General features: G+C 38.4%; 55 protein-coding genes and 1 riboswitch (2 of these 56 cut by a window edge). Of the genes, 37 read left to right on the forward strand and 18 right to left on the reverse strand.

Annotation, left to right across the window (positions count from 1 at the left end):
* A protein-coding gene (locus ACX9YW_RS04695; protein ID WP_460342556.1) for a DNA topoisomerase III crosses the window boundary here: on the reverse strand, positions 1–525 show its 5' end (the start). It extends 1,566 nt beyond the left edge of the window; 525 of the gene's 2,091 nt are visible here — the first part of the coding sequence; its start codon is at positions 523–525; the stop codon falls past the left edge of the window.
* Positions 526–769: 244 nt separating this feature from the next.
* On the opposite strand from ACX9YW_RS04695, the gene hutH reads away from it, so the two are divergent.
* A complete protein-coding gene (gene hutH / locus ACX9YW_RS04700; protein WP_460342559.1) occupies positions 770–2,302 on the forward strand; it encodes a histidine ammonia-lyase in 1,533 nt (510 codons plus the stop codon).
* A 40-nt stretch (positions 2,303–2,342) separates the two neighbouring features.
* Here the strand turns inward: hutH and ACX9YW_RS04705 are convergent, their stop codons facing one another.
* On the reverse strand, positions 2,343–2,501 hold the full coding sequence (locus ACX9YW_RS04705) for a hypothetical protein (protein WP_460342562.1): 159 nt from the start codon (positions 2,499–2,501) through the stop codon (positions 2,343–2,345).
* A 162-nt stretch (positions 2,502–2,663) separates the two neighbouring features.
* Between ACX9YW_RS04705 and ACX9YW_RS04710 the strand changes: the two genes are divergently transcribed.
* Both ACX9YW_RS04710 and map read left to right on the forward strand, forming a co-directional pair.
* Entirely contained in the window at positions 2,664–3,038 is a 375-nt protein-coding gene (locus ACX9YW_RS04710; protein WP_460342565.1) for a DnaJ family domain-containing protein, read from the forward strand.
* 294 nt (positions 3,039–3,332) lie between these two features.
* The gene (gene map, locus ACX9YW_RS04715; protein ID WP_460342568.1) at positions 3,333–4,082 is read left to right on the forward strand and encodes a type I methionyl aminopeptidase; all 750 of its coding nucleotides are present in this window, start codon (positions 3,333–3,335) and stop codon (positions 4,080–4,082) included.
* Positions 4,083–4,114: 32 nt separating this feature from the next.
* Here the strand turns inward: map and ACX9YW_RS04720 are convergent, their stop codons facing one another.
* Positions 4,115–4,336: a DUF1128 domain-containing protein gene (locus tag ACX9YW_RS04720; RefSeq protein ID WP_460342571.1), complete on the reverse strand. Its 222-nt coding sequence runs from the start codon at positions 4,334–4,336 to the stop codon at positions 4,115–4,117.
* Positions 4,337–4,497: 161 nt separating this feature from the next.
* Here ACX9YW_RS04720 and ACX9YW_RS04725 point away from each other — a divergent pair, with 161 nt between their 5' ends.
* Together ACX9YW_RS04725 and ACX9YW_RS04730 are read left to right on the forward strand one after the other, a co-directional pair.
* Complete coding sequence (locus ACX9YW_RS04725; protein WP_460342574.1) at positions 4,498–4,839, forward strand: YtxH domain-containing protein; 342 nt, start codon at positions 4,498–4,500, stop codon at positions 4,837–4,839.
* A gap of 18 nt (positions 4,840–4,857) precedes the next feature.
* Positions 4,858–5,679: a YihY/virulence factor BrkB family protein gene (locus ACX9YW_RS04730; protein WP_460342577.1), complete on the forward strand. Its 822-nt coding sequence runs from the start codon at positions 4,858–4,860 to the stop codon at positions 5,677–5,679.
* A gap of 261 nt (positions 5,680–5,940) precedes the next feature.
* On the opposite strand, the gene ACX9YW_RS04735 is transcribed toward ACX9YW_RS04730, so the two are convergent.
* Entirely contained in the window at positions 5,941–7,851 is a 1,911-nt protein-coding gene (locus ACX9YW_RS04735) for a heavy metal translocating P-type ATPase (protein WP_460342580.1), read from the reverse strand.
* A 205-nt stretch (positions 7,852–8,056) separates the two neighbouring features.
* Between ACX9YW_RS04735 and ACX9YW_RS04740 the strand changes: the two genes are divergently transcribed.
* Entirely contained in the window at positions 8,057–9,004 is a 948-nt protein-coding gene (locus ACX9YW_RS04740) for a DMT family transporter (RefSeq protein WP_460342583.1), read from the forward strand.
* Between the two features lie 35 nt (positions 9,005–9,039).
* On the opposite strand, the gene ACX9YW_RS04745 is transcribed toward ACX9YW_RS04740, so the two are convergent.
* Both ACX9YW_RS04745 and ACX9YW_RS04750 read right to left on the reverse strand, forming a co-directional pair.
* Positions 9,040–9,873, reverse strand: a complete 834-nt coding sequence (locus ACX9YW_RS04745) for a DUF4362 domain-containing protein (RefSeq protein ID WP_460342586.1) — start codon at positions 9,871–9,873, stop codon at positions 9,040–9,042.
* Positions 9,874–9,988: 115 nt separating this feature from the next.
* Positions 9,989–11,170 (reverse strand): MFS transporter, encoded by a 1,182-nt coding sequence (locus ACX9YW_RS04750; protein WP_460342589.1) that lies wholly within the window; start codon positions 11,168–11,170, stop codon positions 9,989–9,991.
* A gap of 167 nt (positions 11,171–11,337) precedes the next feature.
* On the opposite strand from ACX9YW_RS04750, the gene cax reads away from it, so the two are divergent.
* The 6 genes from cax (at position 11,338) to pdaA (ending at position 17,080) form a co-directional block, all read left to right on the forward strand.
* On the forward strand, positions 11,338–12,393 hold the full coding sequence (gene cax / locus ACX9YW_RS04755) for a calcium/proton exchanger (protein WP_460342592.1): 1,056 nt from the start codon (positions 11,338–11,340) through the stop codon (positions 12,391–12,393).
* 362 nt (positions 12,394–12,755) lie between these two features.
* Positions 12,756–13,370, forward strand: coding sequence for a YczE/YyaS/YitT family protein (locus ACX9YW_RS04760; RefSeq protein ID WP_460342595.1), 615 nt, complete (start codon positions 12,756–12,758; stop codon positions 13,368–13,370).
* An 80-nt stretch (positions 13,371–13,450) separates the two neighbouring features.
* Complete coding sequence (locus tag ACX9YW_RS04765) at positions 13,451–14,254, forward strand: YfkD famly protein (RefSeq protein ID WP_460342597.1); 804 nt, start codon at positions 13,451–13,453, stop codon at positions 14,252–14,254.
* A 67-nt stretch (positions 14,255–14,321) separates the two neighbouring features.
* Positions 14,322–14,510 (forward strand): SE1561 family protein, encoded by a 189-nt coding sequence (locus ACX9YW_RS04770; RefSeq protein ID WP_460342600.1) that lies wholly within the window; start codon positions 14,322–14,324, stop codon positions 14,508–14,510.
* A gap of 136 nt (positions 14,511–14,646) precedes the next feature.
* Positions 14,647–16,182, forward strand: a complete 1,536-nt coding sequence (locus ACX9YW_RS04775; protein ID WP_460342603.1) for a fumarate hydratase — start codon at positions 14,647–14,649, stop codon at positions 16,180–16,182.
* Between the two features lie 124 nt (positions 16,183–16,306).
* Positions 16,307–17,080, forward strand: a complete 774-nt coding sequence (gene pdaA / locus ACX9YW_RS04780; RefSeq protein WP_460343213.1) for a delta-lactam-biosynthetic de-N-acetylase — start codon at positions 16,307–16,309, stop codon at positions 17,078–17,080.
* Positions 17,081–17,286: 206 nt separating this feature from the next.
* Here pdaA and ACX9YW_RS04785 read toward each other — a convergent pair whose 3' ends face one another.
* Positions 17,287–17,565: a phospholipase gene (locus ACX9YW_RS04785; protein ID WP_460342606.1), complete on the reverse strand. Its 279-nt coding sequence runs from the start codon at positions 17,563–17,565 to the stop codon at positions 17,287–17,289.
* A gap of 150 nt (positions 17,566–17,715) precedes the next feature.
* Here ACX9YW_RS04785 and ACX9YW_RS04790 point away from each other — a divergent pair, with 150 nt between their 5' ends.
* The 4 genes from ACX9YW_RS04790 to ACX9YW_RS04805 all read left to right on the forward strand — a co-directional run bounded on the left by ACX9YW_RS04790 (position 17,716) and on the right by ACX9YW_RS04805 (position 23,011).
* Positions 17,716–18,582, forward strand: coding sequence for a DNA-3-methyladenine glycosylase family protein (locus ACX9YW_RS04790; protein WP_460342609.1), 867 nt, complete (start codon positions 17,716–17,718; stop codon positions 18,580–18,582).
* A gap of 20 nt (positions 18,583–18,602) precedes the next feature.
* Positions 18,603–19,982: a 23S rRNA (uracil(1939)-C(5))-methyltransferase RlmD gene (gene rlmD / locus ACX9YW_RS04795; RefSeq protein WP_460342612.1), complete on the forward strand. Its 1,380-nt coding sequence runs from the start codon at positions 18,603–18,605 to the stop codon at positions 19,980–19,982.
* 30 nt (positions 19,983–20,012) lie between these two features.
* Positions 20,013–20,579, forward strand: coding sequence for a DUF4256 domain-containing protein (locus tag ACX9YW_RS04800; RefSeq protein ID WP_460342615.1), 567 nt, complete (start codon positions 20,013–20,015; stop codon positions 20,577–20,579).
* 362 nt (positions 20,580–20,941) lie between these two features.
* On the forward strand, positions 20,942–23,011 hold the full coding sequence (locus ACX9YW_RS04805) for a DUF4179 domain-containing protein (protein WP_460342617.1): 2,070 nt from the start codon (positions 20,942–20,944) through the stop codon (positions 23,009–23,011).
* Positions 23,012–23,036: 25 nt separating this feature from the next.
* On the opposite strand, the gene ACX9YW_RS04810 is transcribed toward ACX9YW_RS04805, so the two are convergent.
* Positions 23,037–23,933, reverse strand: coding sequence for a DMT family transporter (locus tag ACX9YW_RS04810; protein ID WP_460342620.1), 897 nt, complete (start codon positions 23,931–23,933; stop codon positions 23,037–23,039).
* Between the two features lie 572 nt (positions 23,934–24,505).
* Here ACX9YW_RS04810 and ACX9YW_RS04815 point away from each other — a divergent pair.
* The 13 genes from ACX9YW_RS04815 (at position 24,506) to ACX9YW_RS04875 (ending at position 37,785) form a co-directional block, all read left to right on the forward strand.
* Positions 24,506–25,012, forward strand: a complete 507-nt coding sequence (locus ACX9YW_RS04815; protein ID WP_460342623.1) for a DUF1648 domain-containing protein — start codon at positions 24,506–24,508, stop codon at positions 25,010–25,012.
* Between the two features lie 220 nt (positions 25,013–25,232).
* Complete coding sequence (locus tag ACX9YW_RS04820; RefSeq protein WP_460342626.1) at positions 25,233–26,177, forward strand: alpha/beta hydrolase; 945 nt, start codon at positions 25,233–25,235, stop codon at positions 26,175–26,177.
* A 30-nt stretch (positions 26,178–26,207) separates the two neighbouring features.
* Positions 26,208–27,698 carry a glycerol kinase GlpK gene (gene glpK, locus ACX9YW_RS04825; protein ID WP_460342629.1) on the forward strand — a complete coding sequence of 497 codons (1,491 nt, stop codon included), beginning with the start codon at positions 26,208–26,210 and terminating at the stop codon, positions 27,696–27,698.
* 26 nt (positions 27,699–27,724) lie between these two features.
* On the forward strand, positions 27,725–29,377 hold the full coding sequence (locus ACX9YW_RS04830; protein ID WP_460342632.1) for a glycerol-3-phosphate dehydrogenase/oxidase: 1,653 nt from the start codon (positions 27,725–27,727) through the stop codon (positions 29,375–29,377).
* Positions 29,378–29,517: 140 nt separating this feature from the next.
* Positions 29,518–30,030 carry a DUF3231 family protein gene (locus ACX9YW_RS04835; protein ID WP_460342635.1) on the forward strand — a complete coding sequence of 171 codons (513 nt, stop codon included), beginning with the start codon at positions 29,518–29,520 and terminating at the stop codon, positions 30,028–30,030.
* A gap of 158 nt (positions 30,031–30,188) precedes the next feature.
* Entirely contained in the window at positions 30,189–30,644 is a 456-nt protein-coding gene (locus tag ACX9YW_RS04840; protein WP_460342638.1) for a CBS domain-containing protein, read from the forward strand.
* A 120-nt stretch (positions 30,645–30,764) separates the two neighbouring features.
* Positions 30,765–31,691 carry a heme o synthase gene (gene cyoE / locus ACX9YW_RS04845; RefSeq protein WP_460343216.1) on the forward strand — a complete coding sequence of 309 codons (927 nt, stop codon included), beginning with the start codon at positions 30,765–30,767 and terminating at the stop codon, positions 31,689–31,691.
* 774 nt (positions 31,692–32,465) lie between these two features.
* On the forward strand, positions 32,466–32,609 hold the full coding sequence (locus tag ACX9YW_RS04850) for a hypothetical protein (RefSeq protein WP_460342641.1): 144 nt from the start codon (positions 32,466–32,468) through the stop codon (positions 32,607–32,609).
* Positions 32,610–32,620: 11 nt separating this feature from the next.
* Positions 32,621–33,088, forward strand: a complete 468-nt coding sequence (locus ACX9YW_RS04855) for a cytochrome c oxidase subunit II (protein WP_460342644.1) — start codon at positions 32,621–32,623, stop codon at positions 33,086–33,088.
* Positions 33,089–33,102: 14 nt separating this feature from the next.
* A complete protein-coding gene (locus ACX9YW_RS04860; RefSeq protein WP_460342647.1) occupies positions 33,103–34,803 on the forward strand; it encodes a cbb3-type cytochrome c oxidase subunit I in 1,701 nt (566 codons plus the stop codon).
* A gap of 89 nt (positions 34,804–34,892) precedes the next feature.
* Positions 34,893–35,531, forward strand: coding sequence for an SCO family protein (locus ACX9YW_RS04865; protein WP_460342650.1), 639 nt, complete (start codon positions 34,893–34,895; stop codon positions 35,529–35,531).
* Entirely contained in the window at positions 35,528–36,100 is a 573-nt protein-coding gene (locus ACX9YW_RS04870) for a hypothetical protein (RefSeq protein ID WP_460342653.1), read from the forward strand. Before ACX9YW_RS04865 ends, ACX9YW_RS04870 begins: the two co-directional genes overlap by 4 nt.
* Before the next feature lie 104 nt (positions 36,101–36,204).
* Positions 36,205–37,785, forward strand: a complete 1,581-nt coding sequence (locus tag ACX9YW_RS04875; protein WP_460342656.1) for an acetolactate synthase large subunit — start codon at positions 36,205–36,207, stop codon at positions 37,783–37,785.
* Positions 37,786–37,846: 61 nt separating this feature from the next.
* Here ACX9YW_RS04875 and fumC read toward each other — a convergent pair whose 3' ends face one another.
* Positions 37,847–39,235 carry a class II fumarate hydratase gene (fumC, locus tag ACX9YW_RS04880; RefSeq protein WP_460342659.1) on the reverse strand — a complete coding sequence of 463 codons (1,389 nt, stop codon included), beginning with the start codon at positions 39,233–39,235 and terminating at the stop codon, positions 37,847–37,849.
* A gap of 251 nt (positions 39,236–39,486) precedes the next feature.
* Positions 39,487–39,572: riboswitch (cyclic di-GMP riboswitch) on the forward strand.
* Between the two features lie 152 nt (positions 39,573–39,724).
* On the opposite strand from fumC, the gene ACX9YW_RS04885 reads away from it, so the two are divergent.
* Positions 39,725–40,972 carry a GGDEF domain-containing protein gene (locus tag ACX9YW_RS04885; protein WP_460342662.1) on the forward strand — a complete coding sequence of 416 codons (1,248 nt, stop codon included), beginning with the start codon at positions 39,725–39,727 and terminating at the stop codon, positions 40,970–40,972.
* Positions 40,973–41,104: 132 nt separating this feature from the next.
* Here the strand turns inward: ACX9YW_RS04885 and ACX9YW_RS04890 are convergent, their stop codons facing one another.
* Positions 41,105–41,872, reverse strand: coding sequence for a metallophosphoesterase family protein (locus ACX9YW_RS04890; protein WP_460342665.1), 768 nt, complete (start codon positions 41,870–41,872; stop codon positions 41,105–41,107).
* A gap of 140 nt (positions 41,873–42,012) precedes the next feature.
* Between ACX9YW_RS04890 and ACX9YW_RS04895 the strand changes: the two genes are divergently transcribed.
* A complete protein-coding gene (locus ACX9YW_RS04895; protein ID WP_460342668.1) occupies positions 42,013–42,777 on the forward strand; it encodes a MerR family transcriptional regulator in 765 nt (254 codons plus the stop codon).
* A 469-nt stretch (positions 42,778–43,246) separates the two neighbouring features.
* Here ACX9YW_RS04895 and ACX9YW_RS04900 read toward each other — a convergent pair whose 3' ends face one another.
* Positions 43,247–43,807, reverse strand: a complete 561-nt coding sequence (locus tag ACX9YW_RS04900; protein ID WP_460343219.1) for a cysteine hydrolase family protein — start codon at positions 43,805–43,807, stop codon at positions 43,247–43,249.
* 123 nt (positions 43,808–43,930) lie between these two features.
* Between ACX9YW_RS04900 and ACX9YW_RS04905 the strand changes: the two genes are divergently transcribed.
* Positions 43,931–44,215, forward strand: a complete 285-nt coding sequence (locus tag ACX9YW_RS04905; RefSeq protein ID WP_460342671.1) for a putative quinol monooxygenase — start codon at positions 43,931–43,933, stop codon at positions 44,213–44,215.
* Positions 44,216–44,234: 19 nt separating this feature from the next.
* Here ACX9YW_RS04905 and ACX9YW_RS04910 read toward each other — a convergent pair whose 3' ends face one another.
* A complete protein-coding gene (locus ACX9YW_RS04910; RefSeq protein WP_460342674.1) occupies positions 44,235–45,146 on the reverse strand; it encodes an ArsR/SmtB family transcription factor in 912 nt (303 codons plus the stop codon).
* Positions 45,147–45,306: 160 nt separating this feature from the next.
* On the opposite strand from ACX9YW_RS04910, the gene ACX9YW_RS04915 reads away from it, so the two are divergent.
* Together ACX9YW_RS04915 and ACX9YW_RS04920 are read left to right on the forward strand one after the other, a co-directional pair.
* Positions 45,307–45,984 (forward strand): NAD(P)H-dependent oxidoreductase, encoded by a 678-nt coding sequence (locus ACX9YW_RS04915; protein WP_460342676.1) that lies wholly within the window; start codon positions 45,307–45,309, stop codon positions 45,982–45,984.
* Between the two features lie 80 nt (positions 45,985–46,064).
* The gene (locus ACX9YW_RS04920) at positions 46,065–47,039 is read left to right on the forward strand and encodes a zinc-dependent alcohol dehydrogenase family protein (protein ID WP_460342678.1); all 975 of its coding nucleotides are present in this window, start codon (positions 46,065–46,067) and stop codon (positions 47,037–47,039) included.
* A gap of 42 nt (positions 47,040–47,081) precedes the next feature.
* On the opposite strand, the gene ACX9YW_RS04925 is transcribed toward ACX9YW_RS04920, so the two are convergent.
* The 4 genes from ACX9YW_RS04925 to ACX9YW_RS04940 form a co-directional block, all read right to left on the reverse strand.
* Positions 47,082–48,935: a putative bifunctional diguanylate cyclase/phosphodiesterase gene (locus ACX9YW_RS04925; RefSeq protein ID WP_460342682.1), complete on the reverse strand. Its 1,854-nt coding sequence runs from the start codon at positions 48,933–48,935 to the stop codon at positions 47,082–47,084.
* A 359-nt stretch (positions 48,936–49,294) separates the two neighbouring features.
* Positions 49,295–50,545 carry a Ger(x)C family spore germination protein gene (locus ACX9YW_RS04930; RefSeq protein WP_460342685.1) on the reverse strand — a complete coding sequence of 417 codons (1,251 nt, stop codon included), beginning with the start codon at positions 50,543–50,545 and terminating at the stop codon, positions 49,295–49,297.
* Positions 50,526–51,632, reverse strand: a complete 1,107-nt coding sequence (locus ACX9YW_RS04935) for a GerAB/ArcD/ProY family transporter (protein WP_460342688.1) — start codon at positions 51,630–51,632, stop codon at positions 50,526–50,528. Before ACX9YW_RS04935 ends, ACX9YW_RS04930 begins: the two co-directional genes overlap by 20 nt.
* On the reverse strand, positions 51,632–53,176 hold the full coding sequence (locus ACX9YW_RS04940) for a spore germination protein (RefSeq protein ID WP_460342691.1): 1,545 nt from the start codon (positions 53,174–53,176) through the stop codon (positions 51,632–51,634). The genes ACX9YW_RS04935 and ACX9YW_RS04940 overlap by 1 nt, the downstream gene beginning before the upstream one ends.
* A 270-nt stretch (positions 53,177–53,446) precedes the next feature.
* On the opposite strand from ACX9YW_RS04940, the gene ACX9YW_RS04945 reads away from it, so the two are divergent.
* A complete protein-coding gene (locus ACX9YW_RS04945) occupies positions 53,447–54,544 on the forward strand; it encodes a carbohydrate kinase (protein WP_460343222.1) in 1,098 nt (365 codons plus the stop codon).
* The gene (locus ACX9YW_RS04950; protein WP_460342694.1) at positions 54,541–55,461 is read left to right on the forward strand and encodes a pseudouridine-5'-phosphate glycosidase; all 921 of its coding nucleotides are present in this window, start codon (positions 54,541–54,543) and stop codon (positions 55,459–55,461) included. The genes ACX9YW_RS04945 and ACX9YW_RS04950 overlap by 4 nt, the downstream gene beginning before the upstream one ends.
* A gap of 61 nt (positions 55,462–55,522) precedes the next feature.
* Here the strand turns inward: ACX9YW_RS04950 and ACX9YW_RS04955 are convergent, their stop codons facing one another.
* Positions 55,523–55,963, reverse strand: a complete 441-nt coding sequence (locus tag ACX9YW_RS04955; RefSeq protein ID WP_460343225.1) for a hypothetical protein — start codon at positions 55,961–55,963, stop codon at positions 55,523–55,525.
* A 315-nt stretch (positions 55,964–56,278) separates the two neighbouring features.
* On the opposite strand from ACX9YW_RS04955, the gene ACX9YW_RS04960 reads away from it, so the two are divergent.
* Positions 56,279–57,136 carry an MBL fold metallo-hydrolase gene (locus ACX9YW_RS04960; protein ID WP_460342697.1) on the forward strand — a complete coding sequence of 286 codons (858 nt, stop codon included), beginning with the start codon at positions 56,279–56,281 and terminating at the stop codon, positions 57,134–57,136.
* Between the two features lie 101 nt (positions 57,137–57,237).
* Here ACX9YW_RS04960 and pepF read toward each other — a convergent pair whose 3' ends face one another.
* Positions 57,238–57,671: the final stretch of an oligoendopeptidase F gene (gene pepF / locus ACX9YW_RS04965; protein WP_460342700.1), read on the reverse strand. It continues 1,381 nt past the right edge of the window; only the last 434 of its 1,815 coding nucleotides appear in the window; its start codon lies beyond the right edge, outside the window; the stop codon is at positions 57,238–57,240.

Consider the following 57,671-nt stretch of genomic DNA (forward strand, 5'->3'; position numbering starts at 1 on the left):
TCTTGTTACATTTAGTCCGATTAACCAGTCTGCTTCCGCACGGCAAATGGCTGACTGGTAAAGGTTCTCGAATTGCTGACCGGGCTTTAGGTTTTTAAATCCGTCTTTTATCGCTTTATCTGTATAGGAGGAAATCCACAATCTTTTTAATGGCTTCCGAACTTTAGTTTTTTCTAAAATCCATCTAGCAACTAGTTCACCTTCGCGCCCGGCATCGGTAGCAATAATAATTTCTTTAATCTCATTACGTTTAACGAGGCTTTCGATGGCTCTGAATTGATGGTGGGTTTGCTTCATGACATTTAGTCCCATCTTATCAGGAATAATCGGTAGGTCCTCTAAGTTCCATGTTCGATATTTTGTATCGTATTGCTCGGGCATTTTTAATTCAACAAGATGACCAAGTGCCCAAGTAACAATATATTGAGGACCTTCTATATAGCTTTTCGATTGCTGTTTACAGCCAAGGACACGAGCAAGTTCTCTTGCGACGCTGGGCTTTTCAGCTAATACAAGTGATTTCATAGGTTTAAAACTCCTTTCATATACAGTATATCGAAAATGGAACATTCTTGACAAAAATGGAGAAGAAAACATAGAATGAACGTAGTTGTGTGTATTTTTTGAAAATTCCTTTAAGGTAGAGGATTACAATGAATTTACATCTTGTTCAACATAAATATGATTTTAAAAAGAGCCCGGTATTTTAGTCTAACTAAAATCCGGGCTTTTTCTTTATTACACTAAAGTGGTAGAGGAGCAAAAGAAAATGATCGAATTAAATGGTAAAAGTTTAACTCTTAGCACTATGAAAGAAATTTTAACCAAGAAATTACAAGTTGTGGCTTCAAAGGAAAGCCTTGCAGTTGCGCAAAAAAGCCGCGATGCGGTTGATAAAATCGTATCCGACAGAAAAGTCGTTTATGGAATTAATACTGGATTTGGTAAGTTTAGCGATGTTCCAATTGACCAAAACGATGTAAGAGATCTGCAGATTAATTTAATCCGCTCGCATGCTTGTGGAGTTGGTGAGCCATTCCCGAAAGTTGTCTCAAAAGTGATGCTATTATTAAGAGCCAATGCATTGTTAAAGGGTTTTTCTGGTATTCGTCCTATTGTCATCGAAAGATTGCTTGAATTCTTTAATAAAGACATTATTCCAGTGGTGCCGCAACAAGGCTCATTAGGAGCGAGTGGCGATTTAGCGCCGTTATCTCACCTAGTGCTACCGTTGGTTGGCGAAGGTGAAGTATTTTATCAAGGTAAAAGGCTGCCCGCTGCTGAGGTTTTGTTTTTAGAGGAGATAAAGCCTTTAACATTGGAAGCTAAAGAAGGCTTGGCGTTAATAAATGGAACTCAAGCCATGACAGCGATGGGAGTTGTCGGTTATTTAGAGGCAGAAAATCTCGCATTTCAAAGTGAATTAATCGCGTCGATGACGATGGAAGGTCTAAGAGGAATTACCGATGCCTTTACTGAGGAGATTCATGTGGCAAGGGGCTATCAGCAGCAGGTTGACACAGCAGCGCGGATTCGCAAGTTTTTAAGTGGCAGTCAGTTGACGACGCGACAAGGCGAACTTCGCGTGCAGGATGCCTATTCGATAAGATGTATTCCGCAAGTTCATGGGGCTTCGTGGCAAGCATTGGATTATGTGAAGGAAAAACTGGAGATTGAAATGAACGCCGCTACAGACAATCCGTTAATTTTCCATGATGGTGAAATGGTTGTGTCCGGGGGGAATTTCCATGGACAGCCGATTGCCTTTGCGATGGATTTTATGAAGATTGCTGTTGCCGAGTTAGCGAATATCTCCGAGCGTCGGATTGAGCGTTTAGTGAATCCTCAATTGAATGATTTACCACCGTTTTTAAGCCCGGAGCCCGGTTTGCAATCGGGTGCGATGATTTTACAATACAGTGCGGCTTCATTAGTGTCGGAAAATAAAACCTTGGCCCATCCAGCGAGTGTCGATTCGATTCCTTCATCTGCTAACCAGGAGGATCATGTTAGCATGGGTACCATCGCTTCGAGGCATGCCTATCAAATCATTCAAAATGCAAGACGTGTGTTAGCAATTGAATTGCTGTGCAGTTTGCAGGCGGTAGAATATCGTGGGGTTGAAGGGATGGCAACGTCAACGCGTGCATTGTTTGATAAGGCACGTGAGGTGGCACCGTCCATTGTCAAGGATCGAATTTTCTCTAGTGATATAGAAGCATTGGCAGAGTGGATGAAGAAAGTTTCGATTGAGGATATTTTAGTGGACAATGGCTCAAGCAATAAACAAGAAACAAATTAACAAAGAGCCCTCAATTCCAATGAGGGCTCTTTTACTCAAGTTATTCCGTTTTTTCGCGACGATTTTTAAATGCTTCCTGCACCACGATGAATTCTTCATCTTCAATGCTTTGCTTCGCGTGTTTTTCAACCTGGTTACCGGCAGGCAGAGGTCCAGGATGGCCTTTCTTTTTATGTCCAAAATGATTTCCGCGTCCCATTCAAAAATCCACTCCTTTCACAGTGACATATATAGATTTCCCGATTCGTGAAGGGAGTATGTAAAAGTGGTAAAACAGTTCATTTCCCGTATCATCTTTTGCATAAATATTTTATACTATTGATATAGGGTAATTACCTTTTAACTAGGAGGCTTAACTGAGATGGATTTTTTTAGTATTCTTTCCGAGCAAGCCATAAAAAAAGCGTATGAAGATGGGGAATTCGAGAATCTTCCTGGGTATGGAAAACCGCTTCAATTAGATGATTTATCGGGTGTGCCGGAGGAATTGAGAATGGCCTACCGAATGATGAAAAACGCTGGATTCTCACCCGAGGACAATAAACTAAGACAAGAAATGATGACAATTGAAGGCTTAATCAGGAATTGTGAAGATCCAGAAGAGAAATCGAAACTACAAAAAAATCTGAATGAAAAGCTGTTACGCTTCAATCAGACCATGTCAAAAAGAGGTGGCAAAACCAACTCATCGCTATTTAAAAATTACCAAGAAAAAATTAATAAAAAACTATTATAAGATGATAAAATGGCTCCAAGAATTTGAATATTCTAGGAGTCTTTTTCTTTTACCGGTTTGCAAGCTCTATCAATAATAAATCCGAACACAGCCATAAAAACAATAGGAATCGCGTAATTCAAAATGTGGAAAAAGGTCATCTTGAAACACATCCTTTCAATGTAGAATTTTCACCGTCTATATATTAGTAACTATTATATGATAATTGTCATAAAATAGACAATATTCAACCGGAATATATATTGACATTTTTTATTCCTGTATATACCTATTGAGATTGAGAGGAGTTGTAACATGATTATTTTAAAATCAACTCGAGAAATCGAAAAAATGAATAAAGCGGGAAAATTATTAGCTGATTGCCATAGGGAAATTGCTAAACTAATAAAGCCTGGAGTGAATACGTGGGAAATTGATGTCTTTGTTGAGGAATTTTTAAAGAAAAATGGTGCAACCCCTGAACAAAAGGGTTATCGAGGCTATGAATATGCAACATGTGCAAGTATTAATGATGAAATATGTCATGGTTTTCCCCGAAAAAACCCATTGCAGAATGGAGATATTGTAACGATCGATATGGTCGTCAATTTAAATGGTGCGCTAGCGGATTCCGCCTGGTCCTATGCTGTAGGCAACATTTCTAAAGAAACGAAACAATTATTAGAAGTGACCAAAGCGGCTCTCTACCGTGGAATAGAAGCTGCCCAACCTGGAAGTCGAATTGGTGATATCGGTCATGCGATTCAATCGTTTGTGGAGGCAGAAGGTTTTTCGGTAGTTCGTGACTTTATTGGACATGGGATTGGGGCAACGATTCATGAACAACCAAACGTCCCGCATTTCGGCCAACAGGGTAAAGGAATACGAATAAAAGAGGGGATGGTTTTTACCATTGAACCGATGGTGAATGTTGGAGATTATAAAACGAAAATGGATGGTAATCAATGGACAGCACGCACCATTGACGGCAAGAATTCCGCCCAATATGAGCATACCATTGCAATTACAAAGGAAGGACCACTGATTTTAACAGAACAAGAATAAAACGGTTTGCCCAAGTAGTGTGGGCAAACCGTTTATTTTCGTAAGCTTCCTAATTCTTCGGCAATGGCCTGCATTTCATTAGGGCTAAAGCTTGTTTTTTTCATGACGTGCTCATAAATATCCTTTAATTCCTCGTACATTTCCTCATCAAAATGTGACGGCTTAATGGCACCGAAGTTTAATACCTTTAATTTCTCTTTAATTTTTTCAATCATATATTCCACGTTTTCTACCGATTTTTGTGATAAATCCATTGCCAAGTCCCCCTTGTAAAATGCTTTGTTACCATCTTTTCATTTTTAAAATTAATTGTCAATCAAAGTTTGAGCACAGCCTTTGTTTCAAAACAATGCAAGTTTTGGTATAAAAGTATTAGGGAATCATAAATATATCAAACAATAGGGAGTTTTCGAATATGGGGAATACCAATAAATTTTGGACAGGCGTTATTGCCGGGGCAGTCGCCGGTGGCTTAATCAGTTTGCTTGATCGTGAAACACGCCAAACTGTTGGTGAAAAAACTGGCAAAGCAGTGAAAAATATTTCTTATGTAATAACGCATCCTAAGGAGATAGCAACCAATATTAAGGAAAAGACGATTGCCTTAAAGGAAACGGCACTACAAATGAGTGAAGACATTTCTTTTATCGCTCAGAAAATTGATGAGGTAAGAGAACTGACTCCTGAGGTCACAGGTCTTGTAAAAGATACAAAAGAAGCATTTTTTAAAGATAAGGAAAACATAGAAGAACTTTAAAACTGCTGAGGTGATGTAGTGAAAGAACTAAACAGATCGCTCTTAGTTGATTTATGGTATCGAATTGAGGAAGATGATGTTTCGGGGCTAGCCTCACAACTAGCCTACTTTTTCCTATTATCACTTTTTCCCTTATTAATTGTCGTTGTTTCGATTATTCCGTTACTGCCGATTTCTGAGGTGGATTTACTTGGGGTTGTAAGGGATTTTGCGCCTGCTGAGGCAATGGCATTAATCGAAACCAATTTATCAGGAATCATGCAACACTCAAATGGGAAGCTGCTAAGTTTCGGGATCATCGGGACGTTATGGTCTGCTTCCAATGGAATTAACGCAATCGTCAGAGCTTTTAACAAAGCCTATGATGTGAAGGAAAGTAGAAATTTTATAGTCGCAAGGGGAATGGCTGTTTTATTTACCTTTGCCATGACGTTTGTCTTCATCATTTCATTGTTGCTTCCTGTTTTTGGAAAGAAAATCGGTTTAGTTTTATTCTCGGAGTTTGGCCTTTCTCATGAATTTTTAGGATTGTGGAATATGGGGAGATGGCTATTTAGCTCCATCATTCTTTTTATTATTTTTACAGTATTATACTGGATGGCTCCTAATAAAAAAATTAAATGTGTTAGTGTCATGAGAGGAGCGATTTTTTCCACGATTGGTTGGATTTTAACGTCGTTGGCATTTTCCTACTATGTTGGTCATTTTGGAAATTATTCGGCGATGTATGGTAGTATTGGTGCCATTATCGTCCTCATGATTTGGCTGTATTTATCAGGGTTTATTATCCTTCTAGGTGGCGAAATCAACGCTTATTATAGTAAAAGGGAAGGCTGCTAACATTTCCCTTCGATAGAAAATGGACTTTGAACCAAACTAATATGTGTGAGGGATACACGAGAGTCCCTTGAACTTTTTTAGGAGGTCAGAGACGATGACAAAAAAAACAAAAAAAGATGGCAGTACGAAACAAAAGTCAAAAGGTGCTAAAGGAAACAAAACTTCAGGCTCTGCTAACGGTTCGAATAGCTATCATTAAACCTTAGGTCCACTAGAGTTGGGCATAAATAAAAAGGTGACCTAACTTAGGTCACCTGTTCTTTACTTTAAAAGTCTTAAGCTATTCAAAATCACCAAAATCGTGCTTCCTTCATGGCCAATAACACCAAACGGCAAGTCTAAAAGCTGTAAAAAGTTTGAAGCGATTAAGGCAATAATGACAAGCAGGGAAAACACAATATTTTGCTTGATGATCCGATTCATCCGTTTGGAAAGGCGAATCGCTTCGGCAATTCTAGGCAAGTCGTTTTTCATTAAAACGACATCTGCTGTTTCCAATGCAACGTCAGTGCCTTCCCCCATAGCAATACCAACATTAGCAGTGGCAAGAGCAGGGGCATCGTTAATACCGTCACCGACCATTGCAACCACTTGAAAGCGTTCCTTCAATTTTTTAAGGTGATTGACTTTTTCTTCAGGGAGACATCCGGCAACGTACTCACTAACTTTACTTTCTGTAGCTATAACCTTTGCCGTTTTTTCACTGTCACCTGTTAACATCACGGAATGAATACCCAAATCCGCTAGCTCTTGAATAGCCCGCCCTGATTCTTCGCGAACGACGTCCATTAAAGCTACTAATGCGATAACCCGGTCACTCTTTTGTACATAAACGATGGTTTTTCCTTCGCTGGCCAACTTTTCAACCGCATGAGACATCTCGGTATCATTATCCAAGTTCACTACAAAATCCGCCTTGCCTATTTTCCATTCCTCCGCACCTATTTTGGCTTGCACACCCATTCCAACTATGTCTTCAATCGTTTCAGGCTGTAAAAGCTCTTGCGCAATCTGACCTTTAACATATGATACGATGGAACGAGCGAGCGGATGATTCGAATGATTTTCAATCGAAGCAATTTTCCAAAGTGCATCTTCGTCCACAACACCATCCAACCAATACAAATCGGTTACGATAGGCTTTCCTTTTGTTAATGTCCCAGTTTTATCAAAAGCAATGGCCTTTATATGGCTTAAATTTTCTAAATGGACGCCTCCTTTAAAAAGTATTCCATGGCGCGCTCCATTCGAAATCGCTGAAAGAGTAGCCGGCATGATCGATGCAACTAGGGCACAAGGAGAAGCAACCACTAACAAAATCATTGCCCGATAGAAAGTCTCTGTCCAACTCCAGCCAAGTAAAAAGTGTGGAAGGAACATCATTAGTGCCACAATCGCCAAAATCACCTTTACATAAGTACCCTCAAACTTTTCAATAAAAAGTTGGGATGGTGACTTTTCGCTTTGCGCGTTTTGCACCAACTGAATGATTTTTTGAAAAAGCGTCTCACTGTTTGGCTTTGTAATTTCAACCGTTATTGAGCCCGTTAGGTTTACAGTCCCGGCAAACACTACGTCGTCCAGATTTTTTGTTACAGGTATTGATTCACCGGTGATGGCTGCTTCATCGATATTGGTGACTCCCTTTAAAATTCTCCCATCTGATGGAACTCGTTCCCCCGGTTTAATTAAAATATGGTCGCCTATTACTAATTCGGATACATGAACTTTCTTTTCGATACCGCGGTTAATTCGCAATGCCTCTTCAGGTTGAAGGTTCATTAGCGCTGAAATCTCTTTATGGCTTTTGTTCATCGTGAAAGTTTCAAGCGCACCGCTTACCGCAAAAATAAAGATGAGCATTGCTCCTTCCGTCCAGTAGCCAATGATGGCCGAACCTATTGCTGCTAAAATCATCAGCATTTCCACATTTAATTCTTTATTAGTGATTGTTTCTTCAATGCCTTCCTTCGCTTTGGCAAAACCACCAATGATAAACGACAATAGGTAAAGAACAACACCTGTTGTGTGGTACCCGAAGTGCTCGCTAAGCCATCCGGAAAAAATCAAAATTCCACATAAGCCAGCTGCAATTAATTCGAGATGGGGCTTCACTTTTTCAAAAATACTTTGCCTTTCTAATTCTGTCTTGGCCAACGCGATTCCTGCCATTTTTCAATCCCTCCTAATTGATAAAAATAATCACAATCAATACCCCTTAAAAAGCACGAAAGCTGCCACTAGGGGAAATCGAAAATCGATTTGCCCTAAATGACAGCAAAAAATTTACAAGAAAAGAATATTTGTAGTTACTTACATCTTATCATATAATTTATTGGCTAGGAAAGAAAATGCTACTAAATGGAGGCGCAAATTGATGAATGCGCAAAAATTTTTCACCCATCCGTTAGGAATTGTCCTATCTGCCACAGGTTCGACCTTTTTGTGGGGTAGTGCATTTCCTTTTATTAAATTAAGCTATAAGAGTTTAGATATAAGACCTGAAGAAATTGGCGAGCAAATGATCTTTGCTGGTTACCGCTTTTTCTTAGCTGGTTTAATGATTTTGTTGTTTTTCACATTATTAAAAAGGAATATGATGTTTCAGAAACAGACCCTTTGGCCGGTTATGAAAATAGGACTCTTTCAAACTTTTTTTCAATATGTTCTTTTTTATATCGGTTTAAGCTATTCTACAGGAATTCAAGGCTCAATTATCGCTGGAACAACGTCGTTTTTTCAAATCCTATTAGCTCATTTTATGTATAAAAATGATCGCCTTAATATGGTGAAAACGGTTGGAATATTCCTTGGTTTTGCTGGCGTCATTTTTGCAAATCTGCCAAAGGGCGAACTGCAGATTGATTTTGGTTGGGGAGAGGTTTTATTAATCCTCGCGATGCTATCTGGTGCACTAGGTAACATTTTAGCACGAAACGGCAGTGCCAAAATGGAGGTCGGTTACTTAACGGCTTATCAAATGGTGTTTGGTGCGCTCGGATTATTAGTAGTCGGCTCATTCTCTTCAAAGCTGTTCCCGTTTCACTTTAATGCTCCAGCGGTCTGGATGCTGCTTTATTTGGCGTTTCTTTCAGCAGCCGGCTTTATCCTATGGAACAATGTGATGAAATACAACCAGGTTGGACTTGTCTCCATGTATATGTTTTTAGTTCCGGTCTTTGGAGTGATTCTTTCATCATTCTTACTAGGGGAACAGGTTTATTTCCTCGTAATGGTCGGCTTGGCCCTCGTTGTTTCGGGAATTGTTATTGTTAACCGTCCGAAACGGGCGAAGGTAGATGTGGAAATGGAGCAAACGATGTAAAGGAGAACCGCACAGAGACACTGTGCGGTTTTCCCTTACATTCCTTTATAAGCTTCATTTTTCTTTAAAATCTCGAATATTTGATCAACCATTTCTGTCCTGACATCGCCATCCACACTTTCGCTACATCGGTCCCAGTCCAATTCTATCGTTCCTTGGTTAATCCAAACCTTAAGTTTGTATTGATCTAATGGTTTATCCTGGCATTTAGTAGAGGTAACCTTATTAGCAAAAATCCCCTTAAGGGTCATCACTTTAAATATTTCCTGCATTTCCTTATCGGAAAATTGAAAGTCAGCGACAACGGACGTTTCCCCATTTTGTAGACCTTTGACAAGTTTTTGATTTTTCGTATCGATGATATTTTTTCCATCCCCATACTCGAGTCGGAACGCGAAGTAGTCTTCTTGAGCTAAATTATAACCGATTGAGACTATCGGATGATTTCCGGTTCCTCCGTCAGGCGCTACACAGTCCTCTAACACATATTCCAGTTCAGTTTCCGTTTCACTCCGGGTCATATTTTTACACTTATAGGTGTAAATTTCTCCGGAACCGAATTTGTCCTCGGTATTATCATTGGTGATGGTCAATTCTTTGCCGTCATAAACGACAGTATCATAAATCTGATCACCTTCGATGGTGTAGTGGGTAATTTTCACTTCATCCGATTTTTTGGCTGTAATATTTTCGACAAATCCGTCTAGGCGTTTAAGGTTTTCCACGTTTCGGTAGCGGTGTATAATTTCGTTGCTTTCTGAAACATTTGAGCTAGTTGGTTCTTGCTTATTTACAGTTGAATCCGTTCCACATGCCGATAAAATAAGCAGGGCAGTAATACCTACAAATAAAAGCTGTTTTTTAAACATGGATTGACACTCCCTTCAAACTATTGGACGTTACAATGGAGGAATGGTTTCAAACTTCTAAGTTATTTCTAATTTCATAATAAAGCCTTCTAAAAAGGCTTTTTTAGAAGGCAGATTAAATAGCTTTGGAATTTTCACTAACGGTTACGGTGGTCTTTGCTTTGCTGAAAAATTGAATAAAGAAGATGATTAGGAAAAGTGTACTAATAATATTAAAGAAACTAATGTGATTGAAAAATTGGATAAACAAGCCACCAAAAAATGGTCCAGCCAAACTGCCGAAACTAAAGAATATCCCGCACATCAAATTTCCGGTTGGTAATAAGCTTTTTGGTACCAGATCAGCCATATAGGAAATTCCAAGCGAAAAGGTCGAGCCGACAAACATACCGGCCATAAATAGACAAATCGATAAAGCCATAAAGCTATGCTCTAAAAAGCTAGCTGTTCCAAAACTTAAAAAACCTAGGAATAAAATAAGAATCAGAACATTGCGGCGCCCCCACCGATCACTAATCATCCCGAGAGGCAATTGGAAGACGATTCCCCCGACTGCAAATGAGGCTAGCAGGATGGAAACATTAGAAACATCGAGGCCGATTCTTAGGCCATACACTGGGAAGCTTCCGTTTAGGCTGGACTCTAAAAATCCATAAGCGAACGGTGGTAAAAAAGCGACCCAACCATATTTCCAGGCTTGTGAAAATCTTTTTAATGTATCCAAAAAGGAATTCATCCGAACTTCTTGTTCTGGATATTCATTTTTTAAAAGAAAAACGAAAAGCCAACCAATTAAGCACATAATCGTTGAAACAATAAAAGGCAAAGCCTCATTAATGTCGACTAATGGAGTCATTAATGGACCTGCGGCAAAGCCAATTCCAAAAAACAAGCCATAAAGCGAGAGGTTCCGTCCGCGCCGATTTTCAGGTGAAAAGTCGGTAATCCAGGTCTGTGTGGCAAAATGTAAGGAATGATCACCAATACCGATTAACAGACGCAATATGAACCAAAACCAGAACGTTTTCCAAAGCGGGAATAGAGCTAACGATATGACCACTAATAAACCGCCAAAAATAATGATAGGTTTGTAACCGAATCTTCGGAGCGGTTGCTCCATAAATGGAGATGCTAATAGAATTCCAATATATAAGGCGGTTGCATTTAGTCCGTTTAACGAAGAGGAGACACCACTATTTTCAAAAATCACGGCAATTAACGGAAGTAGCATCCCTTGGCTAAAACCGGAAATAGCGACAATACTAACTAATATCCAAAATCGAAGTTTACTTTCCATTTAAAAAATCTCCACATTTAAGATTTTTGTATACATGAATTCCCTTTTACAAATAATAAAACTCCTTAATGATGGTAGAGTGAAAAATAATAAATTGCAAGGATTAATAATTTGGTATTTAATGGAGATAAAATGAATGCAGTTACTTATTTTTGAGGAGTGGCTTTATGGTTAATCGAATTTTTATGCTTGCTACATTCATTGGAGTACCAGTATCTGTCATTGGTTCAATTATGCATTGGCCAAGTACATTATTATTTGTTATTTATTGCTTAACGATTGTGGCACTGTCAAGTTATATGGGGAGGGCGACAGAGAGTCTAGCGATTATCGCCGGTCCGAGAATTGGTGGGCTCCTAAACGCAACCTTTGGAAATGCCGTCGAATTGATTATTTCAATCTTCTCATTGAAGGCCGGGCTTGTTGGAGTCGTACTTGCCTCCTTAACTGGTTCAGTACTAGGTAATCTACTGCTGGTCGCGGGGCTGTCCTTTTTTATCGGTGGTTTAAAATTTAAACGCCAACACTTTAACGTATTTGATGCCCGTCACAATTCTGGATTATTGATGTTTGCCGTCATCGTTGCTTTTGTCATCCCAGAAATTTTTTCAATGGATATGAATACACAGAAAACGTTAAATTTAAGTGTTGGAATTTCGATAATATTAATCGCCCTTTATTTAGCTGCTTTATTCTTTAAGTTGGTTTCCCACCGTGGTGTTTATCAAAGTGGTTCGGAAGAAAGTCATCATGAAGAGGAACCAGAATGGTCAAAATGGAAGGCGGTCGGAGTGTTATTTGCTGCGACACTGGCTGTAGCTTATATTTCGGAGAATCTCGTACATACATTTGAAGTAGTGGCAGAAAGTTTTGGGTGGACGGAGTTATTTATCGGGGTTATTATTGTCGCGATTGTTGGGAATGCGGCAGAGCATGCTTCCGCAATCCTAATGGCTTATAAAAATAAAATGGATATCGCGGTTGAAATCGCAATCGGATCGACACTTCAAATTGCGATGTTTGTTGCACCAGTCCTAGTGCTCATTTCGTTATTTTTTGAAAAAACGATGTCACTCGTTTTTACGATTCCAGAATTAGTTTCAATGGCTTCAGCTGTTTTATTAACGGTCATCATCTCCAATGATGGTGAATCTAACTGGTTCGAAGGGCTGACACTGTTGGCCGCATATTTTATCATGGGAATTGGTTTTTACCTACTTTAGCCTTAAACAAACAAAGACTCTAAGCCATTTGGCGAAGAGTCTTTTTAACTTTAATAAGTATTTCCCGAATTATCGGAGTATGGTACAATTAATCATTCAAACCGTACTTTTTTTTACAAAAGAGTCAAAATTATTCATTCGCTATATTTCGGAGTCTTTCACCAACCTTCATGTTAGTTTAAAGTCAACTTTAATTGATAATAGATACAAGTAACCTCCTTTATTTTTTTTAGCGAATCGAATGCTAACGACCCTCCTTTTGTAATAAGTTAAATATAGTATAGCCTAGGTTTTTAATTTTGTAAATATTCAGATTTTTACAATTTGATTACAAAATCACTACATAAAGAGGGGAAACATGTATGACTTTTATTAAGCGATTGGTGTTTTGGCTTATTGGTATCGTCATCTTAAGTCTAGGTGCCTCCTTAACGATTAAAGCCAATATGGGTGTTGGTGCATGGGATGCTCTAAACGTAGGACTATCTAAGATGACAGGATTAACGGTGGGAAGTTTTGTTATCATTATGGGGCTAATCCTTTTGTTCGTTAATGCTTTATTATTAAAAACTAGACCAGATTATTTAGCAGTATTTACGTTTTTCATTATTGGAACATTAATTGATTTTTGGTTGTTGGTTATGTTAGTGGATTTTAATCCGTCAACCTCTATTTTTAAGTTTACTACCTTAGTAATTGGATTGCTTGTTATTGGGATTGGTGTAGCCATGTATCTCCAACCAAAATTCCCTATAAATCCTCTAGATAATTTCATGGTTGGCATTAGTCAACGCCTTGGTGTTAGCTTTGTTGTAGCCAAAACCATCGGTGAGGTTATTGCGCTCGTCTTTGCGTTAATTGTTGGGGGGCCAATTGGCTTTGGGACACTAATCGTCACGCTAGGAATTGGACCATGCATACAACTCTTTGTCCCTTTTTCTGAAAAAGTCGCCATCAATCTAGGTATTAAAAATTAATTCTTTTCAGTGGATAAGAAATGAAACTTGCGAAAAAACTAATAGCAAAGTGTATGCAATTAGTGAAAGGAGTTTCATTCATGAAGAAATTGACGTCTGTGCTTATCGGGATTGTCCTAATCGTTACTTTTTCAACTTCGGGATATAGTAAAGGGGCTAAAGAAAATTCGGCAAAGTATCAAATCCCAAATTCAGTTATGAACATTACAAAAGAAAATACGTATCCTAATTCAACTCAGGATTTACCGCTATTGCAGCCGAGTGAATTGACACAAAAACTAATCGATTCTTCTAATGTCAAAATTGAAAATCCAGATTTGATTCGGATGTTAAATGAAACCAGTATTAATAGTACGCCATTTGCACTTGGTTACAGGGCGATTGTTTATTTAGGGCAGTGGCCTTTAAATTATGAATCAACCGAAACATCACCGAACTGGGAATATCAACGGATAAATACTAACTATTTCGATAACCGTGCGGGGAAGGCCCCTTATCAAATTCATTATGTTCAAGAAGTGCAAAAAATTGTCCGTGGAGGATTGACGGCAAAAATTCCAAATGCTGAAGATGTAAAAAAAATGATGCTGTTAAGAGCAATGAAAAAGACAAATCTCCCACTTGCCTTTGAAACGGTTATCGGCGGGGGAACGAAGAAAAATCAAGTATACAACATACCACCGAAACGGTTAGGTTATTTATATGGCTATGCTCCGGCCGTTAATGAAAAAGGGAAGGTCACCTATGGCGAGGTTTACCTAATGCTAAAGGGCAATAAAAAAATGATTGTTGTCAAAAATGTCACTTCCCAAGGAATAGGCGCATGGATCCCAGTTCAAGACCACGTCAGTTTCGGATTCATTGCTCCAGAGCGCCCGAGATAAAACAAAAAAGAGATCGCACTTTAGTGCTTTAAAGTGTTTGAGTAATGTGAGTGAAGGGAGATTTATTATGGGTAGTCCAATTAAGGAGAAGGGTTCGCAGGTTCAGTTTTTAAAGCAGCGTTTGACGATGTTTTCTGAGGTGCTTGATTCCATTAAACCGGAAGAGGTTGACTTAGAGGATATTGATCGACTAATTAATATCATTGACGAACTGGAAAATAAGTGTAAAGAATTTACAAATCGTGATGAGCAGTAAGAGCCTACCTATAGGCTCTTTTTTGTTTGATTGTATTCCTTTTCATAAATTTCTGATAGGGGTATAATAAAGTTTGTGTGAAATAGATAATTAAATAGCATGATGGGGATTTATGGTAAAGGGGGAAACGAGTCAAATGAATATCGAAAAATTTCAAGAAAGCATGTATCAGTTAATTGTGGAAACGTCTACGAAACTACCAAAAGACGTTCGCCGTGCCATTAAAGCTGCAAAAGCAAAAGAAAACGCAGGCACACGTGCAGCGATGAGTTTAGCGACAATCACGAACAATATTACGATGGCCGATGAGAATGTCTCACCAATTTGCCAGGATACAGGTCTACCGACTTTCAAAATTAAAACACCAGTCGGTGCAAACCAAATCATCATGAAAAAAGCAATTCATGAAGCTATCGCTCAAGCAACAAAAGACGGCAAACTACGTCCAAATTCTGTTGATTCACTAACAGGAACAAATAGTGGCGACAATTTAGGACTAGGGTCACCTGTTATCAAATTTGAGCAATGGGAAAAAGATTATATCGACGCACGCTTAATTTTAAAAGGTGGCGGTTGTGAAAATAAAAATATTCAATACAGCTTGCCATGTGAACTTGAAGGTCTTGGTAAAGCGGGACGTGACTTAGACGGCATCCGTAAGTGTATCATGCACTCCGTTTATCAAGCACAAGGCCAAGGTTGTAGTGCAGGTTTCATCGGTGTTGGAATCGGCGGTGACCGCACATCTGGTTACGAATTGGCAAAGGAACAACTATTCCGTTCAGTGGATGATGAAAATCCAATTGAAGAACTAAAACAATTAGAAGAATATGTGATGGAAAATGCCAATAAGCTTGGAATTGGTACTATGGGCTTCGGTGGTGAAACCACTCTTCTAGGTTGTAAAGTAGGCGTCATTAACCGTATTCCAGCAAGTTTCTTCGTTTCTGTTGCTTATAACTGTTGGGCATTCCGCCGTTTAGGTGTTGCCATTCATCCAGAAACAGGGGAAATCAACGAGTGGATGTATCAAGAAGGCGAACATATCGATTTTTCAAAAGAAGTCGAAGAACCAATGGAATCAGAACAAAAAGTGATTACCCTTCAAGCGCCAATCACAGAAGAACAAATTCGCGAACTTAAAGTGGGCGATGTTGTCCAAATTAACGGTATGATGTACACCGGTCGTGACGCGATTCATAAACATTTATCGGAGAATGATTCTCCTGTCGACCTAAATGGACAGGTTATTTACCACTGTGGTCCGGTCATGTTAAAGGACGAAGAGGGTAAGTGGCATGTGAAGGCGGCTGGACCAACGACAAGTATTCGTGAGGAGCCATACCAAGGTGATATCATGAAACGTTTCGGCATTCGTGCTGTCATTGGTAAAGGTGGTATGGGTCCTAAAACTCTTGCTGCCCTTAAGGAACATGGCGGTGTTTATCTAAATGCAATCGGAGGAGCAGCCCAGTACTATGCTGACTGCATTAAATCCGTTGAAGGTGTTGACCTCATGCAATTCGGAATTCCTGAAGCAATGTGGCACTTAAAGGTTGAAGGCTTTACTGCCGTTGTGACAATGGACTCTCATGGCAATAGTTTGCATGCAGATGTCGATCAATCTTCATTAGAAAAATTAGCACAATTTAAAGAAAAAGTATTCTCATAAACTTTTAGTGCCAGTGGTTATCCATATTTTGGATGACTACTGGCACTTATGCTTCCCACTGATTTTACAAATAATAAGCAAAAACGTTTAGGGGGAGCTTCATTTGTTTAAAAAAATTTTCGTTTTGCTAGGGCTAGTTTTTTTAACAGTTGTACAAGCGGCTTATGCTGAGCAAGCTAATTCACCCATTCATTGGGGCTTTAAAAAGGCTAAAAATGAGCAGCCTGCCGATGCGGGCACTGAGCTAGAAAAATTGCTCGAGAAGCATAGTGCCGTTTACAAAGGCGATTCGACCAGGAAGTATCTATATTTAACCTTTGATAATGGCTATGAAAACGGCTTTACCGAGAAAGTCCTAGACGTGTTGAAAAAAGAAAAGGTTCCAGCAACCTTCTTTGTTACCGGGCATTATCTTAAAAGTGCACCTGAGTTGGTAAAACGAATGGTAAAAGAGGGCCATATTGTTGGCAACCATTCGTGGAGTCACCCGGATTTAACACAAGTGAGTAATGAAAGATTAAGGGATGAGTTAGAAAAGGTTCGTAAGGAAACCGAAAACCTTACTGGACAAAAACATATGGCTTATCTCCGGCCACCACGAGGGATATTTAGTGAAAGAACAATGGCCATTGCTAAGGAAATGGGTTATACCCATGTGTTTTGGTCACTAGCGTTTGTCGATTGGAAAACCAATCAACAAAAGGGTGCGCAGTATGCCTATGACAACATTATGCGTCAGGTTCACCCAGGAGCGATTTTGCTGCTTCATACCGTCTCGAAAGACAATGCCGATGCCCTTAAGCAGGTGATCCAAGACCTGAAAAAGCGGGGATATGAATTTAAGAGCCTAGATGATTTTGTTTTAAGGCATACTTTAAAGGAAGAAATGCTTTATTAATATAGGTGTCTTAGTGTTCGAGAGGAACTGGGAAAAGTGGTCACCAAGACATGTTCTTGGTGACCGATTTCCATGGGAAACGGAAAAAATGGTCAACAATAAGGATTCTTATTGCCCGATTTCAAGGGTAAGCCGGAAAAGTGGTCAATAAAAACCACTTTAATTACCCAATTACAACCAAAAGCTAACAAAGTGGTCATTAAGAATCAATTCCACCAACAACTAAACACTGTTTTCACCTTCATCGCCCCATACATAAGAGCAGCATCTCTACCTCTAGGGTGATCTCGATGCATTTTCGAGCGAAGACATTTCAGCAACTCACGATCACAACAGCATTCCGACTCCTTCCTCCCCAAACAACGATCATGCTTTTTGCAGCAAGCATCAATATCATTTAATGGAGCCCCAGGACCGCTACAGCCAGGCCCACAATAGCGATAATTCGGAAAAATACATCCGGAATGTCGTTTATTTCTACTCATAACCACACACATCCTTAAAAAGTTTGTCTCCTTTATCTATATGAACAAGCCTCCAAGGCAAACTAGTCTTTCTACCCAAATGCGATAACATTTTCTTAAACAAGCTCCCGCATGCTATAATACGAGAAAAATGACAAAGGTGGACAAACCATGTGGCAGGAAACCATTCAAATAAACGGCCCCTATAACTTTGATGGTGTGTTAGCAAGGCGCTCCCTCGACCCGTTGCAATCTGTTAACATCGAAACAAATACCTTGAAAATACCTCTATACATCGAGACAAAACCAGTCGTTGTAGAAATTAAGAGTTTAGGGACAACTGCCGAACCATTATTTCAACTTTCCAGCCAAGACGAACAATACAAGAAACAAGCCATTGAAAAGGTTAAACTTATTCTTCTATGGAATACACCATTACTGCCAATACACAATCACTTCAGTGAGACCGACTTAAAAGAAATTTTTCAAACGCATTACGGCACACCACTCGTGCTCGACTTTGATCCCTATAGTAGTATCATAAGATGTATCATTCACCAACAGCTCAATCTCTCCTTTGCCTATAAACTGACCGAGAGATTCGTTCATACTTACGGGTTCCAACAGGAAGGAGTTTGGTTCCACCCTCTTCCTGATAAAATTGCAAAGCTAACCATTGAAGATTTAAGGGTCCTGCAATTTAGCGGCCGAAAAGCAGAGTATGTCATCGGTGTTAGCCAAAAAATAGTCAACGGCGATCTAGACCTTGAAACACTTCAAGAAAAACCAGAAGAACAAATCTACGATCAATTAATCAAACTAAAAGGCATCGGACCATGGACCATCCAAAATCTATTATTGTTTGGCTATGGCAAACCAAATCTATTCCCGTTAGCCGACATCGGTATTCAAAATGCCTTAAAAAAGTTATACAAGCTCGATAGAAAGCCGACACTAGAAGAAATGGAACAATACAAGAAACCTTGGGAACCTTACTTAAGCTATGCATCCCTCTATCTATGGAGAAGCATCGAATAAACTGGAGTTGAAACTTAAAAATGAAAAAGCAGCAAACAGTCACGATCGAACCGAAACAAACCTTCCCTTTAACGATTAAACGACTCGGGATTAATGGAGAAGGAGTCGGTTATTATAAAAAAACAGTCGTCTTCGTACCTGGTGCACTACCCGGTGAAGAGGTAGTTGTAGAGGCAACAAATATCCATCCCAAATACGCTGAAGCGAAAATCAAGAAAATCCGTAAAAAATCAGAGCATCGCATCCAGCCACTTTGCCCTGTCTATGAACAATGCGGGGGCTGTCAACTTCAGCATCTCGGATACTCGCAACAGCTAATGGAAAAACGTGATATTGTCATTCAATCGCTTGAACGCCATGCGAAGCTACCCATTTCAGAAATCGAAATCAGAGAAACAATCGGTATGGAAGACCCTTGGGGCTACCGCAACAAAAACCAATTTCAAGTCGGTCAAAGAGATGGGAAGGTTTTAGCAGGCTTATATGGACTTAATTCGCATGAGCTCATCAACATCGAGCAGTGCGCCGTTCAGCATCCGCAAACAAACGAAGCCACGTTACAAGTGAAACAAATTTTAGAAGAATTAAAAATACCAATCTATAATGAAAAAACGCGAACAGGCATCGTCCGTACGATTGTCACACGCGTTGGTATGCAAACTCATGAACTCCAGGTAGTGCTAATTACGAACGCGAAAGAATTACCGAAAAAGGAACTCATCATCGCAGAAGTGCAAAAACGATTGCCAAATGTAAAATCGATTGTTCAAAACGTCAATGAACAAAAAACCTCACTTATTTTCGGTGATGAGACCATTGGATTAGCGGGGGAGGATTTTATCCAGGAAACACTGGGAGATCTGCATTTCGAATTATCGGCGAGAACTTTTTTTCAGTTAAACCCGCAGCAAACAGTTAAATTGTACAATGAGGTGAAAAAGGCAGCCGCTTTAACAGGAAAAGAAAAAGTGGTTGATGCTTACTGTGGTGTCGGAACCATTGGCTTATGGCTTGCAGCCCAAGCTGGAGAGGTTCGTGGTATGGACATCATTCCCGAATCCATTGAGGATGCCAAGAAAAACGCCAAGCGCCACGGCTTTTCTCATACGAAATATGTACCTGGTAAGGCGGAAGAAGTATTACCAAAATGGGTTAAAAAAGGCTGGCAACCAGACGTTATCGTTGTTGACCCTCCGAGAACGGGGCTGGATGAAAAGCTTTTGCAAACGATCCTACAAATTAAGTCCGAAAAACTTGTCTATGTATCCTGCAATCCTTCGACCTTAGCAAAAGATCTCCAGACTCTAAGCAAGGGATATCGTGTGAAATATATTCAGCCAGTGGATATGTTCCCTCACACGGCTCAGGTCGAAACAGTTGCGCTACTGATAAGAAAGTAGTTCTCAACATTTTATTCAAGGTGGTTTACTATGAAGAATGGAAAAAGGAATCTATCTCTTGAGCAACGTGAAGAAATACTCGAAACATTGAAAGTCCGATTTGAGAAAAATATGAATCGTCATCAAGGACTAGTATGGGATGAAGTGCAGGCGAAACTTGAAACGAATGAAGAAAAACTGTGGTCGTTGAATGAAATGGAAATAACCGGGGGCGAGCCAGATGTTATTGCCTTTGATGAAGAAACGGATGAATACATTTTTTATGATTGTTCAGCAGAAAGTCCAAAAGGTCGCAGAAGTGTTTGTTACGACCATGAGGCGCTAGAGTCAAGGAAACAACACAAACCAGCAAACAGTGCAATCGGTATGGCTGCTGATATGGGCATTGAGATTTTAACGGAAGAACAATACAGGGAACTGCAGAATCTTGGGAATTTCGATCTTAAATCATCGAGCTGGGTAGAAACACCTTTGAATATTAGAAAACTCGGTGGGGCCATCTTTTGTGATCGTCGCTACGATACTGTTTTTATGTACCACAATGGAGCAGAATCCTACTATGCAGCTAGGGGTTTCCGTGGTTCACTAAGGGTCTAAGATTTTGCTAAATGCATTTTTATGGAAAAGGCGAATTTCTTCTCTAACAAAGGGAGGAAATTCGTTTTTTTATTATCTAAATCATTCGGTTAGGGATTATTATAAAATAACAATTTTCAAACAAACGTTTGATTAAATGAATATAAAAGTTTGATTTAAATGGAATACTTTTACACCGACAAAAATCATCTATTTTCGCGCTGTATACTAAAATAGTAAATACGTCTCCAAGTGATAGGAAAAGTCTTATTTGATTCTGCTTCAAATTTATTATACTTATGAATCAAGCTATAATAGGATTAAACGACCAAAATATCTTTTATATCACAAGTTGCATATAGAATGATAAAAGGGGGGAACATATGATGATCCAGAGAAAAATGGATTCCATGTCCATTACAACATTAAGAGAACATGGCGTGGAAACTGTCGTTGATTGGTTCGATCAGCGTAAACAATCGTTCTATACACTCGGTTGGTTCTTTCTGAGAAATCGCCAACAGATAGAAGAACTTTTTTACCGATCCATTATAAAAGTTCAAAAGGAGTTGCCTCGATTTAAAAGTGAAACATCATTCGAAACGTGGGTAACGAATATATTTTTACATACTTGCCGTAAGCTATCTGATGAAGGAAGTTTCCAGGATTCAGAAGAAAATGAGCCTCTTCAAGCTATTATTAAAGCGCTCGATAGATTGAATGATTATGAGAAAGAAGCGGTTGCCCTTACATACATAAAAGGGATTTCTAAAGAGGAATCGGCATATCTTCTCCAAATATCAGTAGAAAAGATGAAAGAGCTTTTGTTTTCCGGAATTGAGTCACTTAGAAAAGAAATGAGGCAAGGTTCAACCTTTAATGGATGTAAGGAGTATCATAGTGGCTACATTGATTACCTAGAAAGATCTATGGACCGGTCGCGGAAGATTGATTTTGAGGTACATATTTATCGTTGTCAAGAATGTCAGGAGGATTTGGCTTCCTTTCAGGATGTCATGTTAACCATGTCAGGCCTTACTGATAGGATGAAAGATTTACATATACCACCTAGTTTCATGGAAAACATCAAAGATAGACTCGCAGAAAAAGAGAGGCAGAGACAACAGAAAAACAAGAAACGTACTAATACGGGACTTATTTCTACAAGTGTATTCACTTTATTAATGGCTATCGTTTTTTTTACAGGGACGTTTACCAACCTTTACTATACATGGACAGAAGAAAATCAGGAATTACGTGCTTTTCTGCAACAGGGGCTAGGTGAGAGTCTTAATTTGGAAGCGGAAAGCGATGGGGTGAAAATTACGATTAAGAGCGTGATCTCGGATGAAATTCAGACGCTGGTTTTTTATAAAATAGAAGACACAGCTGAAGACAATCAATTTGTCATGAATAATTATGATGGAGTTAGTGTGGAGAATGAACACCTAATCATGACCGGTAGTACATATCCAAGGTATTACCTGCCTGACCTTAAAGCGGATATCAATAACACGGAGAAGAACGTTTTTCATGGGAAGATTAGTCTACTTCCACTTCGAAAGGATAACGGGACAATCAAACTTAAAATCACAAAGCTTCAAAAATTAATTCGTGATTCCTCAGCTCCGAGTGGTTTTATGCCATACGGAAATTTGGAATATAAAGCAGGGGATTGGAGTTTTGAAATTCCTGTAACAAAACAGCCATCTGTTGAATATGCACTGGATGAAAAAACAGAAGTAGAGGGAGTCTCGATTCGATTTGAAAAGCTAATCAGTGCTCCGACCGCAACACTTCTGCAATATACGATTAATCAACAGCCGACCAAACGAATAGATGTTCTAAATTTTAATCATATAGAAGTGAACAAGAAAAAGGTGAAAGCTGAACGGTATAGCAACTCTTTTTTTACTGGAAGTACCTTTGGGACTACTTATCAAGCACAATTTGACCCACTTCTTGGAGAAAAGCCAAAAGAGGTCAAGGTTCAATTAGAATCTGCCCAGTTAGCCTTTAACGATCAAAAAAATATTGAATTGGATGCTTTTGGGGAATATCCGCAAACCTTTGAATACGCAGGCAGTATCCTATTCATTGATAAAGTGGAAGTTGGTGAGCCAACCAATGTCGTTATAAGTAATCATAAATTTGAGAACCGAACATACGATTCGCTTTACTTCAATATTGTAGGAGAGGGTGAAGTTTACCCTAATTCTATGGAGATGGATTCTGAAGGGGTGCTTGTGGATAAAAACGGGGTAGAAATCGATATGAGTAAAGCCCCCTTTTTATACGAGCAAATCGAGCAGCCTCGTCATTTCGTTACGGTTCAAAACGTGAAGTTACAAAGTAACATTCCAGGGGAAAAATTGATCCCTATACGTCTGGAAATTTACGGATATAATACAACGAAGTATTTGGATGATGTGGTGAAGATTTCGTTGAAGTAATATAAAAAAATCCCTCTAGCTCTAATCAACTAGAGGGATTTTTTATTTTCGTTTGTGCTTTTCTCCGTTGAAAGGTAGATAATACAACCCCACCAACAATAAATAGAGATCCGATAATTTCTGAGCTAGTAATTGGTTTATATAGTAATACCAATCCCATGATCATTGCGACAAAAGGTTCTAAATTTGATAGTATCGAGGCCTTTGATGCATCTACATGCCTAATGTTGTTATTCCATATGAGTGCAGCCACCCCGTGAACAATAACAGCTGTCCCAATCAGTAAAGTCCAATCTGAAAGATTTGAGCTTATTCGTAAGGGGTTATCCATTGCAAATGCAAATGGAATGGATATTACGAAGCCGACTATATTGGAATATAACGTAATGGTAAGGGGGCTTATTCTTTGGGAGAGAAGCCTTGTCATGATAATCATGATGGCAAATGTAACCATTGTTACAACAATCCATAGCAGACCTTTATCAAGGTGAATGGTTGATAGATCGCCTTTTGCAACGACAAAGTAAATACCAATGATTGCAACAATAGAACCGATTAACATTCGAACTGTTAATGTTTCTTTTAAAAATATGGCAGCTAGAAAGCTAGTTAATATAGGTGTAGTTGCTAAAATTAAGGCAGATGTTGTTGGATCGGCCGTTTGTAATCCCACAAAAAAAGACCATTGGTTAATAAATACACCGATAATCCCTAGAAAGATTACTGCAGGTAAATTTGTTTTATCTAAACGTTTAAAGGGTTTTTGGGAGAAGGATAATCCAATTAAAAACAGGGAGATAAACAAAAGTCTTAGCATGGTTAACATGGTTGGAGAAAAATCCTGGACTAATAGCTTACCAAATACAAAATTACTTCCCCATATTATGACACAAAGAGTTAATAAAGAATAAGCTTTAAACATATGACACCGGTCCTTTAACAAAATGCAAAACACAATCTCCATTTTAACATTTATCTATCCTTTGTTTCATAATTTTGAATTATGCATGTGGGGCAAGGTACTATTATATTCTGCATAAACCTAGCAGCTCGTATTTTAAGATGGAATGGGAAAAGGGATAAGTGACAATGAAATTTGAAAATAATAATTTTCAAACAAACGTTTGATTAAATGAAAAATTGATGTTGATTTAAAAGGGATATTTTGGCATCGACAAAAACCATCTATTTTTGCGCTTTATACTGAAATAATAACGATAAAAGCGTGAAATGGTTCATTTTCACCCTGGTTTTTCATTAATAAAATAGCAATATTCAAACAAACGATTGATTAAATGAAAAATTGGTATTGATTTTATAAGGTTATTTTTGTATCGACAAAAATCATCTATTTTCGCGCAGTATATTGAAATAATAAAATGATTTTCGATTGGTAATTAAGAAAATGACCAAATAAAGTGACACCAAAACCAGTTTAGTTCGTATAGAAGGAAGCGATTTCATTTGTTAATGAACTAAGCGGGAGGAAGTAAAATGACCAATTATTTAGGAAGACCGAAACTGAAAATACCGAAATCAAAAAGTGAGTGGCTATGGGATGTGGTGGGTTATCTCACTTATTTCGGATCAATCATATTTTTGATTTCCGTCTGGAGTTCGCTTCCAGACAAAGTGCCTGGACATTATAATGCCCTTGGGGAGGTCGACCGTTGGGGGTCGAAATGGGAGCTGATTATATTACCAATCATTGCGGCGTTTATTCTGCTAGTAACGCAAATACTCGAAAAATTCCCTGAAGTACACAATTACCCACAACGTTTAAATGAGTCGAATGCAGAGCGGTTTTACTTAGCTAGTAGAAAGCTAATCAATCAAGTAAAAAATATATGCATAATAATCTTTTCGTTCATTTTATTTGAATCCGTTTCGATTGCCTTAGAATGGGGAGGTGGATTCGGCAAGTGGTTCTTGCCCCTAATTATTATTGGCCCTAGTGTTTCGATTGTTATAAGCATTATAAAACAAAGAAAGATTAAGTAATGGAAACAGGAAATTTTTATTATAGGATTTCGTTGAAACGGTCACCAGTGTTCCTTCTTGGTGACCATTTTGACTTTTTTCTTTGAAATCGGTCCCAAAGGCATCTACTGTTTTATTTTTACCCGGATATATTAGAATTGGAAGCGCTGTCATGTAAGCGCTATTTACCTTATAATGAAACCAAACAAACTAAACTGGTATAAAAAGGAGTGGATTTGCCTTGGTAGAACCATCCATATTTACTTATAAAGCAAATGATCAAACAGAAATTGTTGCGAAGAAGTGGATAAGAGAAGGTGAAAACAATCCTAGAGCCATCGTTCAAATCGCCCATGGAATGGCGGAGCACATCGCTCGTTACGATTCGTTTGCAAAGGAACTAGTTGATCACAATCTATTTGTGTTTGGGAATGATCACCGTGGTCATGGTGAAACCGCAAAGAAGAATGACAACAGTTACGGGTATTTTTCAGACGAGCAAGGTTTTGAAAACGTTGTTCACGACATGCGTAAACTAACGGCTATTATTGAATCCGAATATCCTCAAACGCCAATCTTTCTTTTTGGCCATAGTATGGGATCCTTTTTAGCGAGACGTTATATTCAATTGTACGGCGATAGATTATCGGGAGTCATTCTCTGTGGTACGGGTGGAGACCCAGGAATAATGGGGAAAATCGGCAAAATGATTGCTTCTTTGGAAATCAAAAGAAAGGGACGGAAGACACCGAGTCCATTGTTAAATAACTTAACCTTTGGAAATTTCAATAATGCCTTTCGTCCAAATCGAACTGAATTTGATTGGTTGAGTAGGAACGAGCGTGAAGTAAATAAATATATTGAGGACCCGCAATGTGGGGGGATTTTTACGGCTGGATTTTTTTATGACTTTCTTAATGGGATCATCACCATTAATCAACCAACTAACAACAATTTGATACCTTCTCTGCTCCCAATTCTTCTAATCTCAGGAGCTGACGATCCAGTAGGTGGAAAAAACGGATCGGGTGTCATTAAGACCATGCAGTCATTACAAAAAGTTGGTGTTAAAGATGTTAGCCTTCAACTATATGAGAATGCCCGTCATGAAATTTTGAATGAAATTAATCAGCATGAGGTACAGAAGGACATAATAGATTGGATTCATAACCATCTCAATAAATAGCCTGGATAATAGATAAGGGGAGAACTACTTATGGAAAAATATATTCTTTCCCTTGACCAAGGGACAACAAGCTCGCGAGCGATTCTATTCAATAAAAAGGGAGAGCTTGTCTTTAGCGCACAAAAGGAGTTTACGCAATATTTTCCGAAACCAGGCTGGGTGGAGCATAACCCGAATGAAATATGGGGCTCGATTCTCTCGGTGATTGCCGAAGTTTTATCAGAATCTAGTATCAAACCTGACAAAATCGCCGGAATTGGTATTACAAACCAACGGGAAACAACGGTGGTGTGGGATAAGGAATCAGGTCAACCGGTTTATAATGCAATTGTTTGGCAATCAAGACAAACGAGCGAAATTTGTGAGGAACTAATAGAAAAAGGATTCAACAGGTTATTCCGAGAAAAAACTGGTTTACTGATTGACGCGTATTTCTCAGGGACAAAGGTGAAATGGATTCTTGATCATGTAGCGGGGGCACGGGAAAAGGCGGAGCAGGGGAAACTATTATTTGGCACTATCGACACATGGCTAATTTGGAAACTTTCCGGCGGGCGTGCTCATATTACTGATTATTCTAATGCATCTAGAACGCTTATGTTTAATATTTATGAATTAAAGTGGGATGACGAATTGTTGGAAATCCTAGGCGTTCCTAAAATAATGCTACCGGAGGTACGTCCATCGTCAGAAGTGTACACAAAAACGCTTGATGTCCATTTCTTTGGGAAGGAGATACCAATTTCGGGGGTGGCTGGAGATCAACAAGCAGCACTATTTGGTCAGGCTTGTTTCGACCAAGGTATGGCGAAAAATACATACGGAACCGGCTGCTTTATGCTAATGAATACAGGAGAAAACGCTGTTCGTTCCGAGCATGGTTTGTTAACGACAATTGCCTGGGGACTAAATGGTAAGGTGGAATATGCTTTGGAAGGAAGTATTTTTGTTGCAGGCTCTGCTATTCAATGGTTACGAGATGGACTAAGAATGCTTAAACAGGCAAGTGATAGTGAGGCTTATGCGATAAAAGTCGATTCAACAGAAGGAGTATATGTCGTACCTGCTTTTGTTGGTTTAGGAACACCATACTGGGATAGCGAGGTACGCGGGGCGGTATTTGGCTTAACACGGGGAACTTCAAAGGAGCATTTTGTCCGGGCAACGTTGGAGTCGTTGGCCTATCAAACAAAAGACGTCCTTTCATCGATGGAAGCTGATTCTAACATTAAACTAAAAACTTTAAGGGTGGATGGCGGCGCTGTAAAAAATAATTTCTTAATGCAATTTCAAAGTGATATCCTCGACGTACCTGTGGAAAGGCCAGTCATAAACGAGACAACCGCTTTGGGGGCGGCGTATTTGGCTGGGCTTGCCGTTGGATTTTGGAAGAGTCAGGATGAAATTTCTAAACAATGGTCCATAGAAGAGTCGTTTATTCCCGAAATGTCAGACGATAATCGTAACGAATTATATGGGGGATGGAAGAAGGCAGTAAATGCTGCCATGGTTTTTAAGTAGCTTCTATGATAGTGGGAGGTACAGCGATGAAATTTTCAAACTTACACCGCCATGAAATCGTAAAGGAACTTATCACTGGTTATTTTGATGTATTAATCATCGGTGGTGGAATTACCGGTGCAGGAATTGCATTGGATGCACAAACTAGAGGAATGAAAACGGCACTTATCGAAATGCAGGATTTTGCAGCAGGGACTTCCAGCCGTTCAACCAAATTAGTTCATGGGGGATTGCGTTATTTAAAGCAATTAGAGCTAAAAATTGTCGCCGAGGTAGGTAGGGAAAGAATGATCGTTTATGAAAACGGTCCGCATGTGACGACTCCCGTATGGATGCTCTTGCCGATTCATAAAGGTGGAACTTTCGGTAAATTTTCGACCTCAATCGGTTTAAAAGTCTACGATTTTCTTGCTGGTGTAAAGAAGTCTGAACAGCGAACGATGCTAACAGCTGATGAAACAATTGCTAAAGAACCACTCATAAAAAAGCCCGGGCTAAAAGGGAGTGGCTATTATGTAGAATATCGAACGGACGATGCTAGATTAACGATTGAGGTACTTAAAATGGCAGTCGAGAACGGAGCCATTGCCCTTAATTATGCTAAGGGTATAAAGCTTTTATTTGAAAAAGGAAAAGTTGCCGGGATGCAAATAAAAGATGGATTAACCGGAGAAAAATATGAAATTAGAGCCAATAAAATAATCAATGCCACCGGTCCATGGGTCGATACTATTCGAGACATGGACCACTCCAAAAGCGGGAAAACACTTAAACTTTCTAAAGGTGTTCACCTTGTCATCGACCAATCGCGATTTCCGTTGCGGCAGGCGGTTTATTTTGATACAACGGATGGACGTATGGTGTTTGCCATTCCCCGTGATGGAAAAACGTATGTTGGTACCACTGATACTTTTTTTCATGATGACATAGCTAGCCCATATATGACTGCAGGCGACCGAGATTACCTTATCAATGCGATAAATGACATGTTTCCTGAAGTTGGGATTAGTATAAATGATGTTGAGTCAAGCTGGGCAGGGGTTCGCCCCCTTATTTGTGAAGAAGGTAAACGTGCCTCTGAGATATCTCGAAAGGATGAGATCTGGGAGTCAGCAACTGGATTAATTACAATTGCAGGTGGAAAATTAACGGGCTATCGCAAAATGGCTGAGACTGTGACGGATCTTGTTGCAGCAAAATTCCAGGCAGAAGCAGGCAAGTATTTTCCTCCCTGCCAGACGAAAAAAATACCAATATCAGGTGGAGATGTGGGCGGTTCCCTGGATTTTCCTAGTTATGTTTCCAATCAAATAAAGAAAGGAATGGTGATTGGTCTTTCGCAAAAAGAAACAGAAAAATTGACTAAAATCTATGGCTCTAATATAAATCATCTTTTTGGGCTTCTTGCTGCCAATAAAAAGAACGCCATCAAATATAGGCTACCGCTTGATCTTTTTGCCCAGCTTATCTACGCCATTGAATATGAAATGACGGTCACTCCGTTAGATTTCTTCTATCGGCGGACAGGTGCCCTTTTGTTTCAGATAAATTTAGTTAAACAATATAAGAAACCGGTCATTTCCTATATGGCGGGATGCTTTAATTGGACAAATGAGCAGATGGAAACCTTTTCAAGAGAGTTGGACGAAGCATTGGAAAAATGTGTGGTTCCAGTTTAGGATGAAACCAATGGTTTTATCCTTTTTTTGTCTTTTCGTTTAAAAATATTTACCCCATCAATCGGTGATACTAGTTTTGTGCTATAAGAAAGGTGGCACTGACTATGAATTATTTTTATGAAAAAATAAGGAGGAAAACCATGGGTATTTTAAGTGGAAATCCAAAAGAAGAGCCGTTGCATTATGGTGAAGTTTTTGATTTATGGGCTTCACTATTTGCGTGTAATGGGATGATTGCTGGTTATCAAACAAGCATGAACCATGCAGGTGATGAAGATTTAAAAAAGCTATTAGTTGAAGCAATGGAAACATGCCAGCAGGAAAAGAAACAAATTGAGCAGTTATTAAAGGAAAATGGAATTGGTTTGCCTCCGGCGGCACCGGAACCTCCAGAAGCATGTTTAGAGGATATCCCGGTCGGAGCACGTATGCCTGACCAAGCAATTGGGGCAGCCTTAGCAGCTGATATTGCCGTAGGTTTAGTGGCCTGCAGCCAGGCGATGGGGAAATCGATTAGAGAAGATGTTGCAGTAATGTTCGGACAATTTCATATGCAAAAAGCTGCATTAGGTGCAAAAGTGTTACGATTGAATAAAGAAAAGGGCTGGTTAATACCACCACCTTTACATCTCAATAAACATGGTGATTGTTAGAAATCTTTAAGTTAAAAGGCAGAAGTAAATCGCTTCTGCCTTTTTGATATGAAATCAACTAGACGAAACAATTAGTCAAACGTTTGTTTTAATTTTTGGATTTAGTAAATCTAGTATATAATGAGGGTAATATACTAGATATTGTGTGGTGAGGTACAATGCAGGCACATGAAATGATGAATCGGCAAGTGATTAAAGTTAAAGAAAAGGATAGTGTACGCTCCGTTGTCACTAAATTTATTGAACACGGGATAAGTGGTGTACCTGTCGTGAATGATCGAAACGAAATTGTCTCGTACATTAGCGATGGAGACATTATGCGTTATATTGGCAAGCATGAGGATGTGACTATTACAACCATTTATTCTTTTTATTTTATAAATGGTGATAATGAAAAGTTCGAGGAACGAACAACTAGAATCCTCGATTTGAATGTAATGGAAATAGCCAAAAAAAGAGTTCAGACGGTTCAATGGAATGAGGAGATTGAAACAGTAGCGGCCATTTTAGGAAAAAAACAAATTAAAAAAGTACCTGTCGAGCGAAATGGTGTACTTGTTGGAATTATTAGCCGTGGAGATGTGATTCGTGAATCCTTTAAATCCTTGCTATAAAGGCGTTTGTTATTTTTTACTCCTATACAATTGATGAAAATCATGCTATAAGTTAGAGGAGTATGATTTAATTAGTAAGACAAAAAACAGTTATGGGAGGGTATTACAGTGAATAAAGCAATGATACCTTCTACACAGAAGGTTGGCAAACCCACTATATCCTATAATCAAAATATATCTACCTTTTTTGCTGATTTAAAATACTTGTTTAAAGGTCCGGTCCTTGTAGCGAATGTATTGCCGGTCTTTGCTGGATTTTGGTTAGCATTATATTTTTCGCAAGGGTCCTTCATTGATAATTGGCAGTTATTGTTACTAACAATGATTGGCAGTATATTGGTAATTGGTGGAGCTTTAGTGATTAATAACTGGTACGATGTTGATATCGATACGGTAATGGACCGAACGAAACAACGTCCAACAGTAACTGGTCACTTTTCACTAAAAACCGTTTTAATAATTGGTATTATTTTATCTATACTTGGATTTACTCTATTACTCTTCACTACAATGGAAGCTGCTATATATGGGTTTATTGGCTGGTTTACGTATATTGTTCCATATACAATGTGGTCTAAGCGTAAATACACCCTTAATACCGTTATAGGAAGTGTCTCAGGTGCAGTCACTCCTCTTATAGGGTGGACTGCAATTGATTCTGGATTTCAGTTGGTACCAATCATTCTATTTTTGATTTTATTTATTTTTCAAATGCCACATACATTTGCGATAGCGATGAAGAAACATGATGAATATAAAGCAGCGAAAGTGGCCATGCTGCCGGTTGTACACGGTTTTGAACTAACCAAACGGCAAATGGTTGTTTATATTGCCTGTTTATTACCATTACCGTTTTATTTAGGATCACTTGGGCTGACCTTTGTTGTTATTGCTACTTTACTAAATGTTGGTTGGTTAGTAGTAAGTATAATCAGCTTATTCTCCAAAAACGATATGAAATGGGCTCAAGTTCATTTCTTATATTCTGTAAACTATATAACCATTATCTTTGTGATGATGATTATCGTTACATTGCCCTTCTTCTAGAGAAAAGACTCCCATTTTAAATGGGAGTTTTTTCTGTGGCTGTATTAAAGTAGAAAAAATTCCCTTTTGTCTTGGCATTTTTATTTGAAGAATAAAAATTGGCGGATATTATTAGTTTTTATGGCGAATTTATTAAAATTCTGGGTGAAAAATACTTCATCCAGTCAAATTTCATCGTTTTTGTCAAAATTAGAAGAACATTATGCCCAACTTTTCAGATTTATTTCCAACATTTTTGATTTATTTCCAACTTTTCAGATTTATTTCCAACCTTTAAACACTTATTTCCAACTTTTGAAATATATGCCCAACTTTCGAGCACTTATTTCCAACTTTTCAGATTTATGCCCAACTTTTTCAGCATATGCCCAAGTTTTATCATATATGCCCAACTTTCTCTTTTGACCTAAGTTTCTCCATGTATGCCCCACACACTTTGATCATTCGGCCAAACCCTAATTGTCTAAAATCGGATATCTCTCATTACAATTAACGAGCTCTCCCCTCTAATCGATATGTTCACGATTTTGTCATTTTTATGCCCCTCGTAAAAGAGGGCTATTTTTTTTCACTAAAATAATAAGTTGGAATGGTTAGCACTGTATAAATGTTGTTATAACGGGGTTTCAAAGAAATGAGTTGTCAAAAATATTTTATTAATATGTCATTGTCCTGTGATTGAAAAATCACTTTATATGTGATTCAGTTCACTACTCTGATAACCATTCGCAATTAAGATATAAGTATGAAATGAGCTAAGGAGGTTGATTTTCAGTGGCTACAAAAGTTAACCGTAATCAAAATGTAGAAAAAGAGCATGATTCCAAAGTTGGAACTTGGGTAGGTGTTGGCATCGTTGGCGCCGTTATCCTGTTTACGTATTTTGTGCTTTTTGGACTATTTATGGATAGATTCTAGGGGGGAAAACAATGAAAATGCATTTGGATGAAAAAATATGGTTAGCATTAAGCTTTGGTATGATCATGATTTTTATGCTAATTACAGGTTACCAAGGATTTGCTTTAGAAATGGGACCACCGAGTCACAAGGAAACGATTGATCCACAAAAAGTTGACCAAACCGCACCATTTGATCAACCGGGAATTAAAATAATTGGTGAGAACGAATATGAAGTTGTTATGACACTTCAAATTTTTAGTTTTAATCCAGGAAATATTGAAATCCCTGCTGGGTCAACTGTTCATTTCATCATGACCTCAAAGGATGTTGTCCACGGTTTTGAAGTAGCTGGAACAAACTTAAATGCAATGGTAATGCCAGGACATGTAACAAAAATCACGCAAAAATTTGATGAGCCTGGAAATTTCCTAGTGTTATGTAATGAATATTGTGGCGCTGGTCACCAAATGATGAGCACAACTATTACGGTGAAATAAAGGAGGGAAGACAAGTGGAATCTGTATTATCGCAAACAGGAAAAGTAAAATCTGTTTTTAAAGATAAAACAAATAAAGTTCTTGGTGTTAACTTAGAAGATGCAAAAGTCACAAAATCCTATTTATCAGTTGCATTTATCGCATTATTACTAGGTGGATTATTTGGCTTACTACAAGGATTAAACCGAGCAGGTGTACTTGAATTACCATCTTGGCTTAACTATTATCAAGTGTTAACAGCACACGGGCTATTATTATTAGTTGTACTTTGTTCTTTCTTTACAATTGGATATTTTTACTCAGTACTTTCTCATACATTAGGAGGACTTTTGCCAAAGGTTAGGAAACTAGCTTGGGTTGGTTTCTGGACGAAAATGGTCGGTCTTGTCCTAGTAGTCGTAATGGTGTTAACGAATGAAGCTTCTGTCATGTTTACATTCTATCCGCCAATGGCTGCACATCCGGTATTCTACTTTGGTTTAGTATTTGTAGTTTTAGGAATTTGGATGTCTTCAATCGGAACATTTATTCAAGTAGCACATTGGAGAAAAGCTAACAAAGGACAGCATACTCCAATCTTAGCTTTCTTCGCTACAGGTGTTCACGTCCTTTTAGTGGGTTCTACATTATTTGTAGCTTATGAAGTTCTGTTCATGATCATTCCTTGGACACTTGGTTGGACGGACGGAATTAATGTTATGCTTTCGCGCACATTATTCTGGGCATTCGGTCACACAGCCGTTAACATTTGGTATTTAACCGCCGTATCGGTATGGTATGGTATTGTTCCAAAAATTATTGGTGGTCACCGTTGGAATGACTTATTAACTCGTATGGTTGTTATTCCATTGGTTATCATGAACATTACAGGTGGATTCCACCATCAAATTATTGACCCAGGTATCTCACCTTCAATCAAATTTATGCACGTATTTATGAGTTTAGCAATCGGTTTCCCTTCATTAATGACAGCTTATGCCATGTTTAGAGTATTTGAGAAAACAGGAAGAGCAAAAGGCGGAAAAGGTGCGTTTGGATGGTTCAAGAAATTACCTTGGGGAGACGTTCGTTTCTTAGCACCATTTATTGCAATGGCTGCGTTTGCACCGGCTGGAGCAGGTGGTATTGTTCAATCTACAAACCAATTAAACCAAGTTGTTCATAATACATTATGGGTAGTAGGTCACTTCCACTTAACGTTAGGTATTTCGGTAGCGTTAACATTCTTTGGTGTAAGTTATTGGTTAGTTCCTTATATTTCAGGTCGTGTCTTAACACCACAAATGAATAAAATAGGTGTTGTTCAAACGATTCTTTGGACAATTGGTATGGTGATGATGTCAGGAGCGCAACATACTGTGGGTCTATTTGGATCACCACGTAGAACTTCTTATACAACTTATGGTGACCATGCAGCTGCATTAGCTTGGGACCCATATATGGTTGCACTAGCAGTTGGTGGTACAATCTTAGTAGTTGCAGTATTACTTCAAGTTTACGCAGTATTTAACATGATGTTCTTTGCACCAAAAGGAACAACAGAATTCCCTGAAGCAGTAGCCGAAGAAAATGCACCAAAAACTCCATACTGGACAGAACGTTGGGGCGTATGGGTTGTCTTAACCATCATCGTTGTCGGAATGGCTTACGTTATTCCAATCGTCGACATGGTACTTAATGCACCTCCGGGATCACCACCTTGGCGTACTTGGTAATGGGATTCGTTTTAAAAAGAGATAGCCTTTAGCAAGGGGCTATCTCTTTATACCTTATTAGAGGTAAAAACATTTAGGATGTGATCATTATGATCAAAAATCGCCACACATCAATAGCTATTTTTATCGTATTACTTTTTGGAATGGGGTTATTTTACTTTGGCACGGATGGCTTTAGCGCTTATACAGCAGAACGCGCTAGAGTGAATGATTTGATTGAAGCAAAACCAACGTTTCCTAGTGTTACTTTAGAGGATAGCAAGTGGCGCCAGTACGCTATCTCAGAATTTAAAGATAAGTATGTATTCATTACATTTATGTACACATCCTGTAAAACAGTTTGTCTTGAATTGGAAAATAACATGACACAAGTTTACGAACGAGTGCCGGATAACTATAAAGGGAAAGAAGTTGTTTTTCTAAGCATTAGCTTTGACCCAGAACGCGATACCCCAGCGGTGTTGGATGAATATAAAAACAATTTTCGCAGTGATGGGGAGAATTGGCGCATGGCCAGAATCCCAAATCAAACTGAATTAGATGGATTGCTAAAAGAATTTGGAGTGATTGTCATCCCTGATGAGTACGGTAATTTTACACATAACTCGGCTTTTTATTTAGTTGATCCTGCTGGAAAACTGATTGATGTGATGGATTATAAAAAGGTTGATGAAGCCGCAGATAAGCTTAATAATATCCTTGAGAAAAGGGCGGGGAATACAGAATGAATTACTCATTTTATGGCCTAATTTTATTTATTTTCCTAGCCATACCGCCTGTAGCTCGCTTTATGGAATCTTTAATGGTCATTCACATGCACATGCAAATGCTGATGCTAGTTATAGCAGGTGTGATGATGACGAAATTTTTCCAAGTGAAATTTCCGGGACTTTTTGAAAAATGGAATCAGAACGGAATACCTGGAATCCTTTTATTCATCATAATAGTAGGCTATTGGATGTTGCCTCGTTCGATGGATGAGGCATTGGAGTCCCAAGTAGTTGAAGTTTTTAAATTTATCAGCATGCCATTTCTTGCAGGTGTACCATTACGGGATAGTTGGAATAAGATAGGTTCAGGTGTGAAAAATGGTGTTATTATTGGATTTACCGTTCTTTTTATCTTAATGGGTTGGCTATATATTTTCTCACCTGCTCAGCTTTGCAATAACTATTTAAAAATCGAGCAAATCACTCTCGGTTGGGGATTCATAGCTACCGCTGTAGGAATGATTGTCTATTTAGTTTATAACTTTTTCATTGATCCTTCTGCTTACGAGGATATCGCAGAAGAGTAAAAGATCTCCGTTGGTAGGGGGTCTATTTTTTTGTGCCTAATTATATACTACTTCTTATTATAAAAGCTAACACTATAAGAAAAGGTGTGAAAAAGGAGAGTCATATGAAGGCCACTGATTTAATTGTAAAATGTTTAGAAAAGGAAGGTGTTGAGTATGTATTTGGAATCATGGGAAAAGAAACGCTCGATTTTATTGATTCCTTATCAAAATCTGAAATCATTCAATTTGTTAATGTCCGGCATGAGCAGGGAGCTGCTTTTATGGCGGATGTTTATGGACGTCTATCTAAAAAAGTAGGGGTTTGTACAGCAACCCTTGGTCCGGGTGCGACGAACTTGTTGACCGGAATAGCGAGTGCAAATCTCGATTATTCTCCAGTTGTCGCAATAACTGGACAAGCGGGATTTGAACGCCAGCATAAGGAATCGCATCAATATTTAGAGATTGTTAAAATCTTTGAGCCTGCAACGAAGTGGAGTGTACAAATAAAGGATGCGCAAACCATTCCCGAAATCATCCGTAGAGCATTCCGCTTGGCAAAGATGGAAAAACCCGGTCCCGTATTAATTGAATTACCGGAGAATCTAGCCTCACAAGTGATTTCCAATCAACCGCTGGAAATCTCCCCGATACCAATAAGTGTTCCAATCCAACAGGATATGGGTCGTGCAGTTGATATTATTAACCAATCAAAAAAGCCACTGATTATTGTGGGGAATGGTGTCTTGCGCCAAGAAGCAATAGAGGAACTTTATTTATTAATTGAGAGACTTCAAACACCTTGTATCCATAGTTTTACGGCAAAGGGGATACTTCCAAAAAGTCATCCATTAAACTTTTTTACTTTTGGTTTTACTGAAAATGACTTGGTTTTGCCGGTTGTGGAGGAAGCTGATTTATTAATTGTTATTGGTTTTGATTGTGTGGAAAGGTTACCAAAAGAATGGAATGGAAAAAAACGGCCAATTTTACATATAGATGCTTTGCCGGCAGAGGTAGATGAGTATTACCCAGTGCAGGCTGAACTTGTTGGAAATGTGAAAGAGATACTAATAGCACTGGAAAATAAAAATCTTCCTGTAAAAGCCTGGATCCCAATGGGGCAGATACGGGAGCAACTAATATCTTCCTATCAACTGAATAATGAAGACACAATGACCTTCACAATTGAAAATGTCCTAAAAGTAATGGAGAAGCACTCTACTGATAGAACCGTTATTATTTCTGATGTTGGTGCACATAAAGTCTCCATAGCACGGACGTTTCAACCGAAACAAGCTGGTAGGCTAATTATTTCAAACGGCTTGGCTTCTATGGGAATTGCGATTCCGGGTGCAATTGGTGCTAAATTAGCTTCTCCGAATGATCCTGTTATTTGTATCACGGGTGACGGTGGGGCATTAATGAATTTTTCCGAACTAGAGACAGCCAAACGATTAGGTGTTTCATTTATCATTATTTTGCTTAATGATTCCAAATTAAAATTAGAGGAACAAATGATGATGACGAAATTAGGAAATGATTACGGAAGTGATTTTACTAATCCTGACTTTGTAAAATTGGCCGCGAGTTTTGGAGCTTTAGGTTTTAAAGCAAACAATCTAGTGGAGTTTGACATGGCCTTAGAAGATTCGTTAAACAGGCCAGCAGAAATTTCATTCATTGAGGTTGTATTAGAATAAGTAATGAACAGACTGCAAAGTAAGCGCTCAGAGAACTTTGCTCTCTGAGCGCTATTTATAGCTATTCCTTAGGTGAAATCATCTCTTCTGGCTTTACATACCTGCCAAATTCGTCTTCAGATAAGATTCCTAAATTTATCGCCGACTCTTTTAAAGATATTCCTTCTTTGTGTGCATGTTTTGCGATGGCAGCAGCCTTTTCATAGCCAATATGGGGATTTAGAGCAGTAACAAGCATTAATGATTCGTTTACATACCTTGTAATGACCGCTTCATTTGCCTCAATTCCAACTGCACAGTGCTCGTCAAAAGAGCGGATTGCATCTGATAATAAACGAACGGATTGAAGGAAATTGTAGATAATGACAGGCTTGAACACATTTAATTCAAAATTCCCTTGGCTTGCTGCAAATCCGATTGCTGCATCATTTCCCATTACTTGAACCGCAACCATCGTTAACGCTTCGCTTTGAGTAGGGTTTACCTTCCCTGGCATAATCGAACTACCAGGTTCGTTTTCAGGGATAGTAATTTCCCCTATCCCACATCGAGGACCACTAGCAAGCCACCTGACATCATTGGCAATCTTCATCAAATCAGCAGCCAAAGCTTTCATTGCTCCATGCACAAAACTAATCTCGTCATGACTCGTTAATGCATGGAACTTATTAAACGATGAGAAAAAGCTAATACCCGTATAATTGGCAATCTCGGAAGCAACCATTTCACCGAACTTAGGATGAGCGTTTATTCCTGTGCCGACTGCGGTACCACCAATGGCTAGCGCGTACATTTTTTCAATAGATTCGTTTAACATCTCAAGAGAACGTTCTAACATATAAACCCAGCCACTTACCTCTTGCCCAAGGGTAAGGGGTGTGGCATCCTGAAGATGGGTTCGACCAATTTTCACAATACCAACAAACTGTTCTTCCTTCTTTATTAAAGTTGCTTTTAACTGCCTGATTGCTGGAAGCAGCGTTTCCCTAACGGCCGTAACACCGGCGATATGCATAGCTGTTGGAAAGGTATCATTCGAGCTTTGACTTTTATTAACATCATCATTCGGATGTATTTTCTCATTTATGCCCTGAGCTTGAAGCCATTTACTACCCACATTTGCGATTACTTCATTGACATTCATATTACTTTGGGTTCCGCTTCCGGTTTGCCAAACAACTAGAGGAAAATGATCATTCAGCTTTCCGTAAATAATTTCTTCACATGCATAAATAATTGCCTTCGCTTTTTGGTCAGAGAGCTTGCCAAGCTTTTCATTTACGATGGCGGCACTACGTTTTAAAATGGCAAATGCAACAATCACCTCAAATGGCATCCGTTCCGTACCGATTCGAAAATTCTCTTTGCTGCGTTGAGTCTGAGCCCCCCAATAGCGGTCTATTGGAACCTTGACTTCACCCATTGTATCTTTTTCCATCCGATAATCCATTTTGTCACCTCGTCAAAAATTGCTTGTACCTACTTTAATAATATGTAGAAATTTGTAAAAGTATATCCGGAAAAAATGGAGCTAGATATTGTTAAGAGAAGCTGCAAGATTAGTAGAAAAATGGAAAAAAATGTTGAAAAAAATTAACTCTATAATCCGTAAAAAGCCCATCCCGTTCATTGACTAGGGAAGAAAAGCAATATATATTTATATATAAATGAAAGATTTATAATCTTTCATATTTCTTTTTTTAAAAGAAAAGGCAAACTTATTGAAAAATGAGGGCGCAAAACTATAGGGGCTAAAGTCTGCATGATAACGCCAGCCAGTTACCGTTATATTGTAAAACTACAGGCTAATTCGGATACGGTTAGTCTTTTTTTATCATTTTATTTCGGTTTTGATACATTGTTCAGGTCTTGGTTGGTATTTAAAGTCAGAAAATTTAAACATTTATTGATTGAAATAAATTTTAGGAAGTGTCTTAATATGGTAAATATCAATCAACTGAATGGCAGTGAGCTAATTTTTAACTTGATTAACAAAATGCTAGACAAAATAGGAACTGAAAAAGAAATGATATCTCAGGATATATTGAAGCTTATAGATAAACAATTGGAGACTAAGCAAGAAAAGGAAGTAGTAGGATCGATTTTTTATCAATTACAGCAAATTCATCTACAAATGGAAAATGTGACATGGCTAAATAAACATTACAAAATTCTCCATGACTTTGCCCAAGTATGCAGTAAAACATTGGACGAGGATATTCTGCTTAACAAGGCATATGAAATGGTATCCCAAGTTATGGCTACAGATGCTTTCTATATCGCCTTATATAATGAGGGGGACAGTCATGTTCATTTTGAATTTATCGTTGATAATGGTAAGTTTTATCCAAAAGAAAGCATTGAATTTGGCGAGAATTATGCCTCGGAAGTCATAAAATCCAGGGAAATCATTCATCTAAAAAAAGCCCCACAATCTTTAGTTTACGGTGCAGCTGCGACTTTTGGTGAGCGGGAGACAAGTTCCTGTCTATTTATTCCTGTCATTATAGATGATCATGTCAGAGGGGTTATTTCAGCGCAAAGTTATTCGGATTTTGCTTATCGGACTGAACATGAGGAACTTCTACAAATTATCGGAACTCAAGTAATCAACTCCATTGAAACAGCTAGATTATACGAAAAAATCTATAAAATGTCGCAAACAGATGAGCTAACGGGCCTGAAGAATCATCGTGCCTTCCATGTGGACTTATCAAGGCTTATGACAGAATCTGACCAAGAGATTACTTTAATAATGATTGATTCCGACAATTTAAAAAAAGTTAATGATAATTACGGTCACGATGTAGGTGATTTATATTTACGGGTCTTGGCAAATGGAATCAAAAGCGTTTGTGGGGCCAATATTGAAGGTTATCGGTATGCCGGTGACGAGTTTATGATTTTGATTACCACCAATCAGCAGTATGAAGTGACCTACCTTCACGAAAGCCTTATCAATTTTTATCAAAATACCCCAATTCATGTGGCGAATAAGCAATTCCATGTTTCTTTTAGTACAGGGGTAGCAACTTATCCGCATCATGGGAAATCAGTAGATTCATTGAAAAAATCAGCAGATATAGCCTTATATGCTGCCAAAAAATCCGGAAAAAATCAACTTGTGTTGGCGGAAAATATGAAGACTTTGGAGGATAAATTACACAAACATATGTATTTTATATAATAAAAAATGGATGGATTGTAACCCATCCATTTTTGTTGTAAATATTATTGATGTCTTTCCCTGCATTTGCTTCCTGATTCATTAAGAGAAACATCGAGGCTACTATTATTGTCCCTTGGATTGGCATTATCTTTATTTTCCTAGTATTGCTTTTCCTCTTTGTGACCATCGATAAATGGCCTCGCGTAATTCCATCGCATATGGTTCTACATAAGGCATGCCCATTTCAGTGGCGATTTGGATTTCTTTTTCAATATCATAGGGAACTCGGGAAATCTCGATTGAAAATGGCCCAAATTCAGTTGCTCCATATTGACCATGCAAAATTGCGTAAGTAGCTTGTGGGATGTCTAATGGATTGCCGACACTTCCTACATTAAATAAGGTTTTTTGATCATCAATCGGTTCAATTAAAGCAGCATGTATGTCGCCGAAGCCGACGATATCAGGTTGCAAGTCTTTGGCAAGTGGAGTAATCCATTCAGTGTTCTCAAACATTGCTAGCTTTTCTCCTTTTGGATGAATCATTGGTACGACACGGTGATGAATGCTTTTAGCTGATGCATGATAGAGTCTAATATATTTTCCGCTCATATAGAAGTCAAAATGAAATGGTAAAGTAGCTAAATAGTTCAGACGTTCTTCTCCGAGCTGCTCTTGATGCCATTTCATCACTTCATTATCAGTTAGTTTCTGAATACCTTCATCCCAATTACCAAGTACGACTACATCACAAGTCTCTCGAATACGGTCAAGACATTTTGCAGAATTGGGTCCTTTTCCAACCAAATCACCTAAGCAGAAAATGGTTGTGATCCCTCTTGCCTTAATATTTTCTAACACAGCCTCAAGGGCTGTGAGGTTTCCGTGAATATCCGAAATAATGGCCACGCTTTCCAAAAAAATCGCTCCTCTCTTTAACCTTTTCATTTCTCTATATAGTGAAAATATCCTGCTTGTTTTGAAAAAAATAAGCTAAATACGGTTGACTTTGACGTTGCGTAAAGGTGTATCTTTGAGTTACAAGGAGGTTATCAACGATGGAATACACAGTGCAAAAACTAGCAATCTTGGCAGGGGTAAGTACGAGAACGCTTCGGTACTATGATGAAATAGGGATTCTTAAGCCGGCAAGAGTCAACTCATCGGGCTATCGAATATATGGTCAGGCAGAAGTCGACCGCCTGCAGCAGATTCTTTTCTATAGAGAGTTAGGTGTAGGTCTAGAGAGTATTAATGAAATCGTGACAGCTCCTGCGTTTAATGGAGCAAACGCACTGCGGGAACATCGCGAAAAACTCCTTGAAAAACGAGCTCAATTGGATCTATTAATTCAAAATGTCGATAAAACGATTGCTTTAACAGAAGGGAGAATAACGATGAGTGATAAAGAAAAATTTAAGGGATTTAAGAAAAAAATGGTTGAAGAGAATGAGAGTAAGTATGGTAAGGAAATTCGTGAAAAGTATGGGGATGACAAGGTTAATGCCTCAAATGCCAAGCTTCTAAATATGACAGAATCTGAACATGCGGCAGTAACAAAATTGGCTGAAGAAGTACAAGAGACCCTTGCGTTAGCCTTTGAAACCGGGGACCCTGCTAGTGAGTTAGCACAGAAGGCAGCAGATTTGCATAAGCAATGGCTTTGTTTCTACTGGAAGGAATACAGTAAGGAAGCCCATGCAGGACTGGCGCAAATGTATGTCGATGATGAACGATTCACCGCCTACTATGACAAGAATCAACCTGGAACAGCAGAGTTCTTACGTGATGCCATTTGGATTTATACAGGTATGAAGAAATAGGGTCGTGAATTGTTAAATAAGTGATAAGCATAATTTAAATTGATATTAGCAGTAAGGTTGGGGATGATTTGCAGGTGTTTGGTATGTAGGACTTGACTACCCAATAATTTTTGAAAAAAATGCTTAAAGAGGTGCGAATACCACCTTTTTAAGCATTTTTTATCGAATTTTATTGAAAATAGTGTTATTTTTGGTGGAAAATCTTTATATAGATCATAAAAGATGAAAAATCTCTAGATTGATACGAACTAAATGCCCAACTTATTAGACATATGTCCAAGTTTTTGAATATATGTCCAACTCTAAATTTTTATGCCCAACTTTTGAAGACTTATTTCCAACTTTCAAGATTTATGCCCAACTTTACTTGACATATGCCCAACTTTTTTAACATATGCCCAACTTTCTTTATTTATGCCCAACTTTGCCAACCCAAGATTCAGCATAATATCTAGTTTCAAAGAGATATTTATGCAAGTTCTAAAAGTACATTCGTATCTACAATCGTTGCAAATTCCTGATTCAAATTGACCATCGTCATCTGGTGAATGTCCTCTGCAAAATAAAGCTTCCCATCAGGTCCTATTCGATCAAAGGTGGCTGTTGCGTCGCTTACTAAATAAGCGTTAAAGCCTAAATTTCCTGCCATTCGAGTGGTCGTTTCGACACAATGATTCGTAGTAAGCCCAACAACGACGACAGAGTCAATTCCATTCTCACGTAATCTCTCTTCTAGGTCAGTACCGATAAACGAGCTATTTACATTCTTTCGTAAAATGGGTTCCCCATTAAGCGGTTCAATCATCTCTTTAAATCTATGAGTTTCTCTCGAAATGTGGAATAATGATTGCTCCTTACTAGGTGAAGTATGGACGTGTTGAATGTGAATGACCGGTCGTCTCGTGGCACGCCACTTATCTAGAATTCTCACAATGTTGGTTTCTGCTTCAGGATTATTTCTTCTTCCCCAACTAGAATCATTAAACGCCTTTTGGACATCAATAATAATTAATGCGGTATTCTCAGGAATACGGTTCATCGCAATCAATTCCCTTCTATAAATATGTATTAATTTGTAAATTTACCTTTATAAAAGTATTATACTGGTAGGAGTTGATTCATGTCTTGAAATAATGAAAAGGAGGAAAAATTAATGTTAGTTTTGCATGCATATATCAAGGTCAACCCAGATCATCGAGAGGAGTACCTTGGACATGCCCGCAACGTGATGGAAGGATCGAAGGCGGAAGAGGGAAACATCAACTATCATTTTTATGAGGATATTCTAGATAAAAATCAATTTGTCGTAGTTGAGGAATGGCATGATACCGCTGCATTAGAATTTCACTTTGGAACCGAACACTATAAGGCTTTTAAAGAAGCGACCAATGGAATGCTGGCTGAGCCGGCTAGATTAGTTAAATATGAAGTAAAATAAATAGCTGCCAAATTGGCAGCTATTTTCGTAAAAACTCCTGAAAATGTTCGGTTAGTTCTTCCATCCCAAGCGGACGATAGATAAAGGTTTCGCTACAGCACTCATGATTATGATAGGAGCTTATTAACCCAGCTGTTCGTAAGAGCATGACATGATGATGGACCGTGCTTTTAGAAATCTCAAAATGCTTTAATATCTCCGTAAATGTTTTAGGTCCTTCTGTTAAAAGCTTAATCATTTTTAACCGATTCTCATCCGCTAATGCCTTTGTAAGACGAATAAGCTTTTTGGATGGCTGATTTGGCGTGCTTTCCGGTACATCAACTGGGTAAAGGATATGTGCCATATTCTTATGCTTAGAAATGGTAATCAGCGGATTGGTATGAAAGGTCGGTGTTAGAACTACTAACTGTAAACCCTCGTACGGTTCGATTCTTAATCCACCTGAAACCTTTTCTACAAACTGAACCAAATCGCTAGCTGTGTCCGTTGTTTCCCATTTAATGACGGATTCCCTTAAGGTATCTGTAATCTCAGAGTCCATACCTGAAAAATATATTTTATTCCACGTCCGAATAAGTTCAACGTACTGATCTCGTAATGCAGCTAAATCAGTAGGTAAACCTTCAGATACGTAGGAAAATAATCTCTCATAAATACTTCCAGGCTGAAGCGAGTTTAGCCATTCTAAAAATTTCTCCACATTCTCCTTTTCCGGCGATTGCCAGATTAACAAATATAAATAGCAAAAGGAAGGCGATTCCCTTGGATAAGCCACTTCTACATTGGCGTTATCTAACCGGGTTTGGAGATCCTTTAGCCATTCTGCACCAATTTCTACGTTCTTAATTGACTTTTTGGAAAGAAACAAATCGAGACTATTCACTAACTCATAAAGTGGTGAAAACTCGAATACTACCTTATATCCCACTACAATCACCTCATTTTATACTATTCTATCACGATAGAAAAAAATAATAAATATGGAAAAATGTTGCAATGTTAATTTTTTCGTATATAATGAACTTATAAAGTTGTTCGATATTTTTAGAACAATAGAAATATGACAACACACAATGGAGGAATATTTGATGAACGTTTTGATTGTGTTCGCACATCCATCAGCAGACTCTTATAACGCTGCGTTAAAAATGGCTGTAATAGAGGCATTAACGGAACGGGGGGCTTCTATTAAAATATCGGACTTATATGAAATGAATTTTAACCCTGTAGCTTCGATGAATGACGTGGTTATTCCAACAAACTTAGAAGACGTGCCAATGGATTTAAGACTCGAAAGGGAAAAAGTGGCATGGGCAGATTTTATCATTTTTCAATTCCCAATGTGGTGGACATCTGTCCCGGCTATCTTAAAGGGCTGGTTTGATCGGGTATTTGCAGCAGGTTTTGCCTATGGTCCAGGAATTTATAACCATGGTAATTTCAAGGGGAAAAAAGCGATGCTTAGCTTTACAGTTGGTGGAAAAAACCTCAATAGCTATGGACCAAGAGCGATTAAAGGGGATATGAATGAACGTCTCTTTGGATTACATCATGAAATCTTATATTTTAGCGGCATGGATGTCATCATGCCATTTATTGTCCCTGCCCATGCTGGTGTAGAGGAACGCAAGGAATATATCGAACTACTGAAGGCTAAGATGGCGAATCTTGAAACGGAGCCAACCATTCAATTTCATCCAATAGAAGATTATGAAGGCGGAAGATTGAAGGATTATTTGGTTAAAACAGAGGTACTTGTTGGATGATGAAAGACTAGAGGCAAAATGGTATTACAAATTAGGTAATAAAAACCACAAAAAAATATTAAAAACTAGGAGAGTATAATATGTTAGCCATTACAGTCAATCCAAGAGTCAAAGGTTCATTAAAATTAGAGGAAGTGCCAATTCCACAGATTGGACCAGGAGAGGTGCTGGTAAAAATCAGAGCAGCGGCTCTAAATCATCGCGATATTTATGTGAATAATGAATGGCGTTTTTTAAAGGACACTGGAAATAGTTTAATTGCTGGTGGAGATGGAGCTGGCATAATTATTGAAGTTGGAGAAGGGGTCACAGGCTGGTCAATCGGTGACGAAGTGATGTTTAATCCTAATGATATGGAAAATGGTAGGTTTCTAGGTGGACCAAATGATGGAACATTTGCTGAATATATTAGCATTTCGAAAAACGCATTACTAAGAAAACCGAACTATCTATCTTTTGAGGAAGCGGCAGCCGTACCGCTTGCTTTAAGCACGGCTTGGGGGACGGTCGTTACACAAGGAAAAATAAAAGAGGGGGAAACCATTCTTTTACAAGGAATCGGTGGAGGGGTTGCCCTATTTATATTGCAATTAGCATTAGTGAAAGGGGCAAATGTCATTGTTACATCAGGTTCCGATGAGAAAATAAAGCGCGCCATGCAACTCGGAGCCATCGCTGGGTTTAATTATAAGACCGAAGATATTGCTAAAAAAGTTATGGAATTCACAAATGGAGGTGGTGTGAATGTTGCTATTGATAGTAGTGGGAAAGATTCGATTGATAGCAGTATTCAGTCGCTTGCTAAAGATGGGCGTTTACTTGTTTTTGGTTCTACAACGGGTGGGATTGATTGGGAAGTTCTTAGGAAAAATCATCACTTTGTCGAAACTGGAATGGTTAGTCAGAAAGATCTCGAGGAAGCTCTTGTCTATTATTCCGAAAAAGAAATGCACCCAATCCTTTCAGAAAAGGTTTATAGGTTAGAAGAATATAAGGATGCTTACAAAGAATTAGAACAGGCTAGGCAATTTGGGAAAATTGTTATCAACAATTGATGTAAGAAGAGTGGAGAATAGAAACTCCACTCTTCTTTTATTTTATTGAATAATCTTTTCAAAATTGATTCTTCTAAAGTTTTGCTCGAAATCTTTTTTTGAAAGTGGTCGGCTGATGTAATAGCCTTGTATTTCATCACAGCCTAGTTGGTCTAGTACTGAAATGACTTCAGAGGATTCGATTCCTTCAGCCACCACCTTTAAATTCAATTCATGGGCTAAAATTGTGATGGCTTTAACGATGGCAATATCCTCACTATTTGCGGCCATCTCTTGTATAAACGTCCGATCAATTTTTAATGAATGAATGGGAAGTTTTCGTAAATAATTGAGAGAGGAATAGCCAATTCCAAAATCATCAATTGCCACAGAAACCCCTAATTCATTTAGATTTTTTAAGCAAGTAATACATTCTTCGGTATTATTTATAAAGCTATGTTCGGTTATTTCTATTTCTAATAAATGGGGACTGAGACCAGTTTTATCTAATACTTTCTTAACAACACTATCGAAATTAGGCAGACGGAAGTGCTGTGGTGAAATATTAACCGCTATTTTAACGGGACTACAAAATCCAATGCTGTTCCATTCTTTATTTTGCTGACATGCCTTTTCTAAAACCCATTCATCTAGACTGATGATTAATCCGGTATCCTCTGCAACTGGGATAAATTTACTTGGGGGCACGCTCCCGAGAAAGGGACTATTCCAGCGGAGTAAAGCCTCCACACCATTGATATTTCCCGTTCTTAAGTCTAGCTTTGGTTGGTAATATAATTCAAGTTCGTCAGATTCAATGGCTTTGCGCAGATGATGCTCAATTAATAGTGCCTCTTCATAGTGCTGATTCATTTCTTGGTTATAAATCGAGAAGTTGTTTCGGCTATTTGATTTGGCTAGATACATCGCCGTATCAGCGTTTTTTAATAATGTATCATAATCTTCCCCATGTTCTGGAAAAATACTAACCCCGATACTAGGAGAAGTGTAAATTTCTAATTTGTTCTTGAGGATAAACACATCCTCAAACAGGACTAATATCTGTTTTGCATATACTTGAATGCTTTCAGGGTTATCAATAGCAGGAAAAACAATAATAAATTCATCGCCGGCAAATCGATAAACGATTCCTTTCGACCCAACTGCTGCTTTTAACCGGAAAGAGACTTCTTTTATAAGATGGTCACCTACCGTATGACCAAAGCTATCGTTGATTTGTTTAAAACGGTCTAGGTCAAGGAAAAATACAGCCACATTTTGCTGGTTGTTCTGTGTCGCTTCAGTAATAATGCATTCCATATCTTCATTAAACTTACGACGATTTGGTAAATTCGTAATATGGTCGTGTAAAGCCATATGCCGAAAATCATTTTGAAGGTTAGTCACTAGCTTTTCTTGGGCCAACTTGCCTTCGGTAATATCAGTACGTATTGACATATACATAACGGGTTTACCCGTTTCATCTTTTAAAGGAACAATCGTTGTTTTAACCCAGTAAATGGAACCGTCTTTCGCTTTATTCTTAATTTCACCTTCCCAAACTTCGCCGCGATTAATTTGCTTCCACATCTCTTTGAAAAAATCTTTGCTATGATGACCGGAATTCAAAATTCGATGATTTTTACCGATTAATTCCTCTCGGCTATATTTTGAAAGTGTGCAAAATTTATCATTTGCGTAAAGGATATTTCCATAAATATCGGTAGCTGCCAAAATGACAGAGGAATCAACCGCCTGTTTCAAATAGGTAAAATCAAATAAAAATCTTATGATATCCTGGATACAATCATGTAGTTGTTGATTAAGTTGTGTGTCGTAATTACGCATGAGTGTTTGAAACGTAGAAATAGCGTTCTTTATCTGATTGGTTTCAAACATATCGTTTAATATTCTCAACGCGTGCACCTCATCATATTAGTTCTGTAACGTTTATTTTCACATAGTTCTTTAGTCGCGTAAAGACTTTGCGTATTGATGGTACTATTTTATCATTTTTTTAATCTTTCGACATCATTCTGCAAAATTTTTGCCAATTTTTACTGTTTTAATGTGATAAATCCCAAAAGAGACACGCATATAACGTGTCTCAAGAGCGAAAAAATGAAAAATAGGGTGCAATACAAATGCCTACAGCCAAGAAAAATACCGCGATGGAACCGATTTTATTTTTCTCCCTCCAAAGCTGAATCGAAAATCCAAGTGTATAGAAAAACATGATGAGGATTAGGATGCTAATCCCGAAACCCATACCCAACTTAATCCCTCACTTCTTTTAATTTAGGCAGTTCACCTTGTCTCCCGAATTCACCGAAACGAATTTTCACCTTTACATTTGCTTGTAAATTTGGATAGGATTTCATCCAGTTAAAATTTTCAAATTCAGGAATGGTCTGAAACTGTTTTCTTGCGAGTAGGGACCAGGCAAAAGGGTCCGCTCTGTACTCTTCTTGCGTTTTCTTTATCAAATCCTCGAGCTTTTGGGTGAGCCTTTTTTCAAGAAAGCGTTTTAATTGTTTCCGTTTAGCAGGGTTTTCACCGTAATTTACCATACTATGATCGGAGAGAATTTCCATATATAAAGGGACGGTAACATTTATTGTTCCAGTATGATCTTTTAAGTCCATACTGACACTATTACTTTTCTTTTTAACAAGTCTTACGGCTATTCGATATTTTTCATTATAGGGGTCGGGAAAAGTAGTAAGCACATCAGACATATTAAGGGTATCATTTAACAAAACTGCCAGTCTTGTTTCCTCGGCGGTCAACTTACCGATCATCTTTCCTTCCTTAAAAACTGCCGATCCGATAAATTGCGTTTTGTTTGTACTACCCTCTATTTTAAATTGACCGGCAAGAATTTTATCCTCTTCCTTATTATGATCATCATATGCCTCTTGCTGGGTAGTTCCATAGATGGCTAAAAACAAATCGGCATCCATTTCCGTAATTTTAAAGTATTGATGCAAGACCGAATCGGGAATCATGCCATTTTCAATGCCATGTTGAAAAATTTGCTCAAAATATTTTTGCACACGTGTATCAAGTTTCGGTTTATTATTTTCGAAAAATTCGGAAGTGCTTTCTTTCGTTACAGCAAAATAAATATCGCGGCGAATTTCTCGGTCTTTTGTTGCATCGTACATCCAGCGAATAAATTGTTCTTCTTTGGCCAACTTTTCAGAAACAAAGATGGCCCGAAGGAGATCATAAGTGATTTCTTTAGAAATGACAGCATTGGCTAAATTTCTGGCAGTCATCAAATCATTCGTTTCAAATGAAATAATTTCAGTTGGAGGTTCATCACTCCCACCACCTGTAACAAGTGTTCCGTATTCTGGATTAATAATTAAGTATGTGATTTTAAACTTGTTTTCCGCTTCTGCTGTATCCATCCCTACTGCATACACATATGCCCGCTTTTCAATTTCTCTTTGATCCCAACAACCTGTCAAAAGAAACAGTAAGGTAAGCAAATAGCTAAATCTATGGATTATTCTTCTCATTTTTAAACTCTCCTTTAAGCTTTGCGATGCCCCAGAGAATGCTTGGTAGGATAAAAAAAGCGGGGGTAAGGACATAATCCAATAATGATTCTCTTATTTGTGATAAAGTGAATGTCGGTGAGTCTGGCAATAAACCTAAGAAAACAATAATCGTTGCCAAACTGGGAATGGCATATTCAAAGTTATTAATTCTAAAAAGCCATCCAAATAAGACCCCTGTTAAATATAAATAAACGGCAAACCGTACAAATGAGGTAACAATCCAAAATGGGAAGAAAAAGGTTTCAACATTCGTGATAAAGCCAACAGAAATATAACGGATACTTTCATGAAAGGGATAGTTCAACAGTTTTACCGATTCATAATCAAACAAGATTAAAAAGGCAAAAAAGGAAAAGGAAAGTTCAAGTGCTAAGACTGCAAGCGCTAACCAGGAACCTTTTTTATAAGCATTTTGATTACTAATATAGGTGGCGATAAATCCAAAAAATAGAAAATCCCCATATATGGATAGCTTTAAACCACTTTCTTTGACTATTTCCCATTTTCCGGGACCAAAAATAGGAAATATATATGGTAGCTGACCCTGAACAACAGTTAAAGCGAGAGCAACAAATAAGGAAAACTTGACATAAGGTAGGACGGCCCATGCGACTGAGCCGATTTGCTCAAGACCCATTCTTGCCCCAAACGCACTTACCATCATTAACATAATATAAATAACAATCGTTGGAGTTCGGGTAAAATACATGGTCCCGATAATATCAGTATAGATAGCAGTATCAATGACGATAAAGCTGAGAAGAATCATCCATAATCCCAAAATGACAAAGTAACCAATATACTTTCCTAATAGGGATTGAATTTGATCGATTAAACTTTTTTGGGGGTCTATAGAGATAACTCTTATCAGAAAATAAAGCGGAATGATCGCAAGAATCCCAGTAATTAAAGGTGCCATCCAAGCACCATTTAAAATCTTGTCATACAAAAGGGAGGGAGTATCATCCGAAAGTTTTACCCCAATCGTTAGAATAAGGATAGCAAAATATTCTCTCATACCAATTTTGTCTTTTCGTTGCTCCATTATGAATCACCTGATTGTTTTTCGATATCTTTAGGCTTTAAATATCCAGGACGAAAGCGTTCATTTTGGATCATCCTACGGAAAACTGTGTCTTTCGATGAAATATATTTTGGGGTTAATGGTGCTAAATATGGGACCCCAAAGGATTTTATTGAAACGATATAAAATAGGCCAGTGGTAAAAACCGCAGCCATTCCGAAAATCCCCATAAATCCAGCTGCAAATATAAACAGGAAACGGCTCAGCCTTAAGGTGAAATTAAGGTTAAGGTCACCTACTGCAAATGAGCTTAATCCTCCCAAGGCGACGACAATCACAACTATAGGGCTAACAATATTAGCCTGGACAGCTGCTTGACCGAGAATAAGGGCGCCGACAATACCAATTGTTGGTCCAATCGGTCCGGGGACTCTAATTCCGGCTTCTCTTATTAATTCAAAAGCCAATTCCATTATTAAAACCTCAACAAAGGCTGGAAAAGGTACTTTTTCCCGTGTCGATGAAATCGCAAGTAATAAATCAGTCGGAACCATTTCCGCATGATAATTCGTAATTGATACATATATGGCCGAAGTGAAAAGGGTGATAAAAACAGAGATGATTCTTATTAGCCTTGTAAAATTCCCATAGTAGAAGCGAAGATAATAGTCATCGGCTGTATGATAAAAAGACCAAAATGTTGCCGGTAGGATGATGGAACCTGGGGAATTTTCCATTAATAGAACGATATAACCATCTTCTAAAAACCGGGAAGCGCGGTCGGGTCTTTCCGTAAATAAAACGGTTGGAATTAGGGACTTAGGTCTCTCATCCAGATAATTTTCTAATATAGAGAGATTCTGGACGGAATCAACATCTAACTTGCTTAATTTCTCTTTCACTTTTTTTAATAAATCTTCATTAACTAGGTCTTTGACATAAAGAATAAACACGTCGTTATGGGAACGTTTCGAAATGGGTAAAACTTCTGTAATGAGGTTTTCACTTCTTAGTTTTTTTCGGAGCAAGGAAATATTGGTTAATACTTTCTCATTAAAGGCTTCCTTTGGTCCTTTCAGTGTCACCTCATTTTCCGGTTTCTCGATTGACCTACCTTGGAAGTTTGTTGCCCCAATTAAATAGACCTTGCTTTCACCATCGACGAATAAAGCACAATGCCCTTTATTGATGTCGGAAAGGATATCGGATATTTTTTCAGCTGTATTTACTACTTCGGTGTTGATGATATTGATTATTTCTTTAGGCTCGTCCCCATTAGTAAGTAAGGGCTTAATAACCGTATCTTCAATCGTTTTCGCGTCAATAATGGAACTAATAAAAAGTACCGCTGCTTTTTTGTCACTTTTCCCTAGTTTTAGCCGGCGAATTTTAACATCAACATTATCAGGTACTGAATAAATCAATTTAAAGGTTTCCAAATTGACATCAAGACTTTTTTCAATCTTTTTATCTTTAAGCTCTTTATCCTTATTGGAAGATTGATCTTTATAGCGTTCATTTGCAGTAATTTTATCCAGTATTAATCCAGCTAATTTATTGAACATTGTAGCAACCCCAACACTTTTTTACCTATTTTTCCAGCTGAGGGGGAATTTATGTATGAAATTGAAAATGAACCCATCAAATTGTTAAATTAGGTCTTTTTTGGGATATCCTCATTTCCATTGACTCCAAAAATAATAAGGAGTATAATCTAAACATAGGTTTAAAAAATAAACAAAAGTTTAATATTGTGTGACGTTGAATGATAGATTCCCAAAACACACAATCTAAACCTATTGGATTTGAAATGAGGTGAGTTTGTGACCGAAAGAATGAGCGAGAAGGAACAAATCGTTTTAGATTTAATCCGCAAGAACCCTTATGTTTCACAACAAGAACTGGCAGAAAATCTAGGATTATCTCGCCCGTCTATTGCAAATATGATATCCGGATTAATTAAAAAAGGGAAAATTGTAGGAAGGGCCTACATTTTAACCGAATCACAACCTGTTATTTGCATTGGTGGGGCTAATATTGACCGTAAATGTCATGTGAAGGGAAAAGCCCAATTGGGGACATCCAATCCGATATATGCGACGCAAAATGCCGGTGGAGTAGCAAGGAATATCGGAGAGAATTTAGGTCGGCTTGGGTTGGAAGTAGCCCTTATTTCCACTAGTGGAAATGATTCGGATTGGTCCTTTATTGAAGAGTCGTCCTCTCTTTACATGAATTTAGATAACGTAACGAAATTCCCAGAAAAGTCAACGGGATCGTACACAGCGGTTTTAGATGTTAATGGTGAATTAATTATCGCTTTAGCGAATATGGACGTGTACGAAGCGATTACACCCGAGTTGCTCAGTAAACATGATTTATTGTTGAGTCGGGCAAAATGTATTATGGCGGATTTAAATTGTCCAAAAGAAACGATTCAATTTTTATGTCATTTTGCTAAAAACCATGCCATACCGCTCGTGCTTATACCCGTTTCATCACCAAAAATGACTCATTTACCTGATGATTTAAATGGGGTTACATGGATCATAACGAACAGGGATGAATCTGAAACTTACTTTGGAATGGAAATGAAAACCGAAGAAGATTGGAAGAGGATATTAGATCTTTGGTTAGCCAGAGGTGTTTCTAATGTCGTCGTTACAAATGGAAAAGAAGGATCCATGATAGGCAATAAGGAAGAGGGAATCTTTCATATTCCAGCGTTAAATGTAAATGAAATTGTAGATGTAACGGGGGCAGGAGATGCCTTTTCCTCAGCTGTCATTTACTCATGGCTAGCAGGCAAATCATTAATTGAAATTGCTGAAGCTGGGACAATGAATGCAGCTAAGACATTGCAATCTCCATTTACAGTTAGACAAGACTTATCAGCAGAACAACTACAAAAAGATCTGGAGGAATTATCATGAACGTCAATCAATACTTAACTTATTCCGAAGAAGTACAAGCAGCGAAACAACAAGGAAAACCGATCGTTGCTTTAGAATCTACGATTATTTCTCACGGTATGCCTTATCCACAAAATGTTAAAACAGCTCGTGAAGTAGAGCAAATTATTCGTGATAACGGGGCTGTTCCAGCGACAATCGCCATCGTAGATGGGGAAATTAAAATTGGACTATCGGATGAAGAACTAGAAATGTTCGGAAAGAGTTCCGACGTGGCCAAAGCATCAAGACGCGATTTGGCCTATTTAATTGCGACAAAAAAACTTGGGGCAACAACAGTTGCGGCGACCATGATTTGTGCTGAAGCAGCAGGAATTAACATCTTTGTAACTGGTGGTATTGGCGGTGTCCACCGCGGCGCAGAAACGACAATGGATATTTCAGCTGACTTAGAAGAACTTGGACAAACAAACGTAGCTGTCATTTGTGCCGGAGCGAAATCGATCTTAGATTTAGGATTGACAATGGAATATCTTGAAACAAAAGGTGTACCGGTTATTGGTTACCAAACCGATGTGCTTCCTGCATTTTATACAAGAAGCAGTGAATTCGCTTTAAACTTGAGAGCGGATGATGTTGAAACAATCGCATCTACGTTAAAAGTTAAATGGGATCTGAACCTTAAAGGTGGAGCTGTCATTGCCAACCCAATTCCAGAAGAACACGCAATGGATGAGAAACTGATTAATGGTGTTATCCAATCAGCATTAAAAGAGGCAGAGGAAAATCATATTTCAGGTAAAAACGTTACCCCATTCCTTCTAGGTAAGGTGAAAGAACTAACGGAAGGAAAAAGTTTAGATGCTAATATTGCGTTAGTGAAAAACAATGCAGTAGTTGGAGCTAAGCTAGCTGTAAGTTTTAATGCTATGAAATAAATAAAAATGATAAGCTTGTAGACAGAGGCTATTTTCTCTAATGTCTACAAGCTTTTTATGATTACCTCATAAGCATTTTTAAGATCAATCCAATTCCCACGCCTGGTATTATACACAGAATCGGAAGCCAAACAGGACCTAATAATACCCCGAATAAATGGAAATTAGAGGAATAAATACAGCCAACGGTGACAAAATAAGCGGAAAACACAAACGGAAGAAAAGTATTGCGGTCTTTACCCCCACCAGCCTCCTTAAATGCATCCCACATGGCAAAGAAATATAAACAGGGATAAAACATGAGCCAAAGATAGTTTGTTTGGATAATGGCATCTTCTATTTGACCTTGAAAGCTTAAAATAATGATTTCATTAAAGTTTGCATTAATATTAATTAGGACCTCAAGTAGTATAAAAACAATCCCTTTTAGATGTTGACCATTAATGAACTGACCAAATCCAGGGAAAGCAATACTCCATAATAGTGCTTCTTTTGGGTTCACCACAAATTTCTAACCCCTTGCTAAGTTTTTTGGTCTGCTGCAGAAGGAGTCCTTTCTCCCCATCCACAATTCTCCTATGACCTACCCCCATCGGAAACAAATTCAAAGACTACGAATAAAAACCCTCCATACTTTTATCATGGTCAATATTTCCTAATTTATGTAAAAATTTTACATCATACTGTCGTAGAAATTATTATATTTGTAACAATTCCTATGTAAGCTAGCTAGGACCATAACGGTTCCATTATAAGATTTTCTAACTGGAGCAAACTATCTTTGTTGGGTAACTTTTAGAATAAAGGTGGTCTAAAGATGGAGAAAGATATTTCTTATGGTGAAGATTACAAGTTCATCCCTGCAACCTCCATTGCCAGTGGGGTGGGGATAGAGGTTTTACCTGATTTATATTGCTATACCATTCAAATTGTTAACATATGTCTTGTGGGGAATCCAGATACTGGGGATTTTGTGATAGTGGATGCAGGTATGCCTGAATCTGCAAATGAAATTATCTCGGTTACGGAGGAACGGTTCGGAATCAATAGTCGACCAAAAGCGATTATTTTAACCCATGGACATTTTGATCATGTTGGTGCTGTGATCGAGTTGGTGAAACATTGGAATGTGGATGTATATGCCCATGAATTAGAATTGCCTTTCTTAACAGGAAAAATGAGCTATCCAGATCCTGACCCAACGGTGGAGGGGGGGATGGTAGCCAAGATGTCTCCGATGTTTCCCAATCATCCTATAAATCTGGGTGGGAGAATAAAGGTACTTCCTGAGGACGGTAGTGTGCCGCATATGCCGGGTTTCCGTTGGATTTATACACCAGGTCATACTCCTGGACATGTATCTTTTTTTAGGGAACAAGATCGCGCACTGATTGCAGGGGATGCTTTTGTTACCGTTAAACAAGACTCACTGTATAAGGTCTTAACCCAGGAATTTGAGATCAATGGTCCACCTAGATATTTAACGACAGATTGGGATGCTTCTAGGGAATCGGTTAAAACATTGGCTTCATTAAAACCAATTGTTGCTGTAACAGGGCACGGTATGCCCATCTCGGGTGAAGTGTTGACATCTTCCTTACACAAGCTAGTAAATGAGTTTGATCAAATCGCTATTCCGGATTATGGGAAGTATGTAAACAAACAAAAGCATTGATTTTTTGAATGTAAGGGTATTGATTAGAATATCCTTGAAAAACCCTAAAAAAGAACCAACGTTAATACATTAGAAGTAACGTTGGTTCCTTACATTATTCATTATTCGTACGATTGTTCAAGTTCATCAATTAGGCTACCTACATAAGCTACTGCTTTCCGAATGGCGTCAGGCTTTGACATGTCAATTCCGGCATGTTTCATTAAGTCAAGTGGTTTCATCGTTCCTCCAGCTCGTAAGCAGTCAAGCCAACGATCAACAGCCGGTTGCCCTTCTTCCTTAATCAGCTCGGAAACGGCTGTTGACGCTGTTAATCCAGCAGAATAGGTGTAAGAGTAAAGGCCCATATAGTAATGAGGTTGGCGCATCCAGGTGAGATTTGCCCCTTCATCTAGTTCAACAGAATCGCCCCAGAATTCAGAAAGTACTTTACCCTTGATTTCGGTTAACATTTTTGCTGTTAATGCCCCACCGCCTTCAGCATGCTTATAAACGCGACGTTGATATTCGCCTTCAAGAATGTGGGTAACAAAGT

The sequence above is a fragment of the Pseudoneobacillus rhizolycopersici genome (genome assembly GCF_054786815.1).

What these genes read in the sequence shown, in the direction of transcription:
- hutH (WP_460342559.1), top strand. Translation starts at nt 770, where the DNA reads ATGATCGAATTAAATGGTAAAAGTTTAACTCTTAGCACTATGAAAGAA.
- ACX9YW_RS04705 (WP_460342562.1), bottom strand. Translation starts at nt 2,501, where the DNA reads ATGGGACGCGGAAATCATTTTGGACATAAAAAGAAAGGCCATCCTGGA.
- ACX9YW_RS04710 (WP_460342565.1), top strand. Translation starts at nt 2,664, where the DNA reads ATGGATTTTTTTAGTATTCTTTCCGAGCAAGCCATAAAAAAAGCGTAT.
- map (WP_460342568.1), top strand. Translation starts at nt 3,333, where the DNA reads ATGATTATTTTAAAATCAACTCGAGAAATCGAAAAAATGAATAAAGCG.
- ACX9YW_RS04720 (WP_460342571.1), bottom strand. Translation starts at nt 4,336, where the DNA reads ATGGATTTATCACAAAAATCGGTAGAAAACGTGGAATATATGATTGAA.
- ACX9YW_RS04725 (WP_460342574.1), top strand. Translation starts at nt 4,498, where the DNA reads ATGGGGAATACCAATAAATTTTGGACAGGCGTTATTGCCGGGGCAGTC.
- ACX9YW_RS04735 (WP_460342580.1), bottom strand. Translation starts at nt 7,851, where the DNA reads ATGGCAGGAATCGCGTTGGCCAAGACAGAATTAGAAAGGCAAAGTATT.
- ACX9YW_RS04740 (WP_460342583.1), top strand. Translation starts at nt 8,057, where the DNA reads ATGAATGCGCAAAAATTTTTCACCCATCCGTTAGGAATTGTCCTATCT.
- ACX9YW_RS04745 (WP_460342586.1), bottom strand. Translation starts at nt 9,873, where the DNA reads ATGTTTAAAAAACAGCTTTTATTTGTAGGTATTACTGCCCTGCTTATT.
- ACX9YW_RS04750 (WP_460342589.1), bottom strand. Translation starts at nt 11,170, where the DNA reads ATGGAAAGTAAACTTCGATTTTGGATATTAGTTAGTATTGTCGCTATT.
- cax (WP_460342592.1), top strand. Translation starts at nt 11,338, where the DNA reads ATGGTTAATCGAATTTTTATGCTTGCTACATTCATTGGAGTACCAGTA.
- ACX9YW_RS04760 (WP_460342595.1), top strand. Translation starts at nt 12,756, where the DNA reads ATGACTTTTATTAAGCGATTGGTGTTTTGGCTTATTGGTATCGTCATC.
- ACX9YW_RS04765 (WP_460342597.1), top strand. Translation starts at nt 13,451, where the DNA reads ATGAAGAAATTGACGTCTGTGCTTATCGGGATTGTCCTAATCGTTACT.
- ACX9YW_RS04770 (WP_460342600.1), top strand. Translation starts at nt 14,322, where the DNA reads ATGGGTAGTCCAATTAAGGAGAAGGGTTCGCAGGTTCAGTTTTTAAAG.
- ACX9YW_RS04775 (WP_460342603.1), top strand. Translation starts at nt 14,647, where the DNA reads ATGAATATCGAAAAATTTCAAGAAAGCATGTATCAGTTAATTGTGGAA.
- ACX9YW_RS04785 (WP_460342606.1), bottom strand. Translation starts at nt 17,565, where the DNA reads ATGAGTAGAAATAAACGACATTCCGGATGTATTTTTCCGAATTATCGC.
- ACX9YW_RS04790 (WP_460342609.1), top strand. Translation starts at nt 17,716, where the DNA reads ATGTGGCAGGAAACCATTCAAATAAACGGCCCCTATAACTTTGATGGT.
- rlmD (WP_460342612.1), top strand. Translation starts at nt 18,603, where the DNA reads ATGAAAAAGCAGCAAACAGTCACGATCGAACCGAAACAAACCTTCCCT.
- ACX9YW_RS04800 (WP_460342615.1), top strand. Translation starts at nt 20,013, where the DNA reads ATGAAGAATGGAAAAAGGAATCTATCTCTTGAGCAACGTGAAGAAATA.
- ACX9YW_RS04805 (WP_460342617.1), top strand. Translation starts at nt 20,942, where the DNA reads ATGATGATCCAGAGAAAAATGGATTCCATGTCCATTACAACATTAAGA.
- ACX9YW_RS04810 (WP_460342620.1), bottom strand. Translation starts at nt 23,933, where the DNA reads ATGTTTAAAGCTTATTCTTTATTAACTCTTTGTGTCATAATATGGGGA.
- ACX9YW_RS04815 (WP_460342623.1), top strand. Translation starts at nt 24,506, where the DNA reads ATGACCAATTATTTAGGAAGACCGAAACTGAAAATACCGAAATCAAAA.
- glpK (WP_460342629.1), top strand. Translation starts at nt 26,208, where the DNA reads ATGGAAAAATATATTCTTTCCCTTGACCAAGGGACAACAAGCTCGCGA.
- ACX9YW_RS04830 (WP_460342632.1), top strand. Translation starts at nt 27,725, where the DNA reads ATGAAATTTTCAAACTTACACCGCCATGAAATCGTAAAGGAACTTATC.
- ACX9YW_RS04835 (WP_460342635.1), top strand. Translation starts at nt 29,518, where the DNA reads ATGGGTATTTTAAGTGGAAATCCAAAAGAAGAGCCGTTGCATTATGGT.
- ACX9YW_RS04840 (WP_460342638.1), top strand. Translation starts at nt 30,189, where the DNA reads ATGCAGGCACATGAAATGATGAATCGGCAAGTGATTAAAGTTAAAGAA.
- cyoE (WP_460343216.1), top strand. Translation starts at nt 30,765, where the DNA reads ATGATACCTTCTACACAGAAGGTTGGCAAACCCACTATATCCTATAAT.
- ACX9YW_RS04855 (WP_460342644.1), top strand. Translation starts at nt 32,621, where the DNA reads ATGAAAATGCATTTGGATGAAAAAATATGGTTAGCATTAAGCTTTGGT.
- ACX9YW_RS04865 (WP_460342650.1), top strand. Translation starts at nt 34,893, where the DNA reads ATGATCAAAAATCGCCACACATCAATAGCTATTTTTATCGTATTACTT.
- ACX9YW_RS04870 (WP_460342653.1), top strand. Translation starts at nt 35,528, where the DNA reads ATGAATTACTCATTTTATGGCCTAATTTTATTTATTTTCCTAGCCATA.
- ACX9YW_RS04875 (WP_460342656.1), top strand. Translation starts at nt 36,205, where the DNA reads ATGAAGGCCACTGATTTAATTGTAAAATGTTTAGAAAAGGAAGGTGTT.
- fumC (WP_460342659.1), bottom strand. Translation starts at nt 39,235, where the DNA reads ATGGATTATCGGATGGAAAAAGATACAATGGGTGAAGTCAAGGTTCCA.
- ACX9YW_RS04885 (WP_460342662.1), top strand. Translation starts at nt 39,725, where the DNA reads ATGGTAAATATCAATCAACTGAATGGCAGTGAGCTAATTTTTAACTTG.
- ACX9YW_RS04895 (WP_460342668.1), top strand. Translation starts at nt 42,013, where the DNA reads ATGGAATACACAGTGCAAAAACTAGCAATCTTGGCAGGGGTAAGTACG.
- ACX9YW_RS04905 (WP_460342671.1), top strand. Translation starts at nt 43,931, where the DNA reads ATGTTAGTTTTGCATGCATATATCAAGGTCAACCCAGATCATCGAGAG.
- ACX9YW_RS04915 (WP_460342676.1), top strand. Translation starts at nt 45,307, where the DNA reads ATGAACGTTTTGATTGTGTTCGCACATCCATCAGCAGACTCTTATAAC.
- ACX9YW_RS04920 (WP_460342678.1), top strand. Translation starts at nt 46,065, where the DNA reads ATGTTAGCCATTACAGTCAATCCAAGAGTCAAAGGTTCATTAAAATTA.
- ACX9YW_RS04930 (WP_460342685.1), bottom strand. Translation starts at nt 50,545, where the DNA reads ATGAGAAGAATAATCCATAGATTTAGCTATTTGCTTACCTTACTGTTT.
- ACX9YW_RS04935 (WP_460342688.1), bottom strand. Translation starts at nt 51,632, where the DNA reads ATGGAGCAACGAAAAGACAAAATTGGTATGAGAGAATATTTTGCTATC.
- ACX9YW_RS04940 (WP_460342691.1), bottom strand. Translation starts at nt 53,176, where the DNA reads ATGTTCAATAAATTAGCTGGATTAATACTGGATAAAATTACTGCAAAT.
- ACX9YW_RS04945 (WP_460343222.1), top strand. Translation starts at nt 53,447, where the DNA reads ATGAGCGAGAAGGAACAAATCGTTTTAGATTTAATCCGCAAGAACCCT.
- ACX9YW_RS04950 (WP_460342694.1), top strand. Translation starts at nt 54,541, where the DNA reads ATGAACGTCAATCAATACTTAACTTATTCCGAAGAAGTACAAGCAGCG.
- ACX9YW_RS04960 (WP_460342697.1), top strand. Translation starts at nt 56,279, where the DNA reads ATGGAGAAAGATATTTCTTATGGTGAAGATTACAAGTTCATCCCTGCA.